A 57,671-nucleotide genomic window follows, 5' to 3' on the forward strand; every position below is an offset into this window, starting at 1 on the left:
CGAGGGCTTCGCGAAGATGGCGGAGGGCGACCTCTTCGGCAAGGTCGTGCTGACCGTCTGATGGATCCGGTACACCCGATACGGCTGCTGCCGGCCGCAGGACGGGCCGCCGCCCCCTGGAGCAACGGGGGCGGCACCACCCGGGAGATCGCCGCCGGGCCGCCCGGCGCCGGCTGGGACGCCTTCGACTGGCGGGTGAGCCTGGCGGACGTGGACCGGGACGGCCCGTACTCGCCGCTGCCCGGCGTCCGGCGCATCCTCACCATGGTCGCCGGGGCCGGCATGGAGCTGACCATCGACGGGCAGCGGACCGCCGTCACCGAGCGGTTCCGGCCGCTGTCGTTCGCGGGCGGCGCCGCCACCGACTGCCGGCTCGCGGCCGGACCCGTCGTCAACTTCAACGTCATGGTCCGGGACGGCCGGTGCGCCGCCGAGGTGACGATGGCCCGCGGCACGTACGCGGTGCGCCCGGCGCCGGGCCCGGACGGGGCCGTGCTGGTCACGGCGGTCGACGGCACGGTGTCGCTGACGCCCGAGGAGGCCGGGGGACCGGTGCGGCTCGGCCGGTACGACGCCGCGCTGCTGCCCGCCGGGACCGCGGCCGCGCTCGAAGCGGGCCCGGACGGCGTCGCCGCCGTCGTCACACTCGTCCCGGCCGCCCCTTCCGTAGACGGCTGATTTCCGCACCCCAGTGCGAACCGTGTGGTCATCATGTGCGCAGGAAGTGGCGCAGGGGCACGGCTGGGGGGAACCGCCGCTCGCCCGCGGGTTCTCGGCACAGGGGCGGACATGGTCATACGGCGGCGCCGCGCGCGCTCATTCCCACCGGCGGAACGGGCAGCCGGTCTCTTACCGGCGAGACGGGGGACCGGCCACCCGGCGACGAGACGGGGGACCGGCCCGCGGCGCACGGCCGGCCTGCGGCGCACGGCCGGCCCGCGGCGCACGGCCGGCCTGCGGCGTACGGCCGGGCTGGCCGCCGCGCTGGCCCTCACGCTCACCGCCTGCGGCACCGGCGGCGCGGGGGATGCCGACGTCACCCTGAAGGTGGTGGTGGCCGACTACGGCGCGGACGGCGGGCCCGGCACCGCCACGTACTGGAAGGACCTGGCCGCCGCCTTCGAGAAGCGGCACCCGGACATCGCGGTGGACCTGGACCCGGTGCCGCGCGCCCGGCTGGACAGGACGGTGGCGGCCCGCGTCAGGGCGGGGGAAGCGCCGGACATCGCACAGACCGGCGCCTTCTCCTCCTACGCGCGCGCCGACCGGCTCTACAGCGCCGACCACCTGCTCTCCATCGGCACCCAGGCCGACTTCGTGCCCGGGCTGGCGCGGGCGGGCGAGATCAGCCACGTGCAGTACGGGCTGCCGCTCCGCGCGAGCACGCCGCGCCTCTTCTACAACAAGAAGCTGTTCGAACGGGCGGGGCTCGACGGCCCGCCGACCTCGTGGGCCGGGCTCGCCGACGCCGCCGCCGCGCTGCGGGAAGCGGGAGTGAAGACGCCGTACGCGCTCCAGCTCGGCCCCGAGGCCGCCGAGGACGAGACGCTGAGCTGGCTGCTCGGCAACGGCGGCGGCTACGTCGGCCTGGGCGGCAGCTGGACCCTGGACGCCCCGCAGAACGTGGCGGCGCTGCGGTCCGTCCGCGACCGGCTGGTGGTCCCCGGCCTGACCGGGCCCGAGGGGCCGCGCCTGAACCGGACGGCGGCCTACCGGGACTTCGTCACGGGGAAGGTCGGCATGCTGCTCGCGCACCCCTCGCTGATGGCCCGGGCCGACCGGGTCCACCTGGCGTACGGGACGGCCGCGTTCCCGCGCCGGCAGGGCGGCGCGGCCACGCCCACCGGCAGCACCGACTGGCTGGTGGCGTTCCGGCGGCCGGGGCACCCCCGGGAGACCGGCGCGTTCCTCGACTTCCTCTACGGCACCGCCAACGTCACCCGGTACGCGGAGGCCCAGGGCACCCTCCCGGTCACCGTGCCGGCCGCCGAGGCGATGCGCGCCGACGGCCACCACCGGGCGCTGTGGCCCTTCGTCGACCAGCTGCGCGACGCGCAGTTCCCGCAGCTGGACACGGTCGGCGGGCCGCAGGTGACGGCGGCGCTCCAGGAGCGGATCGCGGGCGCCGTCAGCAAGGGCGGGGACCCGAAGGAGGTGCTCTCGGCCATCCAGCACACGGCGGACAGCGAGATGTCACAGGTCTCCTGAGCCGTCCGGCCGGGGAGCCCGCTTGTCAACTGTGGTTGACGGGCGGGGAGTGTCAACCTACATTGACAGCATGACCGAAGCAACGGAACTCGCCGAGCGGGCGGGCGACCGGGACCCGCGGATCGGACTGCGGGCCGTCGCCGCCCTGCGCCGGCTGCTGGAGCAGCTGGAGGCCGTGCAGGTGCGCAGCGCCCGCGCGAAGGGCTGGTCGTGGCAGGAGATCGCCGACGAGCTGGGCGTCAGCCGGCAGGCGGTCCACAAGAAGCACGGGAGGCGCTGATGTTCGAGAAGTTCACGGCGAGCGCCCGCGAGGTCGTGCGCGGCGCGGTCACCCACGCCGACCGCACGGGCAGCGGGACGGTCGGCGAGGAGGAACTGCTCCTCGCGCTGCTGGACCGCGAGGGCACGCCCGCGGCCGGGGCGCTGGCCGCGCTGGGCGTGCCGGACCGGCGGGCGACGGTGACCGAGGCACTGGACCGGGCGCGGCGCAGCGGCGGCCTCTCGCCGGCCGACACCACCGCGCTGGCCGAACTCGGCATCGACGTCGAAGAGATCGTCTCGCGGGTCGAGGCGGCGCACGGCACCGGCGCGCTGGCCGCACAGCGGGCGCGCGGCCGGTTCGGCCGGCGCCCGTTCAGCCGCGAGGCCAAGGGCGTACTGGAGCGCTCGCTGCGGATCGCTCTCGGACGCGGCGAGAAGCACATCGGCGACGAACACCTGCTGCTCGCGCTCACCACGGGCGCCGGCGTCGCCACGGCCGTCCTCGCGGACCACGGGGTGACCCGCGCCGAGGTCGAGCGGGTGCTCGCGGAGCAGACCCACGCCGCCTGACAACGGCCCGCGCCGTTCGCGTACGCCGCGCACGTACCGTCCGTACCCGTTCCCTCCGCGCGCGGGGAGGGACCGCGCGCCGAGGGTGGCGTCAGTACGCCACCCGTATCCTCCCGATGCCCAGCGTGGTGGTCTTCGGGAGGTGACCGGACTCGAAGACGGCGCTCAGCAGCGGACTGATCAGCTGCGCGAGACGGTCGGCACGGGCCCGGCCGAGCGCCCGCCACGGCCCGGCCGCCAGCCGGTCCGTCAGCCGCTCGACCTCCTCCCGGCCCTCGTACGCGCGGTCGGTGGCCCGGCCGTCGGGCGCGATCCAGCCGCGCGCGGCCAGCCGGTCGCGGGCCTCGCGCCACTCCTGCGCCGACCAGCCGCGGCTGCGGAAGTGCTCCTCCGGTGCCGCGCCCACCGCGGCGAAGGAGACCAGCGACTCGCACGGGTCCAGACCCGCGGTGAGCAGCGCGGCCAGGTGCCCGTCGCCGCGGTGCTCCCGCAGCACGGTCAGCGCCTGCCACAGCTCCAGGTGCGGTTCGGCGGGCCAGGGCAGGTCCAGGTTGGCGGCGGCCAGCGGCCGGGCGGCCGGGATCGCGTTCTCCGCGGCCTGGCGCGCCAGCCGGGCCGCCTCCGCGACCTGACCCTGGCTCAGCCGCCCGTCGACCAGCCCGCGCAGCACCCGGTCCATCGCCTGCAGCCGGGCCTCGAGTACCTTCGCGGGCGCGGCCGTTGACCAGATCAGCGGGACGTACTGCTCGATCATCCGCGGGCTGAAGCTGTAGTACGTGGCGGACACCAGCTCGGGGCCGGCGGCGCCCAACGGCGCCGTACGCCAGGCGAAGTAGCTGGGCCAGCGGGTTCCGACGTCGTACCCGAGCGCCGCCGCTTCCTCGAAGGCCTCGGGCGCGAAGTAGAGGGTGGCGTGGAGCGGTTCGAACAGATGCCACAGTCGACGGGCAACCGCAGGATATTCCGACATCGCGCACCTCATGGCCTTCAAGATCCCTATGAGCGAGAAGAGTTGACTCTAAGCGTGGGCAGAGCCAGAGGTCTACGGAACGCCGTAGTCGGTCCGAGGGGCGGACGGACGGCCCTGCGAAGCGCCGGGTTCCCCGATTACCCGCGGTGAACCCGGCGCTTCGAAAATGACCGTGTGTGACTATCGTGGGGAGCGCCGCAGTAGCGCACCGATGTGGACGGCGGTCGCCGCGAGCTGCCGGCGCGCCTCCGCCAGCTGCTCCTCGTCCACGCCGTGATCCCGGGCCGCGTCCCGGACGTCGTCGCGGAACCGGTCCAGCAGGCGGTCCAGGTCGCGGGCCGGGTCGCCGGTGGCCGGTTCGTGCGCCCAGGCGGGCGCCGCGGCGTCGCCCCCGGGGGCCGCGTCCTTGGTGAGGTCCGTGGGTCCCGCGGGCCCGGACGGCGCGGCGAAGCCCTCCGTGAAGCGGCCGACCTCGCGCGACACCTCCGAGAGCGCCTCGCGCACCGCGCCCTGCCAGTCACCCGCGCGCACATGGTCCTGGGCCTTCTCCTGCACCCGCCGGATGGCCTCCTGCACCTCCTCGCGCGCGGAGTCCTTGGCGTTCTTGGCCTGCCGCCGGGCCCGCTGCGCCTCCTGCTTGGCGCGCCGGCTCTCCTCCTTCGCCCGCCGGGCCTGCTCCTTCCACTCCTCCTTGGCCCGCCGGAACTCCTCCTTGGCCTGCCGCCAGGCCTCCGGGTCGCCGTGCGCACGGTCGAAGAAGTCCGCCGGGTCGGGGTGGCCCTGCGCCCCGCCCCGGCCGGACCGGGCACCGCCCGTACGGCCGCCCTGCCGGGTGGCCTGCGCGGCCTCGCGCATCTCGCGGCGCAGGTCGCGCGCCGAGCCGCTGACGTCCTCACGGATGTCGGAGGCGAGCGCGGCGACGGACTCCCTGATCTCCAGCTCCAGCTCGGCCAGTTCGCCGCCGCGGGCCGCCAGTTCGGCGCGGCCCGCCTCGGTGATGGAGTACACCTTGCGGCCGCCCTCGGTGGCGTGCGTGACCAGGCCCTCGTCGGAGAGCTTGGCCAGCCGCGGGTAGACGGTGCCGGCGGAGGGCGCGTACAGGCCCTGGAAGCGCTCCTCCAGCAGCCGGATGATCTCGTAACCGTGGCGCGGCGCCTCGTCCAGCAGCTTCAGCAGATACAGGCGGAGGCGGCCGTGCGCGAAGACGGGGGGCATGGCTTACAGCACCTTCTTGTCGGCGGGCGGGTCGGCGGGCGCGTCCTCGGAGCGCGGGCGGCGCAGCAGCGCCAGCGAGCCCGAGACGGTGGTGATTTTCAGGCGCCCGGTGCCCGCACCGAGCCGCCCGGTGATGCTCTTGGCGCCCCACTGGCCGCCGACCCGCAGGTCGTCGAAGGCGTTGGAGACCGAACCGCTGGTGGTACTGGCCTCCACCTCCGCGTCGGCCGGGTCCGGCAGCCGGATGGCGACCTCGCCGGAGACCGTCGTCAGCCGGACGTCGGTGCCCTTCGCGGCCGGGTCCAGATCCACGACCATGTCGCCGGTGACCGACTCCGCGCGCACCGCGCTCCCGCCGCCGTCGATGACGGTGAGGTCACCGGAGACGGACTGGAACCGCAGATCACCGGTGACGGCCTGGGCCTCCACCTTGCCGGTGACGGTCTCCGCGCGTACCGGCCCGGTCAGCCGGACCAGGGTGGCGTCACCGGAGACGCCGCGCAGCTCCGTACGCCCGGCGACGCCGGAGAGCACCGTACTCGCGCCGACCGCGCCGACCTCGACCCGCGCCGCGGCCGGGACGGTCACCGAGACGACGGCGCTGCGCTGCCAGGACTTGCGCTCCAGGAACTTCAGGAGGTTCTTCCACGGCAGGTCGTCGTAGCCGACGGTCAGCGTGCCGTCCTCGTAGGAGACGGTCAGCGGCGGACCGTCGAGCTCGGTGACCTCGATACGCGTGCGGTCGGCCGTCGCGCTCCCGACGATGTTCACCGTGCCGCCGTACACCCGCACCTGCAGCGCGTTCACCGGTACACCGACGTCGAGCGTGCGCGGCCCGCTCACCTCGACCGGGCCGTCCGGCCACTCTTCCCTGACGGACATGACAGGCCTCCCCTGTTGGACGGGCAACGCAACATATCGTGTTCCCTACAGAACACGATATATCGCGGTCGCGTCACGTCAAGCGCCGCGCCCCCCGGACGCCGACGCGCGCCCCTGTACGCCGTCTATTCGTCGTCCTCGTCGTCCAGCCGGGCCAGCCAGGTCGCCAGGCGCTCCACCGGGACCTCGAAGTCGGGGTTGAGGTCGACGAACGTACGCAGCTGCTCGGCGACCCAGCCGAGGGTCACCTCCTCCTCGCCGCGCCGGCTCTCCAGCTCCTCGATGCCTCGGTCGGTGAAATACACGTGAGCACTCCGCCAATGGGGTAGGGGTAAGGACATTCCAGGTCAGGATAGGCAGCGGCGCTCCGGGGGCGGGCATCGGCACCGGGCGCCGGGCGGCCCGTCCGGCGCGGTGGTCAACGGGGGGTGGCATGAGCGAGGACGCGACACATGTCGCACGTATAGAACTGCCGGACGGCACGCCCGTCTGGGCGCGGATATCGGGCGCCGAGGGGCTCGTGCCGCGGCCGCGCAGCGCGCCGTACGTGGACAGCGGCCGGGGCGGCGACGGGGGAGAGGGCACCGACTACGCCGACAGCGGCTTCTTCGCCGACCGCGTCGTCGGCCGGATGGAGAGCCTGGACGGGCTGGTGCAGGGCGTCGCGCGGTCGCTGGCCGGGGCGCTGCGGGGGCTGCGGCCCGACGAGGTGAGCGTGCAGTTCGGCATCGAGCTGAGCGGGAAGTCCGGGAAGCTGGTCGGGCTGCTCGCGGACGGCGAGGCCAAGGCGGCGCTGAACGTGACCCTCACCTGGCAGGGCGGCCCGCCCGCAGACCTCGCGGAGGGCGGCACCGGAGGCGGCGCATGAACGGGGCGCACGATCCGGACGCGTACTTCTCCCGGCGCTTCGCCCCGCTCGTCAAGGCCGCCACCGTGCGCATCCACGCCGCCCGCGACGGGTATCCCCACGGAGGGTCGCCGGAGCCGCCCCTGTGGGGCAGCGGTTTCTTCGTCGCCCCCAACTGGGTGCTCACCTGCGCCCATGTCGCGCTGGAGGGCGAAGGGGGCGAAGTGGGCGTCAGCTTCGAAGGGGGCAGCGCGCGCGGCCGCGTCGAATGGGCCGAGCCCTCGGTGCGCACGCCCGGTCTGCTCCCCGCGCCCGACCTCGCCCTCATCCGCCTCCTCCAGCCCACCGCGCACGCCTGCTGCTGGCTCTCGCCGCGCACGGTGCGGGCGCACGGCGGCGAGCGGGTCGCCTACTTCGGGTACACCGAGATCGCCGGCACGGTCGGCGCGTTCGACGGCCGGTGCACCGTGCGCGGCGAGTTCGGTGGCGACGGCCTGCTGCGGCTGGGCAATGAGGACGAGATGCCGGAGGGGCTGTCCGGCGGCCCGCTGGTGGACGTCGAGCGCGGTGAGGTGATCGGCGTGCTGAAGGGGCGGCGCGGCGGCGCGCGGGACGGCGGGCTCGGCATCGCGCTGGCCCAGCTGCGCCGCATCGGCGTGCCCGGCGCCCGGATCACCCGCGAGGAGGACGATCCGTACCACCGCGTGCTGCACGCCCACGACCGGTACCACGCCGATCTGCACGCCGACGTCAGCGAGGCCAGGGACACCTGGACCGAGGCGCAGAGCGGGCTGCCCGCCTCGGCCGCCACGGTCGGCGCGCTGACGCCCAAGCGCCGGGTCGTGCTGCACGGCCTGCTCGCGCAGCTGCCGCCGCCGACGGGCACGCCCGCGCTGGTGGCCCTGATCGACGAGCTGCTCCCCAGACGCGGCGAGGGGCTGCGGCCCGCGCCCCGCGGCTGGCGCGAGGGCCTGGAGATCTACCTCGACCGGCTCGAACTGCGCGACGCGCACAGCGAGTTGGAGGCAGTGCTGCGGTACGCGGTGTACGCGGCGACCGCCGAGCACCCCTACCCGGCGACGGCCGAGGCGGCGGACGCGGTCTGGGTCTGGGTGCGCGACCTGGCGATGACCGAGCTGCCGCCGCTGGCCAGGAACCGGCTGGGCGCCGAGTGGCACGCCCGGGTGCGCGCCCGCGCGATCGGCCGGGCCCGGCGCGCGGGCGAGGACGCGGCCGCCGGGCCGCTTCCCTCGGTCCTGCTGGAGATCACCGAACGCGCCTGGGAGCAGGGCCGGTTCGACTGGTACCTCACCGCCAGCAGACCGGCCGGCGACCTGCCGCTGGGCGAGGGCCGGAACGGTACGGCGCTGGCCGACCTGCCCGCCGAGCTGGCCGGGCCGCTGGGCGAGGCGTTCCGCCGCAGCGACGAGCCGGACAGACCCGCGGTCCTCGAAGTGGCGCTCAGACAGGCGCTGCTGCACCTGGACGTGGACGCCTGGCACATCCCGCCCGGCGCCCCGCCGATAGGCGAGCAGCGGCCGGTGGTGGTGCGCTGCGCCGACCGGCCGGCCGCCGCCGCGCCGGAGGAGGCCGGGGCCGGGCCGGTGCCCGGCCCGCAGGAGCGCTGGACGCGGTTGCACGAGGACGGCATGGAGCACGTCTGCGTCGACTGCGACGAGGGCCGCGCCGAGGACGTCACCGACGAGGCGCTGCGCGATCTGGGCCCGCGCTGCTTCCCCGTGCTGTGCCGGGTTCCCGGGGGCGACGGCGGGCGCGAGACGGTCCGCCGGATCATCGGCAGCGGACATCCGGTGGCACTGTGGCGCAGGGAGCGCATGGACCCGGTGTGCGGGGAGTACCACCGGGGAGTCCTGCGCACGGTCAAGAGCGGGACCAGCGCCCACCGGCTGCCGTCCGCCGTCCGTGAGCTGCGCTCCGGCATCGGCGCGGCGGAGCCGGAAGCATACTGGTCACGGGGGCTCACGCTGCTGTACGACGATCCCGGACGGCCGCTGCCGGGGGACGACGACGTGCTGGAGACGCCGTGAGGGAGGCGCGTCTTTCCGTGTGCTCCTACCGGGCCGCCGCCGCTCCCGATACGGTCGGAACCGTGGCCGGTGCGCAACCGCCGATGACCCACCAGTGACGAGGAGTTCGCAGTGAGCGAACCGAACGAATGGCTCATCTACCGCGGCACGGGCGAGCCCCACGACGGCATCGCCGCGCTCCCCGACCCGCCGCCGTGGCGGGACTTCGACGGCGGCCCGCTCGTGGCGCCGGGCCCCGCCACCGACAGCTCCTCCACCCGCCGGCTCGGCGAGCACGTCGCGGAGCTGCACCGGCCCAGCGCCGAGGAGCTGGAGATCGTCAACGCCGCGCTCTACCTGCGCCGTCCGCTGCTGGTCACGGGTAACCCCGGCACCGGCAAGAGCACCCTCGCGCACGCCGTGGCGCACGAGCTGAAGCTCGGCCGGGTGCTGCGCTGGCCGATCGTGAGCCGTACGACGCTGGGCGACGGGCTGTACCACTACGACGCCATCGCCCGGCTCCAGGACGTGCAGATCGCCGCGAGCAGCCGGGCGGCGGGCGCGCCCGGCGCACAGGCCGCGGCCCCCGGCGGCATCGGCAGCTACATCCGCCTCGGGCCGCTCGGCACGGCCCTGCTGCCCACCGCGCAGCCCCGCGTCCTCCTCGTCGACGAGCTGGACAAGAGCGACATCGACCTCCCCAACGACCTGCTGAACGTGCTGGAGGAAGGGGAGTTCGCGATACCGGAGCTGGAGCGGCTGGCCGAGCGGGAGCCCGAGGTGGAGGTGCTCACCGACGACGGGCAGAAGGTCCGCATCCGGGACGGCAGGGTGCGCTGCCACGCCTTCCCGTTCGTCATCCTCACCAGCAACGGCGAACGGGACTTCCCCGCGCCGCTGCTCCGCCGCTGCATCCACCTGGAGCTGGGACAGCCCGACCACAAGCGGCTGGCGACGGTGGTCAGGGCACACCTCGGCGAGGAAGCGGCCCGCGCGGGGGACGACCTGGTCGCCCGCTTCCTCGAACGCTCCCGCAGCGAACTGCTCGCCGCCGACCAGCTGCTGAACGCCATCTACCTCACCCACCAGGCGGCCCCCACCACCCGGGACCGGCTCGCCGACCTCCTCATCCAGCGCCTCGACCGGCCGAGGTGATGCCGTGACGCGGGACCGTGCAGGACGCCCCACCGCCCCGCAGAGCTGGGCCGACGTCGTCGCCGCGCTGCGCGGCGCCGGTCTGGACCCGGACGCCGGTGAGCTGGCCGACGCGCTGTGGCTGGCGCAGTGGACCCGGCCGCGCGGCACCGCCGCGGACCGGGCGGGCGGTGCGGATACGGCGGACGCCGACGTCCGCGCGCCCGGCGCGACGACGGCCGCGCCCGCGCGCACCGGCACGCCCGCGAACGGGTCGGCCGCCGACCGCGAGCCGCCCGCAGGCACCACCGGGGCGCCCGGCGTCTCCCGCGTCGCTCTCTACCCGGAGGGCCGCGAACTCCCCGGCGGCACCGGCACGGACGGGCCGGGCACGCCGTCCGGCCCGTACGGCACCGGGCTGCCCGTGGGCGTGCCCGCCGCGCCCGCGCTGCCCGACCTGCTCGCCCTGCAGCGCGCCCTGCGCCCCCTCCAGCGGTACCGCAGCGCGGCACCCGCGGTGCGGCACGTGCTGGACGAGCGGGCCACGGCCGAGCGCAGCGCGCGGTCGGGCGGGCTGGTGATGCCGGTGTTCCGGGCGGTGCCGCGGGCCGAGGCCGCCCTCCAGCTGGTCATGGACGCCTCCTCCTCGATGTGCGTCTGGGACCGGCTGCTGCACGAACTCCAGCAGGTCTTCGCTCAGTTGGGTGCCTTCCGCGACGTACAGGTGCACTTCCTGCACGAGGGGCCCGACGGCCGTCCGGCGGTCTCCCGGCGCTTCGAGCCCGACCAGGCGCCGTTACGCTCCGCCGACCAGCTCAGCGACCCCACGGGGCGCCGGGTCACCGTCCTGGTCAGCGACTGCGCGGGCCCCCTGTGGCGCAGCGGCCACGCCCACCGGCTGCTGCACCGGCTGGCCCGGCAGGGCCCGCTCGCCGTCCTCCAGCCGCTGCCGCAGCGCATGTGGTCCCGCACCCGGCTGCCCGTCGCCTACGGTGTCCTGCGCCGCGGCGAGGGCCCCTCGTACGCCACCGCGCTGCACTTCACGGGCGACACCGCGCAGGCCGCGCCGGGCGCGCTGCCGGTGCCCGTGCTGCCGCCCGCAGCGGGCGCCCTCGCGGCGTGGGCGAGGCTGCTCTCCGGCACCGGCGCCGCCCAGGTACCCGCTGCCGTCGGCTGGCTCCGCGCCGACCAGCCCCCGGCGCCCGCGCCGCGCCCCCGCGACCCGCTGCCCGCCGCCGAGGTCGTCGCCCGCTTCCGGCGCGCCGCCTCGCCCGGCGCCGCGCAGCTCGCCGTCTACCTGGCGGCCGCACCGCTGTGCCTGCCGGTGATGCAGCTCGTGCAGCGCACGATGCTGCCCGGCACCGGCCCGGCCGAGCTGTCGGAGGTGCTGCTCGGCGGGCTGCTGACGCGCACGGACGGCGAGTCGATGGCCGGCGGTCCGTGGTACGAGTTCGTCAAGGGCGTCCAGGAGGTGCTGCTCGGACCGCTGGGCAGGGACGAGGCGCTGCTGGTCCTCAAGCACTGCTCCGCGTACGTGGAGCAACGGTTCGGCAAGGGCGGCCCGAACTTCCCCGCGCTCGCCATCGCGCAGCTCACCGGCGGCCGGGGCACGGACGCCGCGGAGTCGGTGGCGCGGCTGCGCACCCACCCGCTGCCCGACGGGCCCGGCGTCCGGGTGCCGCAGCCGTTCGCCGAGGTCGCCGCGCACGTCCTGGAGCGGTTCATCCCGCTGCGCAGCGTCTCGGCCGACGCGCTGGAGGGCCCCGGAGGCCCGGCGTCCTCGGAGGCGGTGCGCCGCTCCCAGGCGCTGGTGCGCCGGTTCGCCGCCGACGGCATGGTGCAGAACCTCATCGACGCGGTGCAGCTGCTGCGGCACGCCACCGAGGGCGAACGGCACCGCGGCGCCGACCCCGTGCTCTGGAGCGAACTGGCCGAGACCCTGCTGCGGCTGTGGGAGCTGCAGGGCGGCCGGGCGCTGCTCCGCGAGGCGCGCGAAGCGGCCCGTACGGCGGCGCAGTCCGGCGGGGCGCGGGCCCGTACGGCCCTGGGGCGGGTGCTGCACCGGGAGGCCGGGGAGCGGCGCGCGGCCGGCGACCGGCGCGGCGCGCTGGACCTGCTGCGCCGCGCCGACCGCGAGTTCACGGCCGTCTGCGCGACCGCGGGCCTGGAGCCGTGGCACGCGCTGGAGATCACCCTGGAGCGGGTGCGGGTCCTGGAGGAGCAGTGGCGGCTCGGCGGTGACAGCGGGCTGCTCCAGGAGACGGTCGGGATGCTGGAGGCGTTCGCCGACGCCTGGCCGTACGACGAGGTGCAGCCGCACGGCCTGCCGCTGGCGCACGGCCGGGCGCTGCTGCGGCTGTCCGGCACGGCCGCCGACCGGGACCAGGCCGTGGCGCACGCGCAGCAGGCGGTGGCCTCGCTGACGCACGCGGTGCACGCGAGTGGCCGCCGAGGGCGCGCCCGAGGACGACCGGCTGTGGGCCCGTCTGGACCTGGTGGACGCGCTGCTGACGCTCTCCGGGGACGCGCTGGAGCGGGCCGGGCGGCTGGTCGCCGAGGTGGGGGAGGCCGCGCAGAGCCCGGACGAGCGGGCCGCCGTGCTGGTGCGCGGCGCTCGGCTGGCGGTGTGCCGCTTCGAGGTGGACGGCGACGTGGCGCACCTGGCGGAGGCCGACCGGCAGTACGAGGCGGCCTGCCGCGCCGTGCCGCGGGACCGCGAGGGCTACGGCGACCTGATCGAGGAGTGGGGCGAGGCGCTGATGCGCCGGGCGCGCGAGCCCGGCGGCCGGGCCGTCATCCACCGTACGGTCCGGGTGCTGCGGGACTGCCGGATGGAGACGGCGGCCGGCGATCCGCGGCTGGCCCGGCGGCTGCTGACCCTGGGGCGCGCCCTGATGCTGCGCCGCACCGACGACGACCGGGTGGACCTGCGGGAGGCCGAGCACCTCTTCGGGCTGGCCGCGCAGGGGGCCGCCGACCCGATGGTGCGGGCCGAGTGCTTCCTGGAGCTGGGCGGCGCGCACCGGCTGGCGCACCGCCGCTCCGGTCAGGACGCGCAGCTGGAACAGGCGGCCGATGCCTTCCGGCGGGCCGCGGAAGCGGCGCGCGTGGCGCGGGAGGAGGCGGCCGACCCCGGCCCCGCGACCCGGCTGCGGGCGCGCGCCTGGCACCTGCGCGGCGAGGTGTACGAGGAGGCGCGCCGGCCGCGCGCGGCGCGGGAGGCGTACCGGCTGGCGCTGGCGGAGTGGCGGCGGCTGCCGGACGCGGGCGGCGCCGCGGGGGAGGAGACCTCGCGCCGGATCGTGGACATCGGGAGGTGACAGGCGGCAGCCTGTAAGTGACCTCGCAACGGGGGCAGTTGGCGGGAAGGGGCAAGGCGATGAGCGCGAGCCGCAAGGACACGGAGGCACGGCCGGAGGACCGGGCGGCGGCCGGGGCCGCTGTGCCGCCGGCCGGTGAGCTGCCCGAGCTGCCGGACCTGCTCGCCCTCGGGCTCGCGGAGCTGCGGACGGTGGAGCACCCCGTGCTGGCCGAGGTGCTGGAGCGGATACGGACCCGCGTGGACGAACCCACCGAAATGCTGTGGGGATTCAACAGCGCCTTCTGACGTGAAGCGACGTCACGCGAACATTTTCGGTCGTTGGGACCGAGGGAACCGGACACGGCCGATCGCTGCCGGTTTGGGTACGCCGCCCCGCAGGGATACTCCGCGACGGACCGGCGACGGGGGCCGTCCCTGCGCGGGCCGCGGCTCGGGAGGTGCCGACGTGGCGCAGCAGACCGTACGGGACACGGGCCCGTCGGCGGCGGACCGGCCGGACGTCCACCCTTTCCGGCAGTTCGTCCTCAAGGTGCACGGCCACTGCAACCTCGCCTGCCGCTACTGCTACCTCTACGAAGCCGCCGACCACGGCTGGCGCGACCGCCCGGCGCTGATGAGCGACGCGGTACTGGAGCGCACCGCCCGGCGCATCGCCGAGCACGCGACCGCTCACGGCCTGCGCCACGTCGCCCTCGTCCTGCACGGCGGCGAGCCGCTGCTGGCCGGCGCGGCCCGCCTCGGCAGCGCCGTGGACCGGCTGCGCACCCTGCTGCCCGACGGCTGCACCCTGCACCCCACCGTCCAGACCAACGGCACCCTCCTCACCCGCGGCCGGCTGCGCACCCTCGCGGGCCACGGCATCCGGGTGGGCGTGAGCCTGGACGGCGGGCTGCCCGCGCACAACACCGCGCGCGTGGACCACGCGGGCCGCCCGGCCTGGTCGCGCGCCGTGCGCGGCCTGCGGCTGCTCGCCGCCGAGCACCCGGACGCGTACGCCGGTGTCCTCGCGGTCGTCGACCCGCGCACCGACCCCGCGGAGACCTACGCCTCGCTCGCGGCGCTCCGCCCGCCGCGCCTGGACCTGCTGCTCCCGCACGGCAACTGGACCACCCCGCCCCCGCACCTCACGCCCGGCACGGACCGGCCCACCCCGTACGGCGACTGGCTCACCGCCGTCTTCGACGCCTGGTGGGACGGCGGCCCCGGCCAGCCGGCCGTCCGGCTCTTCGAGGAGTGCCTGGCCCTGCTGCTGGGCGCGCCGGCCGGCGGCGAGTCGCTGGGCCTGACCCCGTTCACCGCCGTCGTGGTGGAGACCGACGGCAGCATCGAGCAGGTCGACACCCTGAAGTCCGCCTACGACGGGGCCGCCGCCACCGGCCTGGACGTCTTCCGGCACTCCTTCGACAACGCGCTCGCGCACCCCGGCGTCGCCGCCCGGCACGCGGGCGCCGCCGCGCTCGCCCCCGAGTGCCGCGCCTGCCCGCTGGTACGGGTGTGCGGCGGCGGCCAGTACGCGCACCGCTACCGGCGCGGCACCGGCTTCGCCAACCCCTCGGTGTACTGCGCCGACCTCCAGCGGCTCATCCGGCACGCGGCAGGCCGGCTGGCCGCTGCCCGCCCTCCGAAGCAGGCCGGATGAGCAGCCGCGTTCCCATAGAACTGCTGCGCGAGCTGGGGCAGTCGGAAGGCGGGGCCGACGCGCTGCGGCTGCTCGTCGACGACCAGCGGGTGCGCCGGCTGCTGGCGTTGCGCGCGCTGCTGGACGCGGTGGACACCGCACGCGCGCCCAGCGTGCCGCGGCCGGCAGCCGCGCGGGTGGCGGAGCACTGGGCGCTCCTGGAGGCGGCGGACCGCGCGAACCGCGAGGAGACCCGGCACGTCCTGTACTACCCGCTGCTCGGGCCCTGGGTGCGGCGCGCGCTGCGCGGTCTCGCGGCCGCCGTTCCGCCGCCGGACCTGCTGCCCGACCTGGAACACCTCGGGGCCGTCGCCGCCGCCGCTGCCGCCCGCGCCAGGCTGCCGTTCACGCTCCGGCTGCGCGCCCCCGGCGGCACGCTCGCACTGCCCACCCTGGGCGCCTGCACCCTGCCCGCCGCAGGGCCGGCGGGCCGCGGGCCACTGCCCGACGTCCAACTCACGCACGACAAGGGCACGTTGACCCTGCGGCCGGCCGCCGGGCCACCCGTCGTCCTGCTCCGCGGCCCCGACGGCACCTGGGAGTCGGCCGACCCCGCGTGGCGGCCGCTGCGCCCGCTCACCGGCGGCCCGCGCCCGGTACTCCTGGACGACGCGGACCCCTTCCGCACCGCCGACGGCGGCCTGGAGCGGCACGGCATCCGGCCCGCCGAGCCGCTCACCGCCGCCGAGCGGGCCGGCTGGCAGGCCGCCTGGACCGGGATGTGGCCGCTGCTGGAGCGCGGCGGCCCGGCCCGGCCCCTGGAGGCCGGAGTGCTGCTGGACTGCATCGTGCCGCTCGCGCCGCCGCCCCAGGCAGGCCCGCACGCCACGGGCCCTTCGCACTGCAGCGGCACCCGCCGCGAGGCGTTCGGCGCGGTCCTCAGCTCGGCGCCGCAGACCCCCGCCTTCCTCGCCGCGACCCTCGTGCACGAACTCCAGCACGCCAAGCTCGCCGCCCTCGCCGAGCTGACACCGCTGCACCACGACACCGGCACCACCCGCCACTGGGCGCCCTGGCGGCCCGATCCGCGCCCCTTTGACGGGCTGCTCCAGGGCACGTACTCGCACCTCGCGCTCGCCGACTACTGGCAGCGCTTCGCGCTGAGTGCCGAGAACGCGCTGGAGCGGCACACCGCCTGGGCCGAGCACTCCCGCTGCCGGGAACAGGTCGGCGCCGCGCTGCCCACACTGCTCGGCTCCCGCGCCCTCACCCCGGCCGGCCGGGTACTGGCCGGCGCGATGGCCGACCGGCTCACCCGATTGCGGGAACGCCCGCCCCCGGACGGGTACTTGGCCCGTGCGAGCGCCTACGTCGAGACCTCCCGGAGGATGTGGCGACGTCAGCACGCGCGATGACCGCCCACGACCGGTTCGCCGGTGTATGTTCCCCACGAGGGCAGCCCCGACGGTCCTTGCCCGGCCGTTCGTTCGTACGCAAGACGAGGGAGTCGTTCGCATGCCCGCAGCGCGCAGGACCATCTCGCACGGAGGCCGGCCACCCGTCACGATCAGCTTCGCCGGGTTCAACCGCGCCTGGGCCGCCTGGATCGGTGACCGGCTGGAACGGCACGGGATGCGGGTCTCCTTCCAGCGCTGGGACCCCCGCGCCGGCACCCCGCTGGAGGACGCGCTGCGCGACCTCGCGCTCGCCGAGGGCACCGTCCTCATCGTGCTCAGCGACTGGTACATCCAGCTCGGCCCGCGCACCCACGAGGAGTGGAACGCCGCGCTGCGCACGGTCGTCGCCGACCGCCAGGACAAGTTCGCCGCGGTCTCCGTCACCACCAACGCGCTGCCCACCGCCACCGCCGTCTTCGGCGCCGCCGAACTGGCCGACGTCGGCGCCCGCGAGGCCGAGCGGCGGCTGCTGGCCCGGCTCGGCATCGAGGCCGACCCGCACGCCGACCCCGAGGAGGACGGCGAGGGCCCCCGGTACCCGCAGGAGCAGCCGCGCGTCTGGGGCGGCGTACCGCGCCGCAACACCCGCTTCACCGGCCGCGAGAACCTCCTCGCCGACGTCTACCACCGCCTCCAGCAGGCCGAGCGCGGCGCCGCCGTGTGCACGCTGTACGGCATGTCCGGCGTCGGCAAGACCCAGCTGGCCACCGAGTACGTCTACCGCTTCGGGTCCGAGTACGACGTGGTGTGGTGGGTCGCGGCGGGCGAGCGCACCCCCATGCGCCAGCGGCTGGCGGAGCTGGCCCCTGCCCTCGGCCTGAGCACCGGCCAGGAGTACGGCGAGCGGCTGCGCGCCGTACGCGACGCGCTCCGCCGCGGCGACCCGCACAGCCGCTGGCTGCTCGTCCTGGACGGGGCCGACCAGCCCGAACACGTCGCCGACATGCTGCCGAGCGGCCCCGGCCACGTGCTGCTCACCTCGCAGAACCGCGAGTGGGGCGAGCACAACAGCATGATGTTCGAGGTCCCCGTCTACACCCGCGAGGAATCCATCGCCTTCGTCCGCCGGCGCGCCCCGCGGCTGGACCGCGAGGAGGCCGACCGGCTCGCCGAAGCGCTGGAGGACCTGCCGCTGCTGCTCGACCAGACCGCCGGCTGGCTCAGCGACTCCACGATGTCCGTCGACGAGTACGTCGAGCTGCTGGAGAGCGGCGTCGACGCCGAGGTCGTCCGGGTGGCCCACGACTTCCCGATGACCTACCAGACCTCCTGGTCGATACTGCAGAACCGGCTGAGCGAGGCCGTCCCCGCCTCCGTCGACCTGCTGCGGCTGTGCTCCTTCTTCGCGCCCGCCGCCATCCCCGTACGGCTGCTCCGCGAGCTCCCGCCCGGCGACCTGCCGGAGGAGCTGACCGGGCTGATGAACGACCCGCTGCTGTGGAACCAGGCCATCAGCAAGCTCCTGCAGTACTCCGTCGTGCGCATCGAGTCCCACGACGTCACCGCCGACGACGCCTCGCCCGGCGGCGAGATCCTCTACATGCACCGCATGGTCCACCAGACCGTCCGCGCCCTGATGCCCGACCGGCAGGTCGAGGAGTACAAGCGCGTCGCGCAGCGCGCGCTGGCCGCCGCCGACCCGCTGCGGCCCACCGACACCCGGCTCTGGCCGCGGTTCGCCGAGCTCGCCCAGCACCTCAAGGCCGCCGACGTCCTGGTCAGCCAGGACCCCGACGTGCAGAACCTGGTCCTGAACGTGCTGCGGTACATGTACCTCTCCGGCGAGTACCGCGCCGGGCTCAAGCTCGCCGAACGCGCCCTCGCCGCCTGGCGCGGGATGCTCGGCGACACCCACCCGCGGATCTGGGACCTCAGCTACCACTACGCCAACCTGCTCCGCGCCACCGGCGACTACGCCGCCTGCGAGGCGCTGGACCGCATCGTCCTGGACCACCTGCGTGAGACCCAGGGCCCGCGCGACCTGGACACCCTGCGCGCCGCCAACGGGCTCGCCGCCGACCTGCGCGGCCTCGCCCGCTTCGAAGAGGCCCTGGAGCTGTCCACCACCGTCCTGAAGGGCTACACCGAGCTGGTCGGCGAGCAGGACTCGCGCACCCTCAACGCGCAGAACAACCTCGCCGTCTCGCTCCGCCTCCTCGGCCGCTACACCGAGTCCCTGGCGCTGCACCGCCGCACCCTGGAGGCCCGCCGCGAGCTGCTGCGCCCGCGCCACAACTGGTCCCTCTTCTCCGAGATCCACGTCGCCACCGACCTGCGGCTGCTCGGCCGGTACGCCGAGGCCACCTCGGTGCAGGAGCACAGCGCCCGGGTGCACCGCATCGTCATGGGCAACGACAACCCCCAGACGCTGCGCGCCGAGCACAACCTCGGCCTGTGCTACTACCGTTCCGGCGACCGCGGCAAGGCCGGCCGGCTGCTCGCGCGGGTACTGGAACGGTGCGAACGCGTCCTGGGCGAGGCCGACCCGCTCACCCTCATGGTCGGCGTCAGCTACTCCTGCTTCGCCCGCGAGCACGGCAGCCTGGACCAGGCCAGGGAGATCGGCGAGCAGATCGCCGACCGGTACCGCTTCCAGCTCGGCGACGCCCACCCGTACACCATCGGCGCCCAGGCCAACCACGCGCTGGTGCTGCGCGCGGCGGGCGAGCGCCAGCAGGCCCTGCTGCTCACCGAGGAAGCGCTGGAGGGCATGCGCCGCGCGGTCGGCCCCGACCACCCCTGGACGCTGGGGTGCGCCCTGAACGCCGCCGCTGCGCGCAACTTCGGGGGCGACCCGGAGAGCGCGGCGGAACTGGGCCGGGACACCGTCACCCGGGCCACCGCCACGCTCGGCCTGCACCACCCGCTGACCCTCTCCAGCCAGATCGCGCTCGCCGCTGACCTCCGTGGCCTGCGCAAACGCCAGGAGGCCGACAAGCTGGAGGAGGAGGCGCTGACCGGTCTGAGCACCGTCCTGGGCCCGCAGCACGCGCACACCGTCTCCGCGCGCTCCCGCACCCGGCCGTTCTGGGACTTCGAGCCGCAGATGATCTGACGTGGCGTCAGCGGCGGCGGTGCGGCCGCCGCCCCGCCGCACTGGGCCGAAATGCGCTCACGGTGGTACGGCCCGGTGGGATACGGAAGAACAGGGCCGTATCGACGGTCCCTTCACCAGGAGAGCAGGACCGTATGGCGCAGCCGGCGGAGTCGACCTTCCCGCAGCGGCCGACGGGCGGGACCACCCGGGTCCCGCGGCCCGCCCGGCCGGTGCGCCCGGGGCCGCCGGCCGGGCCGCGGGTCACCGTCAGCGTCGCCGGGGACAGCCGTGCCTGGGGCGACTGGATCGCCGACCGCCTCGAACGGCACGGACTGCGCGCCCCGCTGCACCACTGGGACCCGCCCGCCGCCATGGAACTGCGCTCCGCGCTCGGCGGCCTCACCCTCTCCGGCGGCCGGATACTGCTCGTCTTCAGCGCCGGCTACTTCCAGCCCGGCGTCCGCACAGGCCGCGAGTGGGACACCGCGCTCGCCGCCGTCACCGCCGCCCACCCCGGCCGCTTCACCGCCGTCTCCGTCACCGACCCCGGCAACCTCCCGGCCGGCGCGGCAGCGCTCGGCCCCGCGCAGCTCACCGAGGCCGGCGCGCTGCACGCCGAACGCCTCCTGCTGCGCCGCCTCGGCCTCCCGGACACCCCGGCGCCCGGCCCCGGCGGCCCCCGCTTCCCGCTGGACGCGCCCGCCGTCTGGGGCGGCGTGCCGCGCCGCAACCCGCGCTTCACCGGCCGCGCCGCGCTCCTCGCCCTCATCCACCGCCGCCTGGAGCGCTCCGTGCGCGGCGCCGCCGTCTGCACCCTGCTGGGCATGGCGGGCGTCGGCAAGACCCAGCTGGCCGCCGAGTACGTGCACCGCTTCGCCACCGAGTACGACGTGGTCTGGTGGGTCAACGCGGGCGACGGCGACCGGGCCCGGCGCAAGATGGCGGCGCTCGCCCCGGAACTCGGGCTGCGCACCCGCCCGGAGGAGCGGCTGCGCGCGGTCGTCGACGCGCTGCGCCGCGGCGAGCCCCACCGCCGCTGGCTGCTCGTCCTGGACGGCGCCGACGACCCGGCCGCCGTCGCGGACCTGCTGCCCAGCGGCTCGGGGCACGTACTGATCACCTCGCGCAACAGCTCCTGGGACACCTACAACACCCTGCTGCTCCCGGTCCCCGTCTTCGACCGCCCGGAGAGCGTCGCCTTCGTACGCCGCCGCGCCCCGCGGCTGACCGCCGAGGACGCAGGCCGGCTGGCCGCCGCGCTGGAGGACCTGCCGCTCCTCCTGGACCAGACGGCCGGCTGGCTGAACGACTCCGACATGAGCGTCACCCGCTACCTGCGGCTGCTGGAGGGCGGCATCGGCAACGCCCGCACCGTCGTCGCCGACGACTTCCCGATGACCTTCGCCGCGGCCTGGACGGCCCTGCTCGACCGCATCGCCGAGACCGCGCCGGACGCCGCCGAACTGCTGCGGCTCTGCGCCGTCCTCGCGCCCGGCACCGTCCCGGTGGACCTCCTCGCCCGGGTACGCGGCGACTTCACCCCCGTCACCGGCGACCACCGGCGGCTCCAGGACGCCCTGCGGCTGCTCGCCCGCTACTCCGTCGTGGAGGCAGCGGAGAACGCCGCCGGCACCGAGGTGGAGAGCGTCCACCTGCACCGCATGGTCCGCCTCCTGGTCCGCGAGGGCATCCCCGCGACGGAGCGGGAGCGGTACGCCGGCGCCGTCCGCGGCGCGCTCGCCGCCGCCGACCCCGGCAGCCCCGACGAGCCGGCCCACTGGCCCGCGTACGCCGCGCTGCTGCCGCACCTGCTGCCCTCCGGCGCGCTGGACGCCGACCCCGCCGAGACCGCGGGGCCCGTACTCCACTGCCTGCGCTACGCCTACCTCACCGGCGCCCAGGACACCGGCCTGGCCCTCGCCCGGCGCGCCGAGCACGGCTGGCGGCGCCTGCTGGCCGAGGACCACCCGCGCCGCCTGGACCTGCTCCACGAGCACACCAACCTGCTGCGCGCCACCGGCCAGTACGCCGCCTGCGAGGCGCTGGACCGGCCCGCGCTGGAGCGGCTGCTCGGCCGGCGGGGCACCCCGGACGCCGAGATCCTGCGCGCCGCCGCCGGGCTCGCCGCCGACCTGCGCGGCCTCGCCCGCCTCCAGGAGGCGCTGGAGCTCTCCCGGTACGTGCTGGACGGCAGCCGGCAGACCTTCGGCGAGCACGACCCCCGCACCCTCGCCGCGCAGAACAACCTCGCCGTCTCGCTGCGGCTGCTCGGCGCCCACGACCAGGCGCGGGAGCTGGACGAGCGGACGCTGCTGGCCCGCCGCCAGGTGCTCGGCCCCGGCCACCCCTGGACGCTCTACTCCGAGCTGCACCACGCCACGGACCTGCGGCTCACCGGCCGCATCGACCAGGCGCTGGCGGTCCAGGAGCGGAACGTCCGCGGCCACCAGCGGGTGCTCGGCGCCGACCACCCGCAGTCGCTGCGCGCCGGACACGGCCTGGCACTCTGCCGCCGGGGCGCGGGACAGGGGGAGCGGGCCCGGCAGGGCATGGAGGCGCTCCTGGACCGGTCGGTGCGGCTGCTGGGCCGCCGGGACCCGCTCACGCTGATGATCGCGGCCGGCTTCGGCTGCCTGGAGCGCGAGTCCGGCGACCCCGAGCGGGCCGTGGCCGTGGCCGAGCGCACCTACGCGGCCTACCGCGACCTGCTCGGAGCCGCCCACCCGTACACCGTCGGCAGCGACGCCAACCACGCCCTGGCGCTGCTCGCGACGGGCGACCGGGACGCGGCCCTGGGCTCCCTCGCCCGCGCCGTGCCCGCCATGGAGGTCGCGGTCGGCCCCGGCCACCCGTGGACCCTGGACCTGGCGCACAACGCCCGCTCCGCCGATGCCGACCTGCCGCCGTACCAGTTCCGCGACTTCGAGCCGCTGACGATCTGACGCCGTACGCCGCCGGGGCGCGCACGCCGAAGGGGCGGGTCCCACCGAATCGCTTCGGTGGGACCCGCCCCTTCAGGTGCCGTGGAGCCGGTGGCTCAGGCGGTGCTCAGCCGTGGCTCAGGCGTCGAACGCCTCGGCGATGAGCTGGGCCTGCTCGGCCTGGTGCCGCTTGGCGGAGCCGACGGCCGGCGACGAGGAGTGCGGCCGCGAGATGCGGCGCAGACGCTCGCCGTGCGGGATGTCGGCGCCGACCGCCAGGTCCAGGTGGTCGATCAGGTTCAGGCCGAGGAACGGCCAGGCGCCCTGGTTGGCGGGCTCCTCCTGGACCCACAGGTACTTGCCGGCGTTCGGGAACTTGGCGATCTCCGCCTGCAGCTCCTTGCCCGGCAGCGGGTACAGCCGCTCGATGCGGACGATCGCCGTGTCGTTCGCGCCGCGCTTCTGCCGCTCCGCCTCCAGGTCGTAGTAGACCTTGCCGGAGCAGAAGAGGACCTTGCGGACGGCGTTCGGGTCGACCGTGCTGTCGCCGATCACCGGGCGGAAGCCGCCGGTGGTGAACTCCTCCGTCTTCGACGCCGCGGCCTTCAGACGCAGCATCGACTTCGGGGTGAAGACGACCAGCGGCTTGTGGTGCGGGTTGTGCACCTGCCAGCGCAGCAGGTGGAAGTAGTTGGAGGGGAGCGTCGGCATCGCGACGGTCATGTTGTTCTGCGCGCACAGCTGCAGGAACCGCTCGATGCGGGCCGAGGAGTGGTCCGGGCCCTGGCCCTCGTAGCCGTGCGGCAGGAGCAGGGTGACGCCGGAGGTCTGGCCCCACTTCTGCTCGGCGGAGGAGATGAACTCGTCCACCACGGTCTGCGCGCCGTTCACGAAGTCACCGAACTGCGCCTCCCACATGACCAGCGCTTCCGGCCGGGCGAGGGAGTAGCCGTACTCGAAGCCCATCGCCGCGTACTCGCTGAGCAGCGAGTCGTAGACGTTGAAGCGGGCCTGGTCCTCGGAGAGGTAGAGCAGCGGCGTGTAGTCGTTGCCGGTCTCGCGGTCGATGAGGACCGCGTGGCGCTGGCCGAAGGTGCCGCGGCGGGAGTCCTGGCCGGCGAGCCGGACCGGGGTGCCCTCCATGAGCAGCGAACCGATGGCCAGGGTCTCGCCCATGCCCCAGTCGATCGTGCCGTCCTCGACCATGGCCGCGCGGCGCTGCAGCTGGGGCAGCAGGCGCGGGTGGACGGTGACCCGCTCGGGGATGTTGACCTGGGACTCGGCGATCCGCTTCACGACCTCCTGGGAGACCGCGGTGTCCACGTGGACGGGGAACTCGGCCTGCGGCTGCGGGACCTCGGGCGCCATCGGCGTCGTGGTGGCCTCGCGGACCTCCGTGAAGACCTTCTCCAGCTGGCCCTGGAAGTCCTGCAGCGCCTGCTCGGCCTCCTCCAGCGTGATGTCGCCGCGACCGATGAGGGACTCGGTGTAGAGCTTGCGCACCGAGCGCTTCTTGTCGATCAGGTCGTACATCAGCGGCTGGGTGAAGGCCGGGTTGTCCGACTCGTTGTGACCGCGGCGGCGGTAGCAGATCAGGTCGATGACGACGTCCTTGTTGAACGCCTGGCGGAACTCGAAGGCGAGGCGCGCGACGCGCACCACGGCCTCCGGGTCGTCACCGTTCACGTGGAAGATCGGCGCCTCGATCATGCGGGCCACGTCGGTGGCGTACATGGAGGAGCGGGCCGACTCCGGCGCGGCGGTGAAGCCGACCTGGTTGTTGATGACGATGTGGACCGTGCCGCCGGTGCGGTAGCCGCGCAGCTGCGACATGTTCAGCGTCTCGGCGACCACGCCCTGGCCGGCGAACGCGGCGTCACCGTGCAGCTGGACGGGGAGGACCGTGAAGTCCGTGCCGCCCTTGCCGATGATGTCCTGCTTGGCGCGGGCGACACCCTCGACGACCGGGTCGACGGCCTCCAGGTGGGAGGGGTTGGCGGTGAGCGAGACCTTGATCTGCTCGCCGTCCAGGCCGGTGAAGGTGCCCTCGGCGCCCAGGTGGTACTTCACGTCGCCGGAGCCGTGCATCGACTTCGGGTCGAGGTTGCCCTCGAACTCGCGGAAGATCTGCGCGTAGGACTTGCCGACGATGTTGGCGAGGACGTTCAGCCGGCCGCGGTGGGCCATGCCGATGACGACCTCGTCCAGCCGCGCCTCGGCAGCGGAGTCGATGACCGCGTCGAGCATCGGGATGACGGACTCGCCGCCCTCCAGCGAGAAGCGCTTCTGGCCGACGTACTTCGTCTGCAGGAAGGTCTCGAAGGCCTCGGCGGAGTTCAGGCGGCGCAGGATGCGCAGCTGCTCGTCGCGCTCCGGCGGGGTGTGCGGGCGCTCCAGGCGGTCCTGCAGCCACTTGCGCTGCTTGGGGTCCTGGATGTGCATGTACTCGATGCCGGTGGTGCGGCAGTACGAGTCGCGCAGCACGCCGAGGATGTCGCGGAGCTTCATCATCGACTTGCCGGAGAAGCCGCCGACCGCGAACTCGCGCTCCAGGTCCCACAGGGTGAGGCCGTGCTCGGTGATGTCCAGGTCGGGGTGCTTGCGCTGGCGGTACTCCAGCGGGTCGGTGTCGGCCATGACGTGGCCGCGCACCCGGTAGGCGTGGATCAGGTCGAAGACCCGGGCCGCCTTGGTGACATCGTCGTCGTGGCTGACGTCGATGTCCTTCATCCAGCGGACGGGCTCGTACGGAATCCGCAGCGACTTGAAGATGTCGTCGTAGAAGTCGTTCTCGCCGAGCAGCAGCTGGCTCATGATGCGCAGGAACTCGCCGGAGGCGGCGCCCTGGATCACGCGGTGGTCGTACGTGCTGGTCAGCGTCATGACCTTGGAGACGCCCAGGCGGTTCAGGGTGTCCTGCGAGGTGCCCTGGAACTCCGCGGGGTAGTCCATCGCGCCGACGCCGATGATGAGGCCCTGGCCGGGCATCAGGCGCGGCACGGAGTGCACGGTGCCGATGCCGCCGGGGTTGGTCAGCGACGCGGTGACGCCGGTGAAGTCCTCCATCGTCAGCTTGCCGACGCGGGCGCGGCGGACGATGTCCTCGTAGGCCTGCCAGAACTCGAAGAAGGTGAGGGTCTCGGCCTTCTTGATGGCCGCGACGACGAGCTGGCGGTCACCGTTGGGCTTCACCAGGTCAATGGCGAGGCCGAGGTTCACGTGGTCCGGCTTGACCAGCGTGGGCTTGCCGTCCTTCTCGGTGAACGAGTAGTTCATCGAGGGCATCGCCTTGAGCGCCTGCACCATGGCGTACCCGATGAGGTGGGTGAAGGAGACCTTCCCACCGCGGGCGCGCTTGAGGTGGTTGTTCATGACGATGCGGTTGTCGAACAGCAGCTTCACGGGGACCGCGCGCACGGACGTGGCCGTGGGCAGCTCCAGCGAGGCGTTCATGTTCTTCGCCACGGCGGCGGAGGGGCCACGCAGAGTGACGTACTCCGGACCCTCGGGCGCCTCGGCGGCCGGCTTGGCGTCCGCCTTCGGAGCGGCCTTGGCCGGCGCGGGCTTCGTGGCGGGCTTGGCCTCGGCCTTGGCCGGAGCGGCCTTCGCGGGCTCGGCCTTGGCGGGCGCGGGCTTGGCCTCGGCAGGCTTCGCGGGCGCGGCCGGGGCGGCAGCCGCCGGCTTGGCCGGCGGAGCCGCCGGCGCGGCCGGCTTGGCCTCGTCGGCAGGGGTGCCCGACGTTACCGGGGCACCCGGCTTGTAGTCGGCGAAGAAGTCCCACCAGGCTCGGTCTACCGAGTTCGGGTCCTGGAGGTACTGCTGGTAGATCTCGTCGACGAGCCACTCGTTCGCACCGAATCCGGCAGCAGGGTTCTTGCCCTGCCCGTCTTGGTCGGTCGAGGCACTCGAAGTGTTGGGGGACTGTGGCGACACGGCGGCAACCGCCCTCTTCCGCTTCCTAAAGGTGGTGGACAGCGGGAATAAAGGCTACGCCTCTGTCGACCAATGCTGCAGTCCGGGAGGGGTACTCGTCGCGCACGTCACATTTGGCGGCGGGTTTCGGGGAACGAGTTGGCGGGAAACATGCGTGGTTCGCTCGCGCCTGGGCAGGGGGTATCGCCATCGCACCCCCGGCGGGGACACGGGGAACACCCCGAATGAGTGGTTCCACCACCGACCCTACGTCACCGAGCGTCAAGAACGGGGCTGACCGGTCCCCGGAAGGGTGACGCGGATGCGGCAGCCACGTGGGGATTCGGCCACCCCGATGCGTCCGCCGTGCAGATCCACCGCCCAGCGCGCGATCGCCAGGCCCAGTCCCGTGCCCCCGTCGGTGCCCGGACCGGACGGCTGGGGGCCGCCGCGGTTGAACCGCTCGAAGACCCGGTGCCGCTCGGACGCCGGTATGCCCGGGCCCTCGTCCTGCACCTCCAGGACCAGGCTGCCGGGGCCCTCGCCGCGGCGCGCCCGTACGGTCACCCGGCCGTGCGGCGGGCTGTGCTTGATGCCGTTGTCGATCAGGTTGGCGACGACCTGGTGCAGCCGCTCGGCGTCCGCGTGCGCGGTCAGCTCCGGCGGCGAGACGTCCAGGTGCAGGTGGACGTCCGTACGGCTGTGGTGGCTGGACCCGATGGCCAGCGTGGAGGCGCTGCGGCTCATATTGGCCTCCTTCAGCACCCCGGAGAGGTACGGCCAGACCTCGAAGCGGCGGGCGTGCAGCGGGATGACGCCGTTGTCCAGCCGGGAGAGGTCCAGCAGGTGCTCGACCAGCCGGCCCAGCCGCTCCGTCTGCCGCAGCGCGGTCCGCATCGTCTCCGGATCGGCCTCGGAGACCCCGTCGACGACGTTCTCCAGCACGGCGCGCAGCGCGGCGATCGGGGTGCGCAGCTCGTGCGAGACGTTGGCGACCAGCTCTTTGCGGTGGGTGTCCACCGCCTCCAGGTCGGCGGCCATCGTGTTGAAGGCGTCGGCCAGCTCGCCGAACTCGTCCCGGCGGCCGCCGCGCACCCGCCGGGTGTAGTCCCCGGCGGCCATCGCCCGCGTCACGTCCGTCATCTCGTCCAGCGGAGCGGTCAGGCCCTGCGCGACGAACTGGGTGATCAGCAGCGAGGCGATGATCGAGAAGACCGTGATGACCCGCAGCTCCGTCGCCGAGTGGAACGCGACCAGGACCAGCAGGGTGGTGATGATCACCGAAACGGTGACCAGCGCGCCGAGTGCCGCCTTGACCGACCGGTACGGATCGAGCGGGCGCATCGCCTCCCAGGCCCGCTGCCAGAGCTCACGCGCCAGGGGAAGGGGCGACCTCATGCCGGCGGGGTCTCCAGCGCGTACCCGACGCCGTGCACCGTACGGATCCGCTCGGCGCCGATCTTCCGGCGCAGCGCCTTGATGTGGCTGTCGACCGTACGGGTGCCGGAGGCGTCCGCCCAGTCCCAGACCTCGGCCAGCAGCTGCTCACGGGAGAGCACGGCGCGCGGGGTGTTGGCCAGGCAGACCAGCAGGTCGAACTCGGTGGGAGTGAGATGCACGTCGGCGCCGCGCACCCGGACCCGCCGCTGCGCGTGGTCGATCTCCAGCTCGCCCAGGCGCAGGATGCCGCTGCGCGGGGTGTGCGCGGCGAGCGCGGCCCGCTCCACGCGGCGCAGCAGGACGTGGACCCGTGCGGCCAGCTCCCGCATGGAGAACGGTTTGGTCATGTAGTCGTCGGCGCCGACGCCCAGGCCGACCAGCATGTCCGTCTCGTCGTCCCGCGCGGTGAGCATCATCACCGGGACCGGCCGCTGGGCCTGCACCCGGCGGCACACCTCCAGGCCGTCGAAGCCCGGCAGCATGATGTCCAGGACGAGCAGGTCGGGCTGCCACGCCTCGGCGGTGTCCACGGCGGACGGGCCGTCGACGGCCGTCTGCACCTGGAAGCCCTCGGCGCGCAGCCGGGCGGCGATGGCGTCCACGATCGTCGGGTCGTCCTCGACGACGAGCACCCGCCGCTGCGCGCCGGGCGTGGCCGCCGCCGCGGCGCCGTGGGTGGTCTGAGTCTGGTCCATCGCCCGCCCCTGAAGTTCCCCGTGCGTGGTCGCGTTACTGACTGGTTGTGTCGGCGTGCTGACCGGGTGTACCGGCTGGTCGCACACTGCTGGCAGCAGCGTAAAGGCACGATGTGACCCGCGGCTACGCGCGTTTCCTCGCGAGGTGGACCACGTCGGGGACGCCTCGGACAACGGGGATCTCTTCGGTGCGAACCTCGCTGAAGCCCACATTCCGGAGAGCGTCCTCGAAGCGCGCTGACGGCTGCGCCGACCACACGGCGAGCACTCCGCCGGGCGTCAGCCGGTCCCGGCAGGCGGCCAGGCCGGCGGGCGAGTAGAGGCTGTCGTTGTCCTCCGTGACGGTCCAGTCCGGGCCGTTGTCGATGTCCAGACAGAGCGCGTCGTAGGTGTCGGCGCCCGCGCCCTCGTGCACGTACGCCACCAGGTCCGCCTGCACGATCTCGGTGCGCGGGTCGGCCAGCGCCGGGCCCGACACCGCGTCCAGCGGCCCGTCGCGGTGCCAGTCGACGACCGCGCCCTCGCGCTCGACGACCGTGATCCGGCCCCAGCGCGGCCCGTCGGCGGCGCGGGCCAGTGAGAAGCCGACGCCCAGGCCGCCGATCAGTACGGAAGGCCGCGCGCGGTCCGCCGGCAGCGCCGCCAGCGCGGCGTCGATCAGCAGCCGCTCCGACCGGCCGTCCGAGGTGTCCATCAGGAAGCACCCGTTGGCGATGATCTCGAAGTGCGGGCCCCGCCGCCGCAGCACCACCTCTCCGTACGGCCCGTCCCGGCGCTCCAGCGTGACGGGCGCCTCGTCGGTCTCGTAGGGGGCTGACATGGGTGCGGTCCTTCCGGGGTCGGTGCGGTCCGGGCGGCCCCCACCCTACGAGCCGCGGCGGGCCGCGCGCCGGGCTCCGGGGCCGCCGCCATCCCCGCTTCCGGCCTGATCGCTCACAGCGAACACGGCGGGGGAACATCCACGGGCTCATGAGCATTGAGTGAGTACAGCTCAACTTGCCTGCCGAAGGGGAGATCATGGCTTCGACGTCCACACCGCTCACCCTGCCCGTGCTGCCCCTCGACGACGAGGTCGTGCTGCCCGGCATGGTGGTGCCGCTGGACCTGTCCGACACCGAAGTACGCGCCGCGGTGGAGGCCGCGCAGGCCGCCGCCGCTCCCGGTAACAAGCCACGGGTGCTGCTCGTTCCACGGGTCGACGGCACCTACGCCGGCATCGGCACGCTCGGCAAGGTCGAGCAGGTCGGCCGGCTGTCCGACGGCGACCCCGGCGCGCTCATCCGCGGCCTGGGCCGTGTGAAGATCGGCTCCGGGACGACCGGCCCCGGCGCCGCCCTCTGGGTGGAGGGCACCACGGTCGAGGAGACCGTGCCCGACCCGCTGCCCGGCCAGGTCGCCGAGCTGGTCAAGGAGTACAAGGCCCTGGCCACCAGCTGGCTGCGCAAGCGCGGCGCCTGGCAGGTCGTGGACCGCATCCAGCAGATCGAGGACGTCGGCCAGCTCGCCGACAACTCCGGCTACTCACCCTTCCTGTCCACCGAGCAGAAGGTGCGCCTGCTGGAGACCACCGACCCGGTGGCCCGCCTGAAGGACGCCACCGAGGCGCTGCGCGAGCACCTCGCCGAGCAGGACGTCGCCGAGTCCATCGCCAAGGACGTCCAGGAGGGCGTCGACAAGCAGCAGCGCGAGTTCCTGCTCCGCCGCCAGCTGGAGGCGGTCCGCAAGGAGCTGTCCGAGCTGAACGGCGACTCCGACGACGAGAGCGACGACTACCGCGCCCGCGTGGAGGCCGCCGACCTGCCCGAGGAGGTCCGCAAGGCCGCCCTCAAGGAGGTCGACAAGCTGGAGCGGTCCAGCGACCAGAGCCCCGAGGGCTCCTGGATCCGCACCTGGCTGGACACCGTCCTGGAGCTCCCGTGGAACGAGCGCACCGAGGACGCGTACGACATCAAGGGCGCCCGCGCCGTGCTGGACGCGGACCACGCGGGCCTGGACGACGTCAAGGAGCGCATCACCGAGTACCTGGCCGTCCGCAAGCGCCGTGCCGACCGCGGCCTCGGCCTGGTCGGCGGCCGCCGCGGCGGTGCCGTGCTGGCCCTGACCGGCCCGCCCGGCGTCGGCAAGACCTCGCTGGGTGAGTCCGTCGCGCGCGCCATGGGCCGCAAGTTCGTCCGCGTCGCGCTCGGCGGCGTCCGGGACGAGGCGGAGATCCGCGGCCACCGGCGTACGTACGTCGGCGCGCTGCCGGGCCGCATCGTCCGCGCGATCAAGGAGGCCGGCTCGATGAACCCGGTCATCCTGCTCGACGAGATCGACAAGGTCGGCTCCGACTTCCGCGGCGACCCCGCCGCGGCCCTCCTGGAGGTCCTGGACCCGGCGCAGAACCACACCTTCCGCGACCACTACCTGGAGGTCGAGCTCGACCTCTCCGACGTGGTCTTCCTCGCCACGGCCAACGTCCTCGAAGCGATCCCGGAGCCGCTCCTGGACCGCATGGACCTGGTCCGGCTGGACGGCTACACCGAGGACGAGAAGGTCACCATCGCCCGCGACCACCTGCTCCCGCGTCAGCTGGAGAAGGCCGGGCTGGAGAGCGGCGAGGTCGTGATCGAGGACGCGGCGCTGCGCAAGCTCGCCGGCGAGTACACCCGCGAGGCGGGCGTGCGGAACCTCGAGCGCGCCATCGCCCGGCTGCTGCGCAAGATCGCCGCGCAGCACGAGCTGGGCGAGCGCGAGCTGCCCTTCACGGTCGGCACGGAAGAGCTGCGCCCGCTGATCGGCCGGCCGCACCACGTCCCCGAGTCCGCGCAGGACCCGGAGGAGCGGCGTACGGCCGTGCCGGGTGTGGTCACCGGCCTCGCCGTGACCGGTGCCGGCGGCGACGTGCTCTACGTCGAGGCGTCGCTCGCCGACGCCGAGACCGGCGGCTCGGGCCTCCAGCTCACCGGCCAGCTGGGCGACGTGATGAAGGAGTCGGCGCACATCGCCCTCTCCTTCCTCCGCTCGCACGGCGCGGAGCTGGAGCTGCCCGTCGGCGACCTGAAGGACCGCGGCGTGCACCTGCACGTCCCGGCGGGCGCGGTGCCGAAGGACGGCCCGAGCGCGGGCATCACCATGACCACCGCGCTGGCGTCGCTCCTCTCCGGCCGCCAGGTCCGCCCGGACGTCGCCATGACCGGCGAGGTCTCGCTCACCGGCCGGGTGCTGCCCATCGGCGGCGTCAAGCAGAAGCTGCTCGCGGCGCACCGCGCGGGGATCACCACGGTGATCATCCCCAAGCGCAACGAGCCGGACCTCGACGACGTCCCCGCCGAGATCCTGGAAAAGCTCGACGTCCACCCGGTCTCCGACGTCCGCCAGGTCCTCGAACTGGCCCTGACCCCGGCCTCGGCCCCGACGTCGCCGGAGGTCCCGGTAGCGGCCTGACGGCCGCGAACACCTGACGAGGCCCGGCACTCTTCTTCAAGGAGTGCCGGGCCTCGCTCGTTTCCTGGTCACCGTGCGTATCGTTGTACTGCGCGGCTGCCGCATTCATGGCGGCGGGGAGGAGCGCACGATGACCATCACAGAGTCCGACTGCAGGATCGAGATCGAGATGGCCGACATCGACGAGAGCCGCCTGGACGAGATGTTCGAGCGGCTGGAGCGGATGCCTGTCCCCGAGGGCTACAAGGCCGAGATCGTCGAGGGGACCGTCTACACGTCGCCGCAGCGGGACAACCACTGGGACATCATCGCCGGCATCTATGACCAGCTGCGGGCGAAGTACCCCCGCAAGCGGATCAAGTCCGACGTCCGGATCGATTACCCGGGCGGGCTGAACGGCCTCTGCTCGGACGTCACCGTCGTGAAGGACGGCGCGACGAAGTCGAGCAAAGGCCGCTGGACCTGCGAGGACGTGGAGTTCGTCGCGGAGGTGATCTCCAAGGACACCGCGCGCAACGACTACGGCCCCAAGCTCACCGCCTACGCGACGGCCGGCGTGCCCGTGTACCTCGTGGTCGACCCGTACGTCGGCAAGTGCCACTTGTACACGCTGCCGAAGGAAGGCGAGTACACCAACGACCTCACGGTCACCTTCGGTATGCCGGTCGATCTGACCACCACCGACGTCGGTCTGGAGATCACCACCGACGAGTTCGAACGCGGCTGAGCCGCGCGCTCACCCCGTGGCCAGCTCGCGCAGTTGGGTGAGGGAGCCGTTGAAGACGTTCTGGTCGCCGGGGAAGCGGCCGCTGTCGGCGTGCTGCCAGATGGTGTGGGCCGGCCAGCCGGCCGGGAGGGGGCCGGGGGAGGACGCGTAGCGGGCGATCCACAGCGGGTGGTCAGCGCCGAAGGACGCGTTGTCGCCCGTGCAGGTGCGCCACCAGTTCGTGGCGGTGTAGATCAGCGGGTGGCGGCCGGTCCGCGCGTGCACCGTCGCGCTGAAGTCGCGGATCCACCGCGTCATGGCCGCCTGGCTCAGGCCGTAGCACATGCTGCCGTACGGGTTGTACTCGATGTCGAGCGCGGGCGGCAGGGTCCGGCCGTCCGCCTTCCAGCCGCCGCCGTTGTCGACGAAGAAGTTGGCCTGCGCGGCGCCGGAGGAGGAGCTGGGGATCGCGAAGTGGTACGCGCCCCGGACCATTCCGGCGTTGTAGGAACCGCCGTACTGCTGCCCGAACTTCGGGTTCCGGTAGCTCGTGCCCTCGGTGGCCTTGACGATGGCGAACCGCGCCCCGGCACGCCAGGCGGCGGGCCAGTCCACGGCGCCCTGGTGGCTGCTGACGTCCATGCCGGCCACCCCGGCGAGCGGCTGCGCGGCCGTGCCCGGCGCGGCGCCGCCTTCGTGGGCGCGGATTGTGGAGCCCGCGTGGTCGAGGTCGTAGTGGCGGCGGTCGTCGGTCGGGGCGGAGGCGGCCGTGGCGGTCGAGGGCACGGCCAACGCGAGGGCCGCGCCGAGCGTGGAGAGCAGCAGGGTGCACCGGCGTATGCGCATAGGGGGGAGCCTCTTTCGAAGACGCGCAAAGGGGAGGGGGAGACAGGGCACCGTGCCGTGCGGGCCCGCGGGAGGAGCCCGGCGCGGGCCGCACGGCACGGTGGGGGAGCCCTGTCCTCCTCTTACCCGTTCGCGAGCGCCTGGAGACGGTCGTACGCGCCGTTGAAGAGGTTGTGGTCGCCCACGGTGGGCCCGGTGGACGTGTACTGCCAGATGGTGTGGAAGCCCCAGCCGGCCGGGAGTTCACCGACGGAGGAGCCGTACCGCGGGATCCACAGCGGGTTGGTGCTGCCGAAGCCCGCGTAGTTGCCGGTGCACTGCTTCCACCAGCTGGTGGAGGTGTAGAGCACCGCGTCCCGTCCGGTCCGCGCCTTGTACGTCGCGAACCAGTCCTTCATCCAGTTGACCAGCGCCGTTGCGCTCATCCCGTAGCAGACCTGGCCGTACGGGTTGTACTCCATGTCGAGCGCGCCGGGCAGCGTCTTGCCGTCCCGGGACCAGCCGCCGCCGTGGTCCACGAAGTAATTGGCCTGCGCGGCGCCGCTGGAGGTGTTGGGCGTGGCGAAGTGGTACGCGCCGCGAATCATGCCCACGTTGTAGGACCCGTTGTACTGCTGAGCGAAATACGGGTTGATGTAGCTGGTGGATTCGGTCGCCTTGACGTAGGCGAACTTCGCCCCGCTGTTCCACAGCGTCGACCAGGCGACGTTCCCCTGATGGCCGCTGACGTCCACTCCTTCGACGGACGCCGTGACCGACGGCGCGACCGGCAGGCCGGTGCCGCCCTCGTGCTCGGCGATCTGCGAGCCGGCCCAGTCCTGGCCGGGATGGGTGGGCTCGGGGGCGTCCTTGGCGGGGGTGCCCGCGGGTGCCGCGGCGGAGGCGGTGCCCGCGGTGCCGCAGACCAGGGCGAGAAGGGTGAGGAGGATTCCGGCCACCGTGGCGAGGGGGTGCCTGCGGTGGCGGGCCGGGCCGGATCTGTGCACGCGCATACGTGACTCCGAAGATCTCGGTGGGACCTGAGGGGGGAGGCCGACCGTCCGTCCTGACTTGGTGTGGTCATGCCATAAATGACGATACGCGCGTAGACCAGAGGCGGAAAGGGGGACCAGGTGATTCCAGTGGTCCAATCCTGCGAAATACTGGCTCAGCTGCGGAATCGGCCGCCGCTGAAAAATTCTTCCATCGTCCGGAAAACGGGAAAGGGCGCTGACGTGCACAACACCGGAACCGACGGGGCGGCGGCGCGGCGGCCCGACGGCATCGACGACCTGTTCCTTTCGCTGGAACACGAGTTGGCGGTTTTCCTCCGCCGCGCCCGCGCCTCCTCCGGCGAGATGGCCCGCGAGGTCCACCCGGACCTGGAGCCCTCGGCGTACGGCCTGCTGGTCCGGCTCGCCGACGCGGGCGAGCAGCGGGCCACCGAGCTGGCCTGCTACTTCGGCGTCGGCAAGGCCACCATCAGCCGTCAGCTGCGGGCGCTGGACGACCTCGGCCTGGTGGCCCGCGAGAAGGACCCGGCCGACGGGCGCGCCGTCCTGGTCCGGCTCACCGACGAGGGGCTGGCCCGCTTCACCCGCGTACGCAGTGCCCGGCGCGACCGCTATGCCCGCCGGCTCGCCGCCTGGGACCGCGGCGAGATCGCCGAACTGGCGCGGCTGCTCCACCGGCTGAACGACGAACAGGAGCAGGAGGCGGAGCAGGAGCCGCAGCCCGGGCAGGACCGGGGACCGGACGCGGCGGAGGATTGACGCCGGGCGCGGCACCGGCCACGCCCCCACGGCCGCCACCCGCGCGGCTACAGCTCCGCGTGCACCACCGCCGCGTCGTCGTGCAATTTGCCGCGCGGGAAGGCGAGCCGGTCGGCGTCCGCCCGCTCCGCCGCCCGCACCCGGTCGATGAGCCCCTGCGGCCCCTCCTTGCGCACCACGCCCAGGCAGTCGGCCCAGGAGCCCTCCCGGAAGACCTCCGCCCAGCGCCCGGCCCCGTCGCTCAGCGCGGTCAGCGAGCGGACCCGGTCGCGCGGCACCGTGCCGGTGACCGCGCGCGCCGCCACGGACGGATCGGCGGCCGCGGTCCAGAAGCCGCCCTCGGCGTTGCGCAGCGCCTCGACCGCGGCGACGTACTCCCGGGCCGCCGCCGCCCGTTCGGCGGAACCGTCCGGCAGGGCCCGTACCGCGGCACGCAGCTCGCCGACCGCAGCGGGCAGCTGCTGCAGGCGCCGGTCGAGCACCGCCTCGACCGTCCCGTCCGGCGCCTCGACGAGCAGCGCCGAGTCGGACAGCACCAGGTACTCCACGGCGTACGGGGACCACCGCGCGGCGATGGCCGTTGCCTGCGGAGTCCTGCTGTGAGAAAGGTCACAGGTGTCGCGGTGGGCCGCGGCGGTGCGCCGGATGGCCTCGGCGAGCGCCTCAGTGAGCGTCATGTCGCGGAGCGAACCGGACAGTTCGAGCATCGCGCCCCCGAGGCGCGCGGTGAACCACGGCACGTCGTGGCGGCACCCGAAGTCCTCCGGCGGCGGGGTCACCCCGTCGAGCAGCACGAGCACGCCACCCTCCCCGGACGCAGGCAGCGCTACTGATGCGTAGTCCTCATTGGGGCGTTGGGGGTCGCCGGGGTCCGTGGCGAGTTCGATGCGCATGCGGGCAAGCATGCCGGAGCGGGGCACGAGGGTGGCCGGAAGGTGCCGCTCCCGGCGCGCGGAGCGGTACGCCGCCCGCGCCGGGCCGCGGGGCCGCGGAAACGTGCTCCCGGAAAATGCGGGCGGGCATCCTGCCAGGACCCGGACGGTTCTCCAAACCCGCCCGCCGATGGCCTACTGTTGCGCCTCACAGCGGAAGTTGATGGTCAACTTCCGATTGATGTTCACTCATTCAGGTGGCCGGGCAGGCGTTGCCGGGCCACCGCGCGGCGCCGGTGAAATGGTCGTATTCCGGATCATGGGGTGGGCCACTCGCTCACCGGAACGCGCACAGCCGGCCAGGCTCCCGGCGGGGGCGTGAGGTGCTGCGGACACGTCGCAGGTCCGCCCTCCGGGGGAGGACGGCCGGGTCCGCAAGGCCACACGGCGTGGGCAGGCGAGACAGGATTGCGAGCAGCGGTGCGGAAGAAGCGGCTTCGGGGTGACGTGGTGGAGCCGGGAACACCGGCCGGCCCGGCCAGGCCCGGTACGGACGGTGACCGCGCGGGCGGACGCCGCGCGCGGGTGCGCAACAGGCTCGTGGGGGCCGTGGCGGTCGTCGCCGTCGCCGTCCTCGCGGTCGGCACGCCCGTCATCGCCTCGGCGACACAGGACGTGGACGGCGCACAGGAGCTGGTCGACCTCGGCGAGCTGAACGCCCGCGCGGTGACCCTGTCCCACTCCCTCGCCGACGAGCGCGACGCCATGACGGCGTACGTCGCGGCGGGCCGCACCACGCAGAACGGCGGCGGTGTCTCGGAGGCCCAGCGGGCCCGCGTGGACCGGCAGATCAAGGACCTGCGCGCCGAGGCGGCCGAGAGCTCCGCCGAGACCACGGCGTTCGCCGAGGCCGGCAAGGCGCTCGAGACGCTGCCCAAGGTGCGTCAGGAGGGACTGACGGGCCGGGGCACCGCCCTGGACACCTTCAAGTCCTACAGTGCCACCATTCAGGCACTGGACGCCATTTCGACCGGGATCGCCCGCAAGGTGCCGCCCCGCGCGCTCGCCGCCGGCTCCCACGCGCAGGGGCTGCCGCTCCTCGCGCGCGCCACCGAAGAGGCCTCCGCGACCCGCGGACTGCTGCTCGCCGCGCTGGCGAGCGGCGGACAGCAGCCCGACCTGTCGGCCGCCGCGCAGCAGGCGCACGTACGGGCGCAGGCCGCGATCGCCGACTTCCGGCAGACCGCCGACGCGCACTCCCGCGACAGCTACGACCGGACCGTCAACGGCACCGACGTCGACACCGCCGAGCGCTACCTCACCCGGCTCACCGGCCGGCCGCGGCTGACCCCCCTCGACCTCCAGCTGAACCGCGAGCGCATCCGCACCACGCTCACCACCCGCATCGGCCTGATGCGCAGCGTGGAGTCCTCGCTGACCACCGCCGACGTGAAGTCCATGGGCACGCTCCGGGACGACGACGTCACCTCGCTGGAGATCCGCATCGGGCTGGTCGGCCTCTGCCTGCTGCTCGCCGTCGGCATCAGCATCTGGGCCGCGCGCACGATGACCCAGCCGCTGTCCGCGCTGCGCCGCGGGGCCGCGCGGGTCGCCAAGGACCCCGCCGACGAGCGGCCCGTCGAGTACAAGGGCCGCAACGACGAGTACGCGGAGACCGTGCGTTCGGTCAACGCGCTGCACGCCCAGGTCGCCGAGCTGGCCAAGAAGGCCGCCGAGGCGGAGGCCGAGCGGGCCCGGATGGCGAACGGCCGCAAGCGGCTGGCCGCCGAGCGGGACGTCCTGCTGGAGGAGCGTGCCGACCTCACCGAGCGGCTGGCCGCGCTGCGTTCCGGCGTGAACAACCGCTTCGTCAGCCTCGCCATGCGCACGGTCGGCCTGGTCGAGCGGCAGCTCGCGGTCATCGAGAGCCTGGAGGAGAAGGAGCAGGACCCCGAGCGCCTGGACACCCTCTACAAGCTCGACCACTTCGCCGCCCGCGTCCGCCGGAACAGCGAGAACCTCCTCGTCCTGTCCGGCTCCGAGCACAGCAACCACAACGCCGTGCCGGTGCCGCTGCTCGACGTGCTGCGCGCCTCGATCAGCGAGATCGAGCGGTACGAGCGGGTGCGCATCCAGTCGCTGCCGCCGCACTCCCAGGTCGCCGGGTTCGCCGCCGACGACGTCAGCCACCTGATCTCCGAGCTGCTGGACAACGCCACGGCGTTCTCCCCGCCGGACGCCCATGTCGAGCTGTCCGGCTGGCTGCTGGAGAGCGGCGAGCTGATGCTCTCCGTGCAGGACCAGGGCATAGGGATGACCGCCGAGCGGATGGCGGAGCTGAACCAGCGGCTGGCGGACCCGGAGGCCGCGACCTCCTCCGAGACCGTCGACGAGGCGCTCGGCCTCGGCCTGTACGTGGTCGTACGGCTCGCAGCGCGGCACGGCGTCCGCGTCCAGCTGCGCGACCAGCAGCAGGGCGGGGTCACCGCCGTCGTGGTGCTGCCCAAGTCCATCCTGCCGACCCGCCCCACCCCGGCCGCGACCGCGCAGCCCGGCACGGTGCAGTCCGGGCCGAGCCTGCCCGGCTCGGTCGCTGAGGCCAACTCCAACGCGCTGCCCGCCCGCGGCCAGCGCGCCCTGCCCCAGCAGCAGGGCCAGGAGCAGCAGGGACAGCAGGGCCAGGCGCAGCAGCCGCAGCAGCCGGCTCAGCCGCAGCAGGTCCAGCAGCCCGCGCCGGCTCCGACGGGCGACCCCCTCACCGATCCCCTGCCGACCGTGCAGCCCGGTCCGCACGGGGAAGGCGCCGCCCCGGCTCCGGCCCCGGCCGGCGACCCGCTGATCGAGGCGGCGGAGCGGACGATCGACGCGGCGGGCCTGGGCACGGACCAGGGAACGCCGGGCCGGCCGGGCACGGGCGCTCCGGGCAATCCGGCCGCACCGCAGGCGCAGGCACCGCAGACCCCGGCCGCCCAGGCACCGCAGGCGCCCGCCGCGCCCGCCGCGCCCGCGGCACCGTCCGGCCCCGCCGCGCCCTCCGGCCCGACGGGCCCCGCGCGCCGGAGCGGTCCCGTGCGTCCCGGCGTGCCGGACTTCTCCGGTGACCCCGACGGCGAGCCGGACACCGCGGCCGCGCCGGCCGGTCACTCGCCGTACGTCGCCGACGAGACCCCGGCCGCCGCGCCGTCCCCGTACGAGGCGGGCGCCGCGGAGCACAGCCGGGCCGAGGCCGACGAGGAGCCGCCCGTGCGCCGGCTCACCGACATGGGCCTGCCCAAGCGCACGCCGCGGGTCGTGGCGCAGCGGCCGCCGAGCGCGCCGCGGCAGGGCGGCGGGGTGAACGCCGAGGCGCTGCGGCGCCGGCTCGGCGGGTTCCAGCAGGGGGCGCGTGAGGGCCGGCGTGACGTGGCCGCCGAGATCGCGGAGCGCACGGCCGACCAGACCATGCCAGAAACGGACACCGACGGAGCGGGGGCCCCGGAAGAGAGTCACGTTGTCGAGGAGGCACGCGATTGAAGGCGCAAGCGCCCACTGCTTACGGACTGAGCAGCCAGGCCCGGAATCTGCAGTGGTTGTTGTCCAATCTGGTCGACGAGGTGCCGGGCATCCGCTCGGTCGCCGTCGTGTCGTCCGACGGACTGCTGCTGCTGGCTTCCGACCCGGTGCTGGCGGACGGGCCCGCTGAGGCCGGTCCGCGCGGCCCGCGGGGTTCCAGCGCCGACCTGGCCACCATCGTCTCCGGCGTCGGCAGCCTCACCAACGGCGCGGCGAAGCTGATGGACGGCGGCACGGTCAAGCAGACGATGATCGCCATGGACGAGGGCAGTCTGTTCGTCAGTTACATCAGCGACGGTTCGCTGCTCGGCGTGCATGCGACCCCCGACTGCGACATGAGCGTCGTCGCGTACCACATGGCGCTCTTCGTCGGCCGGGCCGGCCATGTCCTCACCCCCGAACTCCGCAGCGAGCTGCGCAAGTCGATGGAGAGCGTCCAGTGAGTACCGCACCCAAACTCCCCACGCGAGGCGGGGACAAGAAACCCGCGCGCGTGCGGCCGTATTCGCTCACCGGCGGCCGCACCCGCTTCGGTCACGTCCTGCTCGTGGAGACCTTCGTGGCCGCGCTGGACGCGCCGGAGGAGCGCCGGGAGCTGACCTCGGGCGGCTGGGCCGACCGGGTCATGCCGGAGATGCGCGCCATCGTCGAACTGTGCCGCCGGATGCGGTCCGTCGCGGAGATCTCCGCGCTGCTCAAGATGCCGCTGGGCGTGGTCCGCGTCCTGCTCAGCGACCTCGCCGACCAGGGAAAGATCCGCGTCTACGGCTCCGGTCACGGTACCGGCCAGCCCGACCGCGCGCTGCTTGAGAGGGTGCTGAGTGGACTTCGCAGGCTCTGAGACGATGACGGCGAGCGCCGGGACGCCTGCCGCCGACGAGGGGCTGCAGAGCTGGCAGACGGACCGTACGCAGGCCCCCATCGCCACCAAGATCGTGGTGGCCGGCGGGTTCGGCGTCGGCAAGACGACCTTCGTCGGGTCGGTCTCCGAGATCACGCCGCTGCAGACCGAAGCGGTGATGACGCAGGCCAGCGAGGACACCGACGACCTGACGGCCACCCCGGAGAAGACCACGACCACGGTCGCGATGGACTTCGGCCGCATCACGCTCGACCAGGACCTCGTCCTGTACCTCTTCGGTACGCCCGGTCAGCAGCGGTTCTGGTTCATGTGGGACGACCTGGTCCGGGGTGCCATCGGCGCGATAGTGATGGCGGACACCCGACGGCTGGAGGACTGCTTCCCCGCTCTGGACTACTTCGAGAGCTGCGGTCTGCCGTACGTCGTCGCCGTCAACCACTTCGAGGGGACCGCCGAATACGCGGCGGAGGATGTGCGCGAGGCCCTTTCCGTACCGCCCGACGTGCCCGTGGTGATCATGGACGCGCGTCAGCGGATCACGGTGGTGGAGTCCTTGCTCACTCTCGTCGCGCATGCCCTGGAGTTGACCCCCGAATAGGTTCGCACCGTCGCGAGCCCAACCAGAGAAGAGCACAACCATGCGGAAGATACTCATCATCGGAGCCGGGCAGTCCGGGCTCCAGCTGGCCCTTGGTCTCCAGTCCAAGGGCTATGAGGTCACCCTCATGTCCAACCGCACCGCCGACGAGATCCGTTCCGGCCGGGTCATGTCCACGCAGTGCATGTTCCACACCGCCCTCCAGTACGAGCGCGACCTGCAGATCAACTTCTGGGAGAGCCAGGCACCGCGCATCGAGGGCCTCGGCGTCTCCGTCGCCGCGCCCGGCAGCCACGAGTCCCCCGAGGGCACGCAGCGCGCCATCGACTGGGTCGGCAAGCTCGACGGTTACGCCCAGTCCGTCGACCAGCGCGTGAAGATGGCCGGCTGGATGGAGACCTTCGCGCAGCGCGGCGGCCAGCTCGTCATCCACGGCGCCGCCGTCTCCGACCTCGACTTCTTCGCCTCCCGCTACGACCTGACGCTGGTCTCGGCGGGCAAGGGCGAGCTGGTGTCCATGTTCGGCCGGGACGCCTCGCGTTCCCCGTACGACACCCCGCAGCGCGCGCTGGCCGTCGCGTACGTGCACGGCATGGGCCCCCGCCCGGAGCACCCCGAGTTCGACGCGGTGCGCTGCAACCTCGTGCCCGGCGTCGGCGAGCTCTTCGTGATGCCGACCTTCACCACCTCGGGCCGTGCCGACATCCTCTTCTGGGAGGGCATCCCCGGCGGTCCGCTGGACGCCTTCCAGGGCGTGAAGGACCCCAACGAGCACCTGGCGCTCACCCTGGAGCTGCTGGAGAAGTTCGTGCCGTGGGAGTACGCGCGCTCCACGAAGGTCGAGCTGACCGACGCCAACGGCACGCTGGCCGGCCGGTACGCGCCGACCGTCCGCAACCCCATCGGCCAGCTGCCCTCGGGCGGCCTGGTGCTCGGCGTCGCCGACGTGGTCGTGGCCAACGACCCGATCACGGGCCAGGGTTCGAACTCCGCCTCCAAGTGCGCCAAGGCGTACCTGGACTCGATCCTCGAGCACGGTGACAAGCCGTTCGACCGGGACTGGATGCAGGCCACCTTCGACCGGTACTGGGCCACCGCGCAGCACGTCACCAAGTGGACGAACGCCATGCTGGCGCCGCCGCCGGAGCACGTGCTGAACCTCATCGGCGCGGCCGGCCAGCTCCAGCCCGCGGCCGATCGTTTCGCCAATGGCTTCAACGACCCCTCCGACTTCGAGAACTTCTTCTACGAGCCCGAGAAGACCAACGCGTACCTCGCGTCGCTGGGCGCCTGAGGGCGCTCGGGCGGCGGCTCGGACGGGAACGGCGGCCGTGGCTCCCTCGGGGGGAGCCGCGGCCGCCGTTTCGTGTGGGCGGGGGCGCGCCGCCGGGGGTCAGTTCGCCGGGGCCGTCGGGTCGCCGTAGCCCGTGTCGGAGCCGTCCTGGGCGCCGTCGGGGATCTCCGGCGGGGTGTAGTCCTTGAGGCCGGGTGCGCCCTCGTCGGGGCGGACGGCGCCGAGCAGGGGGTTGGCGGCGATCGGGGAGACCTTGACCTCGGCGCCGGGGCGCGGGGCCTGGACGACCATGCCGTTGCCGAGGTAGAGCGCCACGTGCGTCGCGCCGGGGAAGTAGATCACCAGGTCGCCGGGGCGCAGCTCGCGCAGGCTGACGTGCGGCAGCTGCTTCCACTGCTCCTGGCTGGTGCGCGGGATCGGCTTGCCCGCGTGCGCCCACGCCTGGGAGGTGAGCCCGGAGCAGTCGAAGGAGTCCGGGCCCTCGGCGCCCCAGACGTACGGCTTGCCGACCTGCGTCAGCGCGTACGCCATGGCGCGCTGGCCTTCCTCGGAGGGGGCGTGCGGGCCGCCGAGCTTGCCGGAGCCGAGGAGCGCCTTCTGCGCGTCCTTCATCCCGGCCTGCTCCAGCCGGCTCAGCTCCGCCAGCTGGTCGGCGGAGAGCGAGGAGAGCATCGCCTCCACCTCGCGCAGCCGGCTCTCCACCTTGGCCTTCTGCTTCTTCCGCTTGTCGGCCAGTGACTTCTTCTTGTCCAGCGCCCGCTTCGCCTCGGTCGCCAGCTTGTCGGCCTTCTTGGCGCTGCCCGCGAGCCGGGTGACGGTGTCGGCCTGGTGGCCGGCCGCCTCCTTGAGCAGGTGGCCGCGGTCCAGGGCCTGCTCGGGGTCCTTGGAGAGCAGGAACTGCACGTACGGGGAGAGGCCGCCGGGCCCGGAGCCGGTGTACTGCTCCCGGGCCAGCCGGCCGGCGTCGGCGCGGCCCTCCGCCAGGTTCGCGCGCGCCGCCTTCAGCCGCCCGTCCAGCTTCTTGGACAGCTTCGCCTGCGCCTTGAGGTCCTCCTCGGTGGCGTTGTACGCCTCGGTGGCCGCCTCCGTCTGCTGGTAGAGCTTCTGCAGCCGGGTCAGCAGCTCGCTCACGGGGATGTCGGGCGGCGCCGCGGGCCGGGCCGCCGCGTACCCGGGAGCCGCGGGCAGCGCCACGGCGGCGGCGCCGAGCAACGCCACCGTCCCCATCGACCGCCGGAACCGTCCCCGCACCTCGCACCTCCGCTCTGGACCGACCATCCGACTGGTTCGGATGGTGCCACGGCGCACGCCTGCCCGCCGGGGGAGCGGGCAACCGGGGGACGGGCGTCACCCGTTCAGCGGCCGTCGTACGGGGGAAGAACGCTCGGCGGGCGCCGGGAGTTCCGTCAATCCCGCCGCGTCCACGGCCATTTGGGCCGCCCCTCGCCCGGCCGCGCGTCCGCCGCGTACCGGTACACCCAGCCGCGCGGCAGCCCGAGCCGTCCCGCGGGGCCCGGCTCGCGCCGGTAGACGTGCACCGTGTCCGGCGCGCCGCCGGTGCCGGGGACCGGGATCTCGTACCGCGCGGGCGGCCGGCCGGTCGCGCCGACCAGGACCGGCAGCACCCGGCCGTCCAGCGGCCCGCCGACGAAGGGCGTGTTCTCGCTTCTCACGCGGCCAGTGTCACATCAGGGGCGGGCCACCGGGCCGGCCGGTGGGCTCAGAGCAGGTGGGCGGCTTCTGCGAGGGACGGCGCCAGCCGCCGTACGAGGGTGCCGACCGGGCCCTCGCGGGTCTCGGCCGCCAGTACGACGGCCGCGATCCGCGCGGTCTCCTCGTCGGTCGCCGAGGTGGCGACGATCAGCGCGACGAAGTGGTCCACCAGCCAGTCGCGCAGCTCGTCCAGCGGCGGCTGCTTCTCCTCGTCCACCCAGATCAGCGAGGCGGCCTCGACGGCGGTGATCCACGTACGGACCATCATCCGCAGCCGGGGACCCGGCTCCGGGGCACCGAGGTGGTGCAGGATCTGCTCGGCCGCGGTGCGCCGCACCTCGTCGACGATGGCGTCGGTGCGGGCCGTCTCCACGACGCTGCCGCCCTGGAGCAGGGCGCTGAACCCGGCGTCGTGCTCGTCCACGAAGGCGAGGTAGCGGTCCAGGGCGCGGCCCAGCCGCTCGGTGAGCGGCCCGGTCTCCGCCTCCGCGAAGCAGCCTTCGAGGTTGTCGGCGGCGCTGCGCAGCGCCGCCTCGTACAACTGCTGCTTGCCGCCCGGGAAGTAGCGGTAGACCAGCGGCCGGGAGACCTGCGCGGCGTTCGCCACGTCGTCCAACGACACGTCCTCCGGTGCGCGTTGGGCGAAGAGCCCGAGCGCCGCCGTCAGCAACTGGGCACGCCGCTCCGCCACGCTCAGCCGCCGGTAGGCGGGGCGGGGTACTGCTGGGGCGGTGCCGCTGCCGTTCATGGACAGCAGCGTAACCGCCGCAAGCCGCCCGCCGCCGGGGTGGTTTGCCTCCTCCGCCGGCTCAGGGCAGCAGGCCGGAGCTCTGCCAGAGCTTGCGGCCCGCACCGCGCAGGACGCCGATCTCGTCCAGGAAGTCGGTCAGCCGCTTGGCGCCGGTCTGCATCACCTCGCGCCGGTGCCCGCTGGCCTTGACCTGGGCGACGGCCTCGGCACGGTTCAGCCCGACGTTCGTGTACACCATCGGGTTGATGAACGCCTGGGAGAAGACGCGGGCGAACTCGCCGGAGGTGAGCCGGGTGAACTCGCAGCTCCAGCGGGGCGCCGTCATCATCTGGCGGCGCAGCTCCTCACGCGCGTACCGGACGTGCCGGGCCTCCTCCACGACATGGATCCGGGTGACGCCGCGGACCAGCGGCTGGATGCGCTCGTCCGGGAAGGTGAGCCGCTGCATCCAGTCCAGGATCTCCTCGCCGAGGAGGGTCGCGGTGAACGAACCGGGCGTGGTGGAGACCGTCTTGAAGAGCCGGCCGAGGCTGTGGTGGACCTTGGAGACCGGGTAGACGGGCGCGCCGCTGCGCGTGATCAGCTTGGCGAACATCTTGGAGTGGCGGCACTCGTCGGCGATCTCGGTCAGCGCGTAGCGGACGTGCGAGCTGGTCGGCGACTTGTCGTAGATGTGCCGGGTCAGCAGCTGCATCAGGATGATCTCGAACCAGATGCCGAGCGACGCCAGCGACGCCGCCTCGTGCTTGGAGAGTTCGATCCGCTGCTCCTCGGGCATCCGGTGCCACAGCGGGGTGCCGTACAGGGACACCAGCTCCGGAGGCCAGAACCACTTGCCCTCCTCCAGCGGCGCGTCCCAGTCCAGCTCGGTGTCCGGGTCGAACGAGTGCTTGGCGGAGGAGTCCAGCAGTCGCTCGGCGACCTGCTCGCGGTCCTTGAGCAGCCCGAGCGCGTCCCGCAGGACCTCGGCCTCCGCCGTGCTGATGTCAGGCGCTGTCGTCATGGCTGTGGTACCTCGCTCATGGGGTTACCGGCGGTCACGTTTTATGAGACTGCGCGTCAGTAAGGGCGTCAATCCCCTGCGCACGACTTATTGACCGGCCGGTAATACGCGCGAGAGCCTGCCAACTACCGGGCACGCCGCGGTGACCGGTGATTCCCGAGGAGGCACCCGTGTCGACACATGAGCTCTACGCCACCGATCCCGGAGCCCCGCTGTGGCAGGTACCCGCCACCGGCGCGGCCCGTTTCACCTGGGAGTACGACGACGGCCGCGACCGCCTCCTCGCCCTGTACAAGAAGGGCAAGGACAAGCAGTGGGACGCGGACCTGCGCATCGACTGGGACCTGGAGGTGGACCCGCACGACCCGCTCGGCACCCCCGACGAATCCATGTCGCTGTACGGCACCAAGTACTGGGACAAGATGTCGGCGAAGGAGCGCGGGGAGCTGCGGCAGCACTACACCTCCTGGCAGTTCAGCCAGTTCCTCCACGGTGAGCAGGGCGCGATGGTCTGCGCGGCGCGGATCGTCGAATCGGTACCCGACCTGGACGCGAAGTTCTACTCCGCGACCCAGACCATGGACGAGGCGCGGCACGCCGAGATCTACAGCCGCTTCCTCCAGGAGAAGATCGGGATGCTCTACCCGATCAACGACAACCTCCAGTCCCTGCTGAACGACACCCTCAAGGACTCCCGCTGGGACATGCCCTACCTCGGCATGCAGGTCCTCATCGAGGGCCTGGCCCTGGCCGCCTTCGGCATGATCCGGGACACCACGGACAAGCCGCTCCCGAAGCAGATCCTCGCGTACGTCATGCAGGACGAGGCCCGGCACGTCGCCTTCGGGCGGATGGCCCTGCGCGACTACTACAAGCAGCTCACCGAGGCCGAGCTGCGCGAACGCGAGGACTTCGTCATCGAGGGCTGCTACCTGATGCGCGACCGGCTGCGCGGCCTCGAAGTACTGGAGAACTGGGGCATCCCGAAGGCGGAGGCCGAGGAGTTCACCGAGCAGTCCGAGTTCCTGCACCTCTTCCGCAAGCTGCTCTTCAGCCGCATCGTCCCGTGCGTGAAGGACATCGGCCTGTGGGGCAAGCGTCTCCAGCAGACCTACCTCGACATGGGCGTCTTCGACCTCGGCGACTCCAACCTGGACCTGCTGATGGCCCAGGACGAGGAACTGGCCGAGAAGCTGGACGCGGAACGCTTCGCGGCCGAGGAAGCGGCCCGCACCGCCGAGGTCGCCGAAGCCATCGCCCGCGGCGGCGCGGAGGGGTGACGGAAGCGGTGCCGCCCGACGGGGCGGCCGGGGGGCGGAGCGGTACTGCCCAGCGGGGCGGACGGAGGGAGCCGAGTGGTGCGGCCCGACGGGGTGGCCGGGGGGACGGGAGCGCCGTTGCCCGGCGGGGCGCGCAGAGCGGCGCTGCCCGGCCGGGCGGGCAGGGCGAGCGGAGAGGCGCGGCCCGCCTGGACGCTGCGCCGGCCGCGCTCGGCGGCCGGCTGGACGATGGCCGTCTTCGGCGCGTGCGCGCTGGTGATGGGCGTGACCGGCCTGGTCGCGCCCGGCGCGCTGCTCGGCGCGCTCGGCTTCGCCGACCCGGACGTGCGCGCCCCCGCCGACCACACCCGGACCTTCCTCACCGCGTCCTCGATGGCCTCCCTCAACATGGGCGCGTACTACCTGCTCGCCGCCGCGGCCGACTGGCGCGCCTTCTTCCGCTGGACCGTCCCCTTCCGCCTGCTGACCTGCGCCGTCTTCACGCTCTCCGTCGTCGGCGGCGCGGCGCCCGCGGGCTTCCTCGGAGTCGGCCTCTGGGAAGGCGCGGGCGCGGCGGCGACGGGATACGCGCTGCTCAGGGAGCGGCGGTGAGCGGACGAGTACGGCCCGGACGAGTGCGGCTCAGAGCGCGGCGGGGAACGTCGTGCGGAGGCTGAAGGCGTGCGGCGTCGGACCGTGCTCCCGCAGGTGCAGCAGACGCTCCTCGGCCTCGGCGACGGTCGGTTCGTGCCCGGACGGCACCCACCACAACGCGGTCATCGCCTCGTCCACCTTCTCGAACCACTCCCGGCGCCGCGCCAGGAACTCCCGGTGCAGCCCGGTGTACATGAAGGCGGTGAGCGCGGGGACGTCCCGCCACACCGACATGTTCACGATCAGCCACTCGTCCCCGAAGACGGCGATGTCGGTGGCGTCCCCGCCCTCCGACTGCAGCCGCCACACGAACCCGTCGGCGGCGTCGGCGAGCGCGTTCACCGGCTCCAGCCCGTCGACGAAGTCCTTCAGTTCGGGGGAGTCCAGCGGCGCTTTGAGGCGGGCGATGTTGACCTGGGCGAGTACCGGTAACGACACGGAGGACGGCGGCGCGGCCGCGGCAGACGTGATCATGCCCGCACCCTAGCGACGGGGCGCGGGCTCGGTCACCGGGCCGACCGCATGCTGGTCACGGAGCCGGCCGCTCCGTGACCAGAGGCGCGCCCGGAGCGGACCGGCGCAGCGTCCTGCTCAGCGGCGCCTGGAGCGGACCGGCGCAGCATCCCGCTCAGCGGCGCCTGGAGCGGACCGGCGCAGCATCCCGCTCAGCGGCGCCCGGAGCGGGCCAGCCAGCGGCCCTCGTGCCGGCTGACCTCGATCGGCCGCCCGAAGCAGGCCGTCATGCCCGCGTCGGTCAGCACCTCCTCCACCGGCCCCTGCGCCTGCACGCGCCCCTCGCGGAGCAGCACCGCGTGGCCGATGGCCGGCGACAGCTCCTCCAGATGGTGCGTCACGGTGATCGTCGCCAATTCCGGCCTGCCGAGGGCCAGCTGGTGCATGGTGTCGATCAGGTCCTCGCGGGACGGCAGGTCGAGCGCGTTGAACGGCTCGTCGAGCAGCAGCAGCGAGGGGTCGGCCATCAGCGCGCGGGCGATCAGCAGCCGCGCCCGCTGCCCGCCCGAGCACACCCCGTACGGCCGGTCCGCAAGGTCCTTGCAGTCCAGCTCGGTCAGCAGCGCGTGCGCGCGCTCCCGCACGGCGTCGTCGTACTGCTTCCACAGCGGCTGCACGGTGCCGCTCGCGCCGGTGAGGACGACGGTGTGTCCCGGCAGGTCCTGCGGCACCTTCTGCGCGCTGGACACCAGGCCGATCGCGGCGCGCAGCTCTCGTACGTCCACCGTGCCGAGCCGGTGCCCGAGCACCTCCACGGTGCCGGTGGTCGGGAACATCAGCGCGCCGACGAGCCGGAGGATCGTGGTCTTCCCGGCACCGTTCGCACCGAGCAGCGCCCAGTGCTCCCCGCTGCGTACGGACCAGTCGATGCCGTCGAGGATGACCTGACCGGTGGTGATGCGCCGGACGCTCGCCCCCGAAAGGGCAGCGATCACACGCGCCTGAGTGTCGTCCGATGGGCTCATGCGCGCAGGTTAGCTGCATTGGACACCTTTATGCGGGGGCGTCCGGCGGGTGGACGGGGAAAGGGGCCGGGACCGGCCAGGCCGGGAAGCGCCGACCGGGCCGGGAAGCGCCGGCCGGGCCGGGGGCGAGGTCGGGGGCGAGGGCGCCAACCGGGACGGGGTGTTGCCCTGGCGGGCGCGAGCGGCCGCGCCGCCCCGCCCGCCGCGAGTCCGGCCCCCGGCGGTTACCTCCCGGCCCCGCCCTCAGCCCTCGCTCAGTCCCAACAGCCCCCGCATCCGTGCGTACTTCGCCGTCAGCCGCTCCCGCGTCGCCTCGTCCAGCACGGCCAGCCGCGCCGGATCGGCGTTGTGCGCGAGGTCGGCCTCCTTGATCAGCAACGCACCCGGCGTGGCCAGGATCCGCGCCGCGTACTCCTCCGGCGGCTCCCCGGCCCGCTTGGTCACCGCCAGCACCATGTCCTTGGTGGCCCGGGTCAGCGCCGCGCCCGCCAGCCACTCCGCCGTCAGCGCGTCGTCCTCCACCGCGTCGTGCAGCCACGCCGCCGCGATCTGCTCCGCGCTCCCGCCCCGCGCCCGCACCCCCTCGGCCACCGCCGCCAGATGCTCCGCATACGGCCGCCCGGCCTTGTCGGTCTGCCCCTCATGCACCCGCCGCGCCAGCGCTTCGACCTCGTCCAGGCTCAGCAGTTCCGTCTGTGTCATGGCCATATTGTGTCGTGCCCGGTGGCGCACGACCGGCGCTCCGTACTTACCGGTCGAGCGCCGCCTGCATCACCGCGCGGGCGATCGGGGCCGCGTTGCCGCCGCCGCTGATGTCGGCGCGGTCGGCCGCGGCGTCCTCGACGACGACGGCCACCGCGACCGCCGGGTGGTCGGCGCCGTGTGCCCGGGCCCAGGAGAGGAACCAGGCGTACGGGGTGCCGGAGTTGCCGACGCCGTGCTGGGCGGTGCCGGTCTTGCCGCCGACCGTCGCGCCGGGGATCGCCGCCTTCGTGCCGGTGCCCCGGGTGACCACGTCGGTCATCAGCTCGCGCAGCTGCCGTGCCGTGTCCTTGCTCATCGCGCGGTGCAGGCGGCGCGGGCGGGTGTGCGTGAGGGTGTTGCCGTGTGCGTCGGTCAGCCGGTCCACCAGGTACGGGCGCCGCAGGTCGCCATCGTTGGCGACCGCCGAGGCGACCATCGCCATCTGCAGCGGGGTGGCGGCCGTGTCGTACTGGCCGATCGAGGACAGTGCGAGCTGCGCGTCGTTCATGTCGGTGTCGAAGGTGCTCTCGGCCACCCGGGACGGGATCATCAGCCGGTCGTCGTTGAAGCCGAAGCCGGCGGCCGTGTCCGCCATCCCGTCCAGCCCGACGTCCACGCCGAGGTGCGCGAAGACGGTGTTGCAGGAGACCTCGAAGGCGTGCCGCAGGGAGGCGTCCTCGCAGCCGCCCGCTTCGTTGGTGAGCCGGGTGGACGTGCCGGGGAGGCGGTACGGGCTCGGGGTGTCCGTGGCGGCGTCCGGATCGTCCACCACGCCGTGCTCCAGCGCGGCCGCCGCGGTGACGACCTTGAACGTCGAGCCGGGCGGATAGGTCTGGCGCAGCGCCCGGTTGAGCATCGGCCGGTCGGCCGCCGCGTTCAGCCGGGTCCAGGCGTCGGTGGTGGCCGAGCCGCTGCCGGACAGCTCGCCCGGGTCGTACGACGGCGTACTGACCAGGGCGAGAATCTTTCCGGTCGCCGGCTCGACGGCGGCGACCGCGCCCTTCTTGCCGCCCAGGCCCTCGTACGCGGCCCGTTGCAGCGCCGGGTCGATGGTGGTGATCACGTCGCCGGCGGGCTGCTGTTCGCGGGTGAGCGCGGTCCACAGCGGGATCGGGCCGAGCCGGTCGTCCGTGCCGGAGAGGATGCCGTCCTCGGCGTTCTCCAGGAGCGTGGTGCCGTAGATCTGCGAGGCGTAGCCGGTGACGGGCGCGTACAGCGGGCCCTGCGTGTACGTACGGGCGTACCGCAGCGAGCCGCCGCTGTCCCGGGAGCCGGTCACGGACCGGCCGCCGACCACGATGGCGCCGCGCGGCTGGTCGTACCGCTGGAGGTCGGCCCGGCGGTTGGCGGGGTTGCGGGCGTACTCGTCCGCGTTGAGGAGCTGCACGCGGGCGGCGTTCAGGAGCAGCAGGACCAGGAGGAGGAGACAGAACGCCGAGGTGCGGCGGATGTGGCGGATCACCGGGCGCCCCCGTTCCGGCGGCCCTGTCCGTCGCGCCGGCCGTTGCCCTTGCGGCGGCCGTCCGCGGCCCGCCGGCGCCGGCCGCGGGACCGGTTGCCGTCCCCGGCCCTGTCCATGTCCCTGTCCCCGTCCGCGGCCGGATCGCCGGGGTCACCGGAGCCGCCGGGGCCACCAGGACCACCGGGACCGCCGGGCCCCCCGAAGCCACCGGCCGTACCGGCATCACCGGGACCGCCGGGCCCCCCGAACCCATCGGCCGTACCGGCACCACCGGCCCCGTCGCCCTCCTCGCCTACCACCACCCGTGCGATTACCCCCGTGTCCGCGCGGGCCGGGCGGGGGCGGCGGGCGCGGTCGCTGATGCGGACGAGCAGGGCGATCATGATCCAGTTGGTGACGACGGAGGAGCCGCCCTGGGCCAGGAACGGCATCGCCATGCCGGTGAGCGGGATCAGCCCCATCACCCCGCCCGCGATCACGAACACCTGGATGGCGAGGAGCGAGGAGAGGCCGACCGCGAGGAGCCGGCCGAACGGTTCGCGGAGGGCCAGGCCAGCGCGGTAACCGCGGGCGACCAGCAGCGTGTAGAGGAGGAAGAGCGCCGTGAGGCCGGTGTACCCCAGCTCCTCGCCCGCCGTGGCCAGGATGAAGTCCGACTTCATGGCGAAGCCGATGAGCGCCGAGTGGCCCTGGCCGAGCCCCGTGCCGAGCATGCCGCCCGCGCCGAAGGCGAACAGGGACAGGGCGAGCTGGCTCGCGCCCTCGCCCCGCTCGATGCTCGCGAAGGGGTGCAGCCAGTCCGCGACCCGGCTGTGCACGTGCGGTTCGACGCTGCCCACCGCGGCCGCGCCGGCCGCGGCGAGCAGCAGCCCGACGGCGATCCAGCCGGTCCGCCCGGTGGCCGCGTACAGCAGGACGACGAAGACGCCGAAGAAGAGGAGCGAGGTACCCAGGTCCCGTTCCAGGACCAGGACGCCCACGCTGATCAGCCAGATCGCGACGACGGGCCCGAGCACCCGGCCGGTGGGGAACTGCAGCCGCCGCAGCCGGCGGCCGGTGTACGCCAGCGCGTGCCGGTTCGCCGCGAGGTAGGCCGCGAAGAAGATGCTGATCAGGATCTTCGCGAACTCGCCGGGCTGGATCGAGAAGCCGGCGAACCTGATCCAGATCTTCGCGCCGTTGACCGCCGGGAAGGCGATCGGCACCACCATCAGGACGAGCGCGGCCGCGGCACTGAGATAGGCGTACCGCTGCAGTACGCGGTGGTCCCGCAGCAGCGCCACCACGCCGATGAACAGCGCCACGCCGACCGCCGACCAGATCAGCTGGGTGGGCGCCGCCTCGTTCTTCGGGGTCTCCTGGTCGAGCCGGAAGATCAGGACCAGGCCGAGGCCGTTGAGCAGGACCGCGATCGGCAGCAGCAGCGGATCGGCGTACGGTGCCCGGAACCGTACGGCGAGATGGCCGAGAAGGGCGAGCACGGCCAGACCGGCTCCGTAACCGGCCGCACCGGCCGGGACGGTACCGTGCCGGGCGAGGCCGACCTCGACGTAGCCGTAGACGCTGATCAGGACGGCCCCGGCCAGCAGCACCAGCTCGACGCCGCGGCGCCTGGGCAGCCGGATACCTGGGGGAGGGGCGTCCGCCCTTGCGGCCGTGGTCGCGGTCATGTCAGGCAAAGTAGCAAGAGCCCGGGCGTAAGCGACCGAGGACGATCATGATCAGGCCCTTGTGCCGCGGGCGTACGGGGCGCCGGGGGCAAGCGGCCGAAAGCGCGGCCGGGGGGGCGAAGCGCGGCCGAGGAGACGAGGCGTGGTCGAGGGAACGAAGCGCGATCAAAGGGACGAAAGCGCACTCGACGGGTCGAAAGTCCGCCCGAGGGGGCGAAAGGGCGGCCGGTGGGGCGCACCGGGCGTAACAGGCGTTCATCTTGTTATCACTTCGCTGCCAGGTCGCTTGGTCAGCACGGGTACCGGCCAGGCAGTATTGCGGGCATGACCAAAATCCGCTCGGGCGTCACCGCTTGGCTGGCCCGCAGATATCTCGCGCGGACTCAGAAAAAGGGCTTCGATCTGTCGCGAATGCCCTTCTTGCCCGAGTCCACCCTCATGCCGTTGCGCCGCCACGGCCTTGATCCGGTGGCCGACTTGTCGGTGCTGCGGCAGAAGTCGCCGGTGAGCGTGCTGCCCGTGCCGCTCGCCTCGAACGTGTGGCTGGTCACAGGCTATGACGAGGTGAAGGAGGTGCTGGGCAAGGCGAAGGCGTTCAGCAGCGATTACACCAACCTCGTCGGCAATGCCGGCGCCGACGCGGGCAAGAACCCCGGCGGCCTCGGATTCGCCGACCCGCCGGACCACACCCGGCTGCGCAGGCTGCTGACTCCCGAATTCACCATGCGCCGGCTCGGCCGGCTCACCCCGCGCATCCACGAGATCGTCGAGGAGCGGCTCGCGGAAATGGAACGCCTCGGGCGTTCGGGCGAGCCCGTCGACATCGTCCACACCTTCGCGCTGCCCATTCCCTCGCTGGTCATCTGCGAACTGCTGGGAGTGCCGTACGAGGACCGCGCCGACTTCGAGCGGCTCAGCGCGGCCCGGTTCGACCTTTTCGGCGGCGCGAACGCCTCGTTCGGCGCCATATCGGAATCGCTCGCCTATTTCCAGGAGATCGTCAAGAAGGAGCGCAAGGACCCGGGTGACGGCCTGCTCGGCCAGATCGTCCGGGACCACGGCGACACCGTCAGCGACGACGAGCTGGCCGGACTCGCCGACGGCGTGCTCACCGGCGGCTTCGAGACCACCGCGAGCATGCTCGCGCTCGGCGCCCTCGTCCTGCTCCGCGACCCCGACCACTTCGCGGCGCTGAAGGACGGCGACGAGGCCACCGAGCGGTACGTCGAGGAATTGCTGCGCTATCTCACGGTCGTCCAGGTCGCCTTTCCCCGGTTCGCCCGGGAGAAAGTGGAGATCGGCGGCGTCCGCATCGCCGAGGGCGACGTCGTACTGTGCTCGCTCAGCGGTGCCGACCGGGACGGGAAGCTCGGCCCGGACATGGAGCGCTTCGACCCGGACCGCAAGGTCCCCTCGCACCTCGCATTCGGATACGGAATACATCGCTGCGTCGGTGCCGAACTGGCCCGGATGGAACTCCGCGCCGCCTATCCGGCACTGGTCCGCCGATTCCCGAACATGCGCCTCGCCGTACCGGAACGGGAACTGGCCTTCCGCAAGCTGTCCATCGTCTACGGGGTGGAATCACTGCCGGTGCGGCTGCACGGCTGAGAGCGGGCACGGAAGCGGCCGGCGGGGGGAAGTGGCGCGTGGGGGAAGCGACGAGTGGGGGAGTGGGACGAGTGGGGGAGTGGGACGAGCCGGGGAGCGGAGGGAATGCGTCCGGTCCGACCGCAATTACGGTGTGACCTGCCGTGTGACATAGTTTTTCGGTGAGAGCGCCGGCCGATCAGGACGCAGTGCCGGCCGACCAGGGAGTGACGGATGGCTGTCGAATGGCGACCCGTACGGCAGTCCCGTACGCATGAACTGGTCCTCGAAAGCATCGAGGAACGGGTGCTGGCCGGCGAGCTCAAGGCCGGCGACCGGCTGCCGCCCGAGCGCGAGCTGGCCCCCGTACTGGGCGTCAGCCGCTCCGCGCTCCGCGAGGCGCTGCGCGTACTGGAGACCATCGGCGTCCTGGTCGCCCAGGCCGGCCGCGGTCCCGACGCCGGCGCCCGGATCGTACGGAACCCCGACGACGCGCTCGGCCGGCTGCTCCGCCTCCACTTCGCCCTCGGCAGCTACTGCCTGGAGGACGTCCTGGAGGCCCGGGTCACCCTGGAGCGCTCCAGCTTCCACGCCGCAGCGCGGCACGCGGCCGCCGCCGACCTCGACGAGGCGGCGGCGCTCGTGACGCGGATGGCGGCGCCGGACGTGAGCGTGCCGGAGTTCAACGACCTGGACACCCGTTTCCACGTCCAGATCGCCCGCAGCTCCGGCAACGCGCTCACCTCCACCCTCACCTCGGCCGTCCGCGAGTCCGTACGCCCGCTCATCCTGCGCGCGCTGGAGGCCGCCGAGGACTGGCCGGCCACCGCCGCCGCGCTCAACGCCGAGCACACCGAGCTGCTCCGCCTGGTGCGCGCCGGCGACGGCGAGGCCGCCGCCGACCTGGCCGAACGCCACATCAGGGGGCTGCACGGCACGCTGGTGGAGGACCGTCCGGGGGACACCGAGGACCGGCCGGGGGACTGAGAGCCGGCCCGGGAGTCTTGGGGGCGATTGGGGGTCTTGGGGGCGATTGGGGGGCTGAGAGCGACGCCGCCCCCCTGCGGGGAATGGCCCGCCCACCCCCTCGCTAGTATGGTCCGACCATAAAGAGGTCGTACGAAGGTCCGCCCCCTGGCGGCCGACGACGACCTCCCCACGGTCATCCAATCGGAGGTCCCATGCGCGTCGGACTCTTCGCCACCTGTCTGGGAGACACGCTCTTCCCCGACGCGGTGAAAGCCACCGCCGTCCTGCTCGCCCGCCTCGGCCACGAGGTCGTCTTCCCGCCGGGCCAGACCTGCTGCGGCCAGATGCACGTCAACACCGGCTACCAGCGCGAGCCGGTACCCCTGGTGCGCGGCTTCGCCGAGCAGTTCGGCGACCCGTCGATCGAGGCGGTCGTGATGCCCTCCGGCTCCTGCGCCGGTTCCGTACGCCACCAGCACGCGATCGTCGCCGAGCGCTACGGCGACGCGGCCCTCCGAGCAGGCGTCGCGACCGTCCGTGCCAAGACGTACGAACTCTCCGAGTTCCTGGTCGACGTGCTGGGCGTCACCGACACCGGCGCGTACTTCCCGCACCGGGTGACGTACCACCCCACCTGTCACTCCCTCCGCATGCTGCGGGTCGGCGAGAAGCCGCTGCGGTTGCTGCGCGCCGTCGAGGGCATCGACCTCGTCGAGCTGCCGGAGGCCGACGCCTGCTGCGGCTTCGGCGGCACCTTCGCGGTCAAGAACGCCGAGACCTCCGCCGCGATGCTCGCCGACAAGATGCGCCACGTCACCGGTACCGGCGCCGAGGTCTGCACCGCGGGCGACTCCTCCTGCCTGATGCACATCGGCGGCGGGCTCTCCCGCATCAAGGCCGGCACCCGCACCCTGCACCTGGCGCACATCCTCGCGTCGACCCGTAGGACGCCGTACGTCCTGCCGGACACCCCCGGTACGCCCACGGACGCATGCGCCCCGCCGGACCCGGCCGGCGCGCGGACCGCGGCCGGCACCCCGCTGGAGGCCACCCGATGAGCACCCCCACCTACCTGGGCATGCCGGCCCTCCCGCCCCGCTCCCCGTACGGCACCGGCAACCTGCGCGGCGACCGGAAGTTCCCCGCGGCCGCCCATGACGAGCTGCGCAACGACCAGCTGCGCCGCAACCTCGGCAAGGCCACCCACACCATCCGCGCCAAGCGGCTCGCCGTCACCGGCGAACTCCCCGACTGGGAGGCGCTGCGCGACGCCGGCTCCGCCATCAAGACCGACACCATGAACCGCCTCCCCGAGCTGCTGGAACAGCTGGAGGCGAAGGTCACCGAGGCCGGCGGCACGGTCCACTGGGCACGCGACGGCGCCGAGGCGAACGCCATCGTCACCCGCCTCGTCCAGCAGACCGGCTCCGACGAGGTCATCAAGGTCAAGTCCATGGCCACCCAGGAGATCGGCCTCAACGAACACCTCGCCGAGCAGGGCATCAAGGCTCACGAGACCGACCTCGCCGAGCTGATCGTCCAGCTCGCCGACGACAAGCCGTCCCACATCCTCGTCCCGGCCATCCACCGCAACCGCGACGAGATCCGCGAGATCTTCCGCGACCGCATCCCCGGCGTCGACCCGGAGCTGCGGGCCGTACCGGAGGAGCTCGCCGCGGTCGCCCGCACGTACCTCCGCGAGAAGTTCCTGACCACCCCCGTCGCCGTCTCCGGCGCCAACTTCGGCATCGCCGAGACCGGCACCCTCTCGGTCGTCGAGTCCGAGGGCAACGGCCGCATGTGCCTCACCCTCCCCGACACGCTCATCACCGTCATGGGCATCGAGAAGGTCCTGCCGCGCTACGCCGACCTGGAGGTCTTCCTCCAGCTCCTGCCGCGCTCCTCCACGGGCGAGCGCATGAACCCGTACACCTCGATGTGGACGGGCGTGACGC

General features: G+C 73.5%; 46 protein-coding genes and 2 pseudogenes (1 of these 48 running past the window's edge). 28 read left to right on the top strand and 20 right to left on the bottom strand.

What is annotated here, in order from left to right:
- Positions 1–60 precede the first annotated feature (60 nt).
- The 4 genes from C3486_RS10165 to C3486_RS10180 all read left to right on the top strand — a co-directional run bounded on the left by C3486_RS10165 (position 61) and on the right by C3486_RS10180 (position 3,039).
- Positions 61–678, top strand: coding sequence for a HutD family protein (locus tag C3486_RS10165; RefSeq protein ID WP_103832295.1), 618 nt, complete (start codon positions 61–63; stop codon positions 676–678).
- 372 nt (positions 679–1,050) lie between these two features.
- Positions 1,051–2,208 carry an extracellular solute-binding protein gene (locus C3486_RS10170; protein WP_258052694.1) on the top strand — a complete coding sequence of 386 codons (1,158 nt, stop codon included), beginning with the start codon at positions 1,051–1,053 and terminating at the stop codon, positions 2,206–2,208.
- Positions 2,209–2,278: 70 nt separating this feature from the next.
- Positions 2,279–2,488, top strand: coding sequence for a helix-turn-helix domain-containing protein (locus tag C3486_RS10175; RefSeq protein ID WP_052867809.1), 210 nt, complete (start codon positions 2,279–2,281; stop codon positions 2,486–2,488).
- Positions 2,488–3,039 (top strand): Clp protease N-terminal domain-containing protein, encoded by a 552-nt coding sequence (locus tag C3486_RS10180; protein WP_103832296.1) that lies wholly within the window; start codon positions 2,488–2,490, stop codon positions 3,037–3,039. The genes C3486_RS10175 and C3486_RS10180 overlap by 1 nt, the downstream gene beginning before the upstream one ends.
- Positions 3,040–3,130: 91 nt before the next feature.
- On the opposite strand, the gene C3486_RS10185 is transcribed toward C3486_RS10180, so the two are convergent.
- The 4 genes from C3486_RS10185 to C3486_RS10200 form a co-directional block, all read right to left on the bottom strand.
- Positions 3,131–4,009, bottom strand: coding sequence for a hypothetical protein (locus C3486_RS10185; protein ID WP_103832297.1), 879 nt, complete (start codon positions 4,007–4,009; stop codon positions 3,131–3,133).
- Between the two features lie 180 nt (positions 4,010–4,189).
- Positions 4,190–5,224 (bottom strand): PadR family transcriptional regulator, encoded by a 1,035-nt coding sequence (locus C3486_RS10190; protein WP_103832298.1) that lies wholly within the window; start codon positions 5,222–5,224, stop codon positions 4,190–4,192.
- 3 nt (positions 5,225–5,227) lie between these two features.
- Positions 5,228–6,106, bottom strand: a complete 879-nt coding sequence (locus tag C3486_RS10195) for a DUF4097 family beta strand repeat-containing protein (RefSeq protein WP_103832299.1) — start codon at positions 6,104–6,106, stop codon at positions 5,228–5,230.
- 125 nt (positions 6,107–6,231) lie between these two features.
- A complete protein-coding gene (locus tag C3486_RS10200; RefSeq protein ID WP_018536135.1) occupies positions 6,232–6,411 on the bottom strand; it encodes a DUF6104 family protein in 180 nt (59 codons plus the stop codon).
- A 128-nt stretch (positions 6,412–6,539) separates the two neighbouring features.
- On the opposite strand from C3486_RS10200, the gene C3486_RS10205 reads away from it, so the two are divergent.
- The 10 genes and pseudogenes from C3486_RS10205 (at position 6,540) to fxsT (C3486_RS10255) (ending at position 22,490) form a co-directional block, all read left to right on the top strand.
- The gene (locus tag C3486_RS10205) at positions 6,540–6,974 is read left to right on the top strand and encodes a CU044_2847 family protein (protein ID WP_181138510.1); all 435 of its coding nucleotides are present in this window, start codon (positions 6,540–6,542) and stop codon (positions 6,972–6,974) included.
- Entirely contained in the window at positions 6,971–9,001 is a 2,031-nt protein-coding gene (locus tag C3486_RS10210) for a trypsin-like peptidase domain-containing protein (RefSeq protein ID WP_103832300.1), read from the top strand. Before C3486_RS10205 ends, C3486_RS10210 begins: the two co-directional genes overlap by 4 nt.
- A 111-nt stretch (positions 9,002–9,112) precedes the next feature.
- Positions 9,113–10,135, top strand: coding sequence for a MoxR family ATPase (locus C3486_RS10215; protein WP_103832301.1), 1,023 nt, complete (start codon positions 9,113–9,115; stop codon positions 10,133–10,135).
- 4 nt (positions 10,136–10,139) lie between these two features.
- Positions 10,140–11,609, top strand: a pseudogene (locus C3486_RS38515) (SAV_2336 N-terminal domain-related protein); the annotation flags it as partial.
- A gap of 946 nt (positions 11,610–12,555) precedes the next feature.
- Positions 12,556–13,434: a hypothetical protein gene (locus tag C3486_RS37940; protein WP_103832304.1), complete on the top strand. Its 879-nt coding sequence runs from the start codon at positions 12,556–12,558 to the stop codon at positions 13,432–13,434.
- 59 nt (positions 13,435–13,493) lie between these two features.
- On the top strand, positions 13,494–13,721 hold the full coding sequence (fxsA, locus tag C3486_RS10235) for an FxSxx-COOH cyclophane-containing RiPP peptide (RefSeq protein ID WP_103832305.1): 228 nt from the start codon (positions 13,494–13,496) through the stop codon (positions 13,719–13,721).
- A 160-nt stretch (positions 13,722–13,881) separates the two neighbouring features.
- Positions 13,882–15,075, top strand: a complete 1,194-nt coding sequence (locus C3486_RS10240; protein WP_103832306.1) for an FxsB family cyclophane-forming radical SAM/SPASM peptide maturase — start codon at positions 13,882–13,884, stop codon at positions 15,073–15,075.
- Positions 15,072–16,469, top strand: a complete 1,398-nt coding sequence (locus C3486_RS10245) for an HEXXH motif domain-containing protein (RefSeq protein ID WP_103832307.1) — start codon at positions 15,072–15,074, stop codon at positions 16,467–16,469. Before C3486_RS10240 ends, C3486_RS10245 begins: the two co-directional genes overlap by 4 nt.
- A gap of 100 nt (positions 16,470–16,569) precedes the next feature.
- The gene (fxsT, locus tag C3486_RS10250; protein ID WP_103832308.1) at positions 16,570–19,566 is read left to right on the top strand and encodes an FxSxx-COOH system tetratricopeptide repeat protein; all 2,997 of its coding nucleotides are present in this window, start codon (positions 16,570–16,572) and stop codon (positions 19,564–19,566) included.
- A gap of 134 nt (positions 19,567–19,700) precedes the next feature.
- Positions 19,701–22,490, top strand: a complete 2,790-nt coding sequence (fxsT, locus tag C3486_RS10255; RefSeq protein WP_103832309.1) for an FxSxx-COOH system tetratricopeptide repeat protein — start codon at positions 19,701–19,703, stop codon at positions 22,488–22,490.
- A gap of 117 nt (positions 22,491–22,607) precedes the next feature.
- Here fxsT (C3486_RS10255) and C3486_RS10260 read toward each other — a convergent pair whose 3' ends face one another.
- The 4 genes from C3486_RS10260 to C3486_RS10275 all read right to left on the bottom strand — a co-directional run bounded on the left by C3486_RS10260 (position 22,608) and on the right by C3486_RS10275 (position 29,336).
- On the bottom strand, positions 22,608–26,402 hold the full coding sequence (locus C3486_RS10260; protein ID WP_103832310.1) for a multifunctional oxoglutarate decarboxylase/oxoglutarate dehydrogenase thiamine pyrophosphate-binding subunit/dihydrolipoyllysine-residue succinyltransferase subunit: 3,795 nt from the start codon (positions 26,400–26,402) through the stop codon (positions 22,608–22,610).
- 261 nt (positions 26,403–26,663) lie between these two features.
- Positions 26,664–27,779, bottom strand: a complete 1,116-nt coding sequence (locus C3486_RS10265) for an ATP-binding protein (RefSeq protein WP_103832311.1) — start codon at positions 27,777–27,779, stop codon at positions 26,664–26,666.
- The gene (locus C3486_RS10270; RefSeq protein WP_030258798.1) at positions 27,776–28,516 is read right to left on the bottom strand and encodes a response regulator transcription factor; all 741 of its coding nucleotides are present in this window, start codon (positions 28,514–28,516) and stop codon (positions 27,776–27,778) included. Before C3486_RS10270 ends, C3486_RS10265 begins: the two co-directional genes overlap by 4 nt.
- Positions 28,517–28,640: 124 nt before the next feature.
- Complete coding sequence (locus C3486_RS10275) at positions 28,641–29,336, bottom strand: spermidine synthase (RefSeq protein ID WP_103832312.1); 696 nt, start codon at positions 29,334–29,336, stop codon at positions 28,641–28,643.
- 197 nt (positions 29,337–29,533) lie between these two features.
- On the opposite strand from C3486_RS10275, the gene lon reads away from it, so the two are divergent.
- Both lon and C3486_RS10285 read left to right on the top strand, forming a co-directional pair.
- The gene (gene lon, locus C3486_RS10280) at positions 29,534–31,942 is read left to right on the top strand and encodes an endopeptidase La (RefSeq protein ID WP_103832313.1); all 2,409 of its coding nucleotides are present in this window, start codon (positions 29,534–29,536) and stop codon (positions 31,940–31,942) included.
- Between the two features lie 130 nt (positions 31,943–32,072).
- Positions 32,073–32,669 carry a Uma2 family endonuclease gene (locus C3486_RS10285; RefSeq protein ID WP_103832314.1) on the top strand — a complete coding sequence of 199 codons (597 nt, stop codon included), beginning with the start codon at positions 32,073–32,075 and terminating at the stop codon, positions 32,667–32,669.
- 9 nt (positions 32,670–32,678) lie between these two features.
- On the opposite strand, the gene C3486_RS10290 is transcribed toward C3486_RS10285, so the two are convergent.
- Positions 32,679–33,494, bottom strand: a complete 816-nt coding sequence (locus C3486_RS10290; RefSeq protein WP_103832315.1) for a lysozyme — start codon at positions 33,492–33,494, stop codon at positions 32,679–32,681.
- 122 nt (positions 33,495–33,616) lie between these two features.
- A complete protein-coding gene (locus C3486_RS10295) occupies positions 33,617–34,486 on the bottom strand; it encodes a lysozyme (RefSeq protein WP_103832316.1) in 870 nt (289 codons plus the stop codon).
- A 222-nt stretch (positions 34,487–34,708) separates the two neighbouring features.
- Here C3486_RS10295 and C3486_RS10300 point away from each other — a divergent pair, with 222 nt between their 5' ends.
- Entirely contained in the window at positions 34,709–35,245 is a 537-nt protein-coding gene (locus C3486_RS10300) for a MarR family winged helix-turn-helix transcriptional regulator (RefSeq protein WP_103832317.1), read from the top strand.
- Positions 35,246–35,292: 47 nt separating this feature from the next.
- On the opposite strand, the gene C3486_RS10305 is transcribed toward C3486_RS10300, so the two are convergent.
- Positions 35,293–36,138, bottom strand: a complete 846-nt coding sequence (locus C3486_RS10305) for a protein phosphatase 2C domain-containing protein (RefSeq protein WP_103832375.1) — start codon at positions 36,136–36,138, stop codon at positions 35,293–35,295.
- 459 nt (positions 36,139–36,597) lie between these two features.
- Between C3486_RS10305 and C3486_RS38520 the strand changes: the two genes are divergently transcribed.
- Genes C3486_RS38520 through C3486_RS10330 form a run of 5 tightly spaced genes read left to right on the top strand, consistent with a single transcriptional unit; the run spans position 36,598 to position 42,423 of the window.
- Complete coding sequence (locus C3486_RS38520) at positions 36,598–39,630, top strand: nitrate- and nitrite sensing domain-containing protein (RefSeq protein WP_103832318.1); 3,033 nt, start codon at positions 36,598–36,600, stop codon at positions 39,628–39,630.
- On the top strand, positions 39,627–40,112 hold the full coding sequence (locus C3486_RS10315) for a roadblock/LC7 domain-containing protein (protein ID WP_103832319.1): 486 nt from the start codon (positions 39,627–39,629) through the stop codon (positions 40,110–40,112). The genes C3486_RS38520 and C3486_RS10315 overlap by 4 nt, the downstream gene beginning before the upstream one ends.
- A complete protein-coding gene (locus C3486_RS10320) occupies positions 40,109–40,510 on the top strand; it encodes a DUF742 domain-containing protein (RefSeq protein ID WP_052865165.1) in 402 nt (133 codons plus the stop codon). Before C3486_RS10315 ends, C3486_RS10320 begins: the two co-directional genes overlap by 4 nt.
- 4 nt (positions 40,511–40,514) lie before the next feature.
- Positions 40,515–41,129 (top strand): ATP/GTP-binding protein, encoded by a 615-nt coding sequence (locus C3486_RS10325; RefSeq protein ID WP_103832320.1) that lies wholly within the window; start codon positions 40,515–40,517, stop codon positions 41,127–41,129.
- A gap of 40 nt (positions 41,130–41,169) precedes the next feature.
- The gene (locus tag C3486_RS10330) at positions 41,170–42,423 is read left to right on the top strand and encodes a styrene monooxygenase/indole monooxygenase family protein (protein WP_103832321.1); all 1,254 of its coding nucleotides are present in this window, start codon (positions 41,170–41,172) and stop codon (positions 42,421–42,423) included.
- 99 nt (positions 42,424–42,522) lie between these two features.
- Here the strand turns inward: C3486_RS10330 and C3486_RS10335 are convergent, their stop codons facing one another.
- From C3486_RS10335 to C3486_RS10350, 4 genes are all read right to left on the bottom strand, one after another.
- Positions 42,523–43,674: an NlpC/P60 family protein gene (locus C3486_RS10335; RefSeq protein WP_258052695.1), complete on the bottom strand. Its 1,152-nt coding sequence runs from the start codon at positions 43,672–43,674 to the stop codon at positions 42,523–42,525.
- A gap of 155 nt (positions 43,675–43,829) precedes the next feature.
- Positions 43,830–44,096 (bottom strand): hypothetical protein, encoded by a 267-nt coding sequence (locus C3486_RS10340; RefSeq protein WP_103832323.1) that lies wholly within the window; start codon positions 44,094–44,096, stop codon positions 43,830–43,832.
- Positions 44,097–44,143: 47 nt separating this feature from the next.
- A complete protein-coding gene (locus tag C3486_RS10345) occupies positions 44,144–44,884 on the bottom strand; it encodes a TetR/AcrR family transcriptional regulator (RefSeq protein WP_103832324.1) in 741 nt (246 codons plus the stop codon).
- 61 nt (positions 44,885–44,945) lie between these two features.
- A complete protein-coding gene (locus C3486_RS10350; protein WP_103832325.1) occupies positions 44,946–45,890 on the bottom strand; it encodes a diiron oxygenase in 945 nt (314 codons plus the stop codon).
- A 170-nt stretch (positions 45,891–46,060) separates the two neighbouring features.
- Here C3486_RS10350 and C3486_RS10355 point away from each other — a divergent pair, with 170 nt between their 5' ends.
- On the top strand, positions 46,061–47,170 hold the full coding sequence (locus C3486_RS10355) for a ferritin-like domain-containing protein (RefSeq protein ID WP_103832326.1): 1,110 nt from the start codon (positions 46,061–46,063) through the stop codon (positions 47,168–47,170).
- Between the two features lie 75 nt (positions 47,171–47,245).
- On the top strand, positions 47,246–47,761 hold the full coding sequence (locus tag C3486_RS10360) for a hypothetical protein (RefSeq protein ID WP_308461233.1): 516 nt from the start codon (positions 47,246–47,248) through the stop codon (positions 47,759–47,761).
- A gap of 30 nt (positions 47,762–47,791) precedes the next feature.
- Here the strand turns inward: C3486_RS10360 and C3486_RS10365 are convergent, their stop codons facing one another.
- The 5 genes and pseudogenes from C3486_RS10365 to C3486_RS10385 form a co-directional block, all read right to left on the bottom strand.
- On the bottom strand, positions 47,792–48,277 hold the full coding sequence (locus tag C3486_RS10365; RefSeq protein ID WP_103832327.1) for a DUF3291 domain-containing protein: 486 nt from the start codon (positions 48,275–48,277) through the stop codon (positions 47,792–47,794).
- A gap of 191 nt (positions 48,278–48,468) precedes the next feature.
- Positions 48,469–49,281, bottom strand: a complete 813-nt coding sequence (locus C3486_RS10370) for an ABC transporter ATP-binding protein (protein ID WP_103832328.1) — start codon at positions 49,279–49,281, stop codon at positions 48,469–48,471.
- A 243-nt stretch (positions 49,282–49,524) separates the two neighbouring features.
- Positions 49,525–49,983, bottom strand: coding sequence for an HD domain-containing protein (locus tag C3486_RS10375; RefSeq protein ID WP_103832377.1), 459 nt, complete (start codon positions 49,981–49,983; stop codon positions 49,525–49,527).
- A gap of 46 nt (positions 49,984–50,029) precedes the next feature.
- The gene (locus C3486_RS10380) at positions 50,030–51,487 is read right to left on the bottom strand and encodes a penicillin-binding protein 2 (RefSeq protein WP_103832329.1); all 1,458 of its coding nucleotides are present in this window, start codon (positions 51,485–51,487) and stop codon (positions 50,030–50,032) included.
- A gap of 287 nt (positions 51,488–51,774) precedes the next feature.
- Positions 51,775–53,157, bottom strand: a pseudogene (locus tag C3486_RS10385) (FtsW/RodA/SpoVE family cell cycle protein); the annotation flags it as partial.
- A gap of 324 nt (positions 53,158–53,481) precedes the next feature.
- Here C3486_RS10385 and C3486_RS10390 point away from each other — a divergent pair.
- The 4 genes from C3486_RS10390 to C3486_RS10405 form a co-directional block, all read left to right on the top strand.
- Positions 53,482–54,768: a cytochrome P450 gene (locus C3486_RS10390; RefSeq protein WP_103832331.1), complete on the top strand. Its 1,287-nt coding sequence runs from the start codon at positions 53,482–53,484 to the stop codon at positions 54,766–54,768.
- 213 nt (positions 54,769–54,981) lie between these two features.
- The gene (locus C3486_RS10395; protein ID WP_103832332.1) at positions 54,982–55,734 is read left to right on the top strand and encodes a FadR/GntR family transcriptional regulator; all 753 of its coding nucleotides are present in this window, start codon (positions 54,982–54,984) and stop codon (positions 55,732–55,734) included.
- A gap of 194 nt (positions 55,735–55,928) precedes the next feature.
- Positions 55,929–56,774, top strand: a complete 846-nt coding sequence (locus tag C3486_RS10400; RefSeq protein ID WP_103832333.1) for a (Fe-S)-binding protein — start codon at positions 55,929–55,931, stop codon at positions 56,772–56,774.
- Positions 56,771–57,671 carry the beginning of a LutB/LldF family L-lactate oxidation iron-sulfur protein gene (locus C3486_RS10405; protein ID WP_258052696.1) on the top strand. It continues 914 nt past the right edge of the window, so only the first 901 of its 1,815 coding nucleotides appear in the window; the start codon lies at positions 56,771–56,773; the stop codon falls past the right edge of the window. The genes C3486_RS10400 and C3486_RS10405 overlap by 4 nt, the downstream gene beginning before the upstream one ends.

This window comes from Streptomyces sp. Ru73 (assembly GCF_002920575.1).
Lineage (GTDB): Bacteria > Actinomycetota > Actinomycetes > Streptomycetales > Streptomycetaceae > Streptomyces.

What these genes read in the sequence shown, in the direction of transcription:
- C3486_RS10285 (WP_103832314.1), top strand. Translation starts at nt 32,073, where the DNA reads ATGACCATCACAGAGTCCGACTGCAGGATCGAGATCGAGATGGCCGAC.
- fxsT (WP_103832308.1), top strand. Translation starts at nt 16,570, where the DNA reads ATGCCCGCAGCGCGCAGGACCATCTCGCACGGAGGCCGGCCACCCGTC.
- lon (WP_103832313.1), top strand. Translation starts at nt 29,534, where the DNA reads ATGGCTTCGACGTCCACACCGCTCACCCTGCCCGTGCTGCCCCTCGAC.
- C3486_RS10195 (WP_103832299.1), bottom strand. Translation starts at nt 6,106, where the DNA reads ATGTCCGTCAGGGAAGAGTGGCCGGACGGCCCGGTCGAGGTGAGCGGG.
- C3486_RS10180 (WP_103832296.1), top strand. Translation starts at nt 2,488, where the DNA reads ATGTTCGAGAAGTTCACGGCGAGCGCCCGCGAGGTCGTGCGCGGCGCG.
- C3486_RS10185 (WP_103832297.1), bottom strand. Translation starts at nt 4,009, where the DNA reads ATGTCGGAATATCCTGCGGTTGCCCGTCGACTGTGGCATCTGTTCGAA.
- C3486_RS10245 (WP_103832307.1), top strand. Translation starts at nt 15,072, where the DNA reads ATGAGCAGCCGCGTTCCCATAGAACTGCTGCGCGAGCTGGGGCAGTCG.
- C3486_RS10165 (WP_103832295.1), top strand. Translation starts at nt 61, where the DNA reads ATGGATCCGGTACACCCGATACGGCTGCTGCCGGCCGCAGGACGGGCC.
- C3486_RS10400 (WP_103832333.1), top strand. Translation starts at nt 55,929, where the DNA reads ATGCGCGTCGGACTCTTCGCCACCTGTCTGGGAGACACGCTCTTCCCC.
- C3486_RS10295 (WP_103832316.1), bottom strand. Translation starts at nt 34,486, where the DNA reads ATGCGCGTGCACAGATCCGGCCCGGCCCGCCACCGCAGGCACCCCCTC.
- C3486_RS10265 (WP_103832311.1), bottom strand. Translation starts at nt 27,779, where the DNA reads ATGAGGTCGCCCCTTCCCCTGGCGCGTGAGCTCTGGCAGCGGGCCTGG.
- C3486_RS10370 (WP_103832328.1), bottom strand. Translation starts at nt 49,281, where the DNA reads ATGAGCCCATCGGACGACACTCAGGCGCGTGTGATCGCTGCCCTTTCG.
- C3486_RS10290 (WP_103832315.1), bottom strand. Translation starts at nt 33,494, where the DNA reads ATGCGCATACGCCGGTGCACCCTGCTGCTCTCCACGCTCGGCGCGGCC.
- C3486_RS10395 (WP_103832332.1), top strand. Translation starts at nt 54,982, where the DNA reads ATGGCTGTCGAATGGCGACCCGTACGGCAGTCCCGTACGCATGAACTG.
- C3486_RS10205 (WP_181138510.1), top strand. Translation starts at nt 6,540, where the DNA reads ATGAGCGAGGACGCGACACATGTCGCACGTATAGAACTGCCGGACGGC.
- C3486_RS10390 (WP_103832331.1), top strand. Translation starts at nt 53,482, where the DNA reads ATGACCAAAATCCGCTCGGGCGTCACCGCTTGGCTGGCCCGCAGATAT.
- C3486_RS10325 (WP_103832320.1), top strand. Translation starts at nt 40,515, where the DNA reads ATGACGGCGAGCGCCGGGACGCCTGCCGCCGACGAGGGGCTGCAGAGC.
- C3486_RS10210 (WP_103832300.1), top strand. Translation starts at nt 6,971, where the DNA reads ATGAACGGGGCGCACGATCCGGACGCGTACTTCTCCCGGCGCTTCGCC.
- C3486_RS10350 (WP_103832325.1), bottom strand. Translation starts at nt 45,890, where the DNA reads ATGACGACAGCGCCTGACATCAGCACGGCGGAGGCCGAGGTCCTGCGG.
- C3486_RS10345 (WP_103832324.1), bottom strand. Translation starts at nt 44,884, where the DNA reads ATGAACGGCAGCGGCACCGCCCCAGCAGTACCCCGCCCCGCCTACCGG.
- C3486_RS10275 (WP_103832312.1), bottom strand. Translation starts at nt 29,336, where the DNA reads ATGTCAGCCCCCTACGAGACCGACGAGGCGCCCGTCACGCTGGAGCGC.
- C3486_RS10270 (WP_030258798.1), bottom strand. Translation starts at nt 28,516, where the DNA reads ATGGACCAGACTCAGACCACCCACGGCGCCGCGGCGGCGGCCACGCCC.
- C3486_RS10365 (WP_103832327.1), bottom strand. Translation starts at nt 48,277, where the DNA reads ATGATCACGTCTGCCGCGGCCGCGCCGCCGTCCTCCGTGTCGTTACCG.
- fxsT (WP_103832309.1), top strand. Translation starts at nt 19,701, where the DNA reads ATGGCGCAGCCGGCGGAGTCGACCTTCCCGCAGCGGCCGACGGGCGGG.
- C3486_RS10175 (WP_052867809.1), top strand. Translation starts at nt 2,279, where the DNA reads ATGACCGAAGCAACGGAACTCGCCGAGCGGGCGGGCGACCGGGACCCG.
- C3486_RS10305 (WP_103832375.1), bottom strand. Translation starts at nt 36,138, where the DNA reads ATGCGCATCGAACTCGCCACGGACCCCGGCGACCCCCAACGCCCCAAT.
- C3486_RS10330 (WP_103832321.1), top strand. Translation starts at nt 41,170, where the DNA reads ATGCGGAAGATACTCATCATCGGAGCCGGGCAGTCCGGGCTCCAGCTG.
- C3486_RS10375 (WP_103832377.1), bottom strand. Translation starts at nt 49,983, where the DNA reads ATGACACAGACGGAACTGCTGAGCCTGGACGAGGTCGAAGCGCTGGCG.
- fxsA (WP_103832305.1), top strand. Translation starts at nt 13,494, where the DNA reads ATGAGCGCGAGCCGCAAGGACACGGAGGCACGGCCGGAGGACCGGGCG.
- C3486_RS10190 (WP_103832298.1), bottom strand. Translation starts at nt 5,224, where the DNA reads ATGCCCCCCGTCTTCGCGCACGGCCGCCTCCGCCTGTATCTGCTGAAG.